This window comes from Clostridium sp. MSTE9 (assembly GCF_000277625.1).
In the GTDB taxonomy this organism is placed as follows: Bacteria; Bacillota; Clostridia; order Oscillospirales; family Acutalibacteraceae; genus Faecalispora; species Faecalispora jeddahensis.
The window spans coordinates 1-57,072 of sequence record NZ_AKFU01000011.1 but is presented as its reverse complement, the minus strand read 5'-3'; the positions used below and the strand labels follow the sequence as shown (position 1 = coordinate 57,072).

Annotated in this window: 51 protein-coding genes, 4 tRNA genes, 1 rRNA gene and 1 other RNA gene (1 of these 57 only partly in view); 29 read left to right on the top strand and 28 right to left on the bottom strand. The window is 52.7% G+C overall.

The window, feature by feature from the left end:
* On the bottom strand, nucleotides 1–835 hold the 5' portion of the coding sequence (locus HMPREF1141_RS02245) for a CAP domain-containing protein (protein ID WP_009060711.1). It extends 230 nt beyond the left edge of the window; the window shows 835 of its 1,065 coding nt (coding positions 1–835); the start codon lies at nucleotides 833–835; the stop codon falls past the left edge of the window.
* 320 nt (nucleotides 836–1,155) lie between these two features.
* Here HMPREF1141_RS02245 and HMPREF1141_RS02240 point away from each other — a divergent pair, with 320 nt between their 5' ends.
* Nucleotides 1,156–1,806 carry an HAD-IB family phosphatase gene (locus HMPREF1141_RS02240; protein WP_009060512.1) on the top strand — a complete coding sequence of 217 codons (651 nt, stop codon included), beginning with the start codon at nucleotides 1,156–1,158 and terminating at the stop codon, nucleotides 1,804–1,806.
* Between the two features lie 118 nt (nucleotides 1,807–1,924).
* Here the strand turns inward: HMPREF1141_RS02240 and HMPREF1141_RS02235 are convergent, their stop codons facing one another.
* From HMPREF1141_RS02235 to HMPREF1141_RS02220, 4 genes are all read right to left on the bottom strand, one after another.
* A complete protein-coding gene (locus tag HMPREF1141_RS02235) occupies nucleotides 1,925–2,377 on the bottom strand; it encodes a GNAT family N-acetyltransferase (protein WP_009060582.1) in 453 nt (150 codons plus the stop codon).
* A gap of 33 nt (nucleotides 2,378–2,410) precedes the next feature.
* Nucleotides 2,411–2,845: a DUF3783 domain-containing protein gene (locus HMPREF1141_RS02230; RefSeq protein WP_035316418.1), complete on the bottom strand. Its 435-nt coding sequence runs from the start codon at nucleotides 2,843–2,845 to the stop codon at nucleotides 2,411–2,413.
* Nucleotides 2,842–3,651, bottom strand: coding sequence for an SDR family oxidoreductase (locus tag HMPREF1141_RS02225; protein WP_035316415.1), 810 nt, complete (start codon nucleotides 3,649–3,651; stop codon nucleotides 2,842–2,844). Before HMPREF1141_RS02225 ends, HMPREF1141_RS02230 begins: the two co-directional genes overlap by 4 nt.
* A gap of 790 nt (nucleotides 3,652–4,441) precedes the next feature.
* Nucleotides 4,442–7,129, bottom strand: a complete 2,688-nt coding sequence (locus HMPREF1141_RS02220) for a calcium-translocating P-type ATPase, PMCA-type (RefSeq protein ID WP_009060644.1) — start codon at nucleotides 7,127–7,129, stop codon at nucleotides 4,442–4,444.
* A gap of 1,206 nt (nucleotides 7,130–8,335) precedes the next feature.
* On the opposite strand from HMPREF1141_RS02220, the gene HMPREF1141_RS02215 reads away from it, so the two are divergent.
* From HMPREF1141_RS02215 to HMPREF1141_RS02185, 7 genes are all read left to right on the top strand, one after another.
* The gene (locus tag HMPREF1141_RS02215) at nucleotides 8,336–9,313 is read left to right on the top strand and encodes a Gfo/Idh/MocA family oxidoreductase (RefSeq protein ID WP_009060652.1); all 978 of its coding nucleotides are present in this window, start codon (nucleotides 8,336–8,338) and stop codon (nucleotides 9,311–9,313) included.
* 135 nt (nucleotides 9,314–9,448) lie between these two features.
* A complete protein-coding gene (locus HMPREF1141_RS02210) occupies nucleotides 9,449–10,432 on the top strand; it encodes a metal ABC transporter substrate-binding protein (RefSeq protein WP_009060699.1) in 984 nt (327 codons plus the stop codon).
* Nucleotides 10,433–10,478: 46 nt separating this feature from the next.
* Nucleotides 10,479–11,231 carry an ABC transporter ATP-binding protein gene (locus HMPREF1141_RS02205; RefSeq protein ID WP_009060547.1) on the top strand — a complete coding sequence of 251 codons (753 nt, stop codon included), beginning with the start codon at nucleotides 10,479–10,481 and terminating at the stop codon, nucleotides 11,229–11,231.
* 87 nt (nucleotides 11,232–11,318) lie between these two features.
* The gene (locus HMPREF1141_RS02200; RefSeq protein ID WP_035316412.1) at nucleotides 11,319–12,146 is read left to right on the top strand and encodes a metal ABC transporter permease; all 828 of its coding nucleotides are present in this window, start codon (nucleotides 11,319–11,321) and stop codon (nucleotides 12,144–12,146) included.
* 20 nt (nucleotides 12,147–12,166) lie between these two features.
* Nucleotides 12,167–13,120: a GTP-binding protein gene (locus HMPREF1141_RS02195; protein ID WP_009060730.1), complete on the top strand. Its 954-nt coding sequence runs from the start codon at nucleotides 12,167–12,169 to the stop codon at nucleotides 13,118–13,120.
* 4 nt (nucleotides 13,121–13,124) lie between these two features.
* Entirely contained in the window at nucleotides 13,125–14,684 is a 1,560-nt protein-coding gene (locus HMPREF1141_RS02190; RefSeq protein WP_009060622.1) for a permease, read from the top strand.
* Between the two features lie 6 nt (nucleotides 14,685–14,690).
* Nucleotides 14,691–15,458 carry a TIGR03943 family protein gene (locus HMPREF1141_RS02185; protein ID WP_009060735.1) on the top strand — a complete coding sequence of 256 codons (768 nt, stop codon included), beginning with the start codon at nucleotides 14,691–14,693 and terminating at the stop codon, nucleotides 15,456–15,458.
* Nucleotides 15,459–15,579: 121 nt separating this feature from the next.
* On the opposite strand, the gene HMPREF1141_RS02180 is transcribed toward HMPREF1141_RS02185, so the two are convergent.
* The 4 genes from HMPREF1141_RS02180 to HMPREF1141_RS02165 all read right to left on the bottom strand — a co-directional run bounded on the left by HMPREF1141_RS02180 (nucleotide 15,580) and on the right by HMPREF1141_RS02165 (nucleotide 19,275).
* A complete protein-coding gene (locus tag HMPREF1141_RS02180; RefSeq protein ID WP_009060559.1) occupies nucleotides 15,580–16,968 on the bottom strand; it encodes a potassium transporter TrkG in 1,389 nt (462 codons plus the stop codon).
* 28 nt (nucleotides 16,969–16,996) lie between these two features.
* Complete coding sequence (locus tag HMPREF1141_RS02175) at nucleotides 16,997–17,533, bottom strand: QueT transporter family protein (protein ID WP_009060732.1); 537 nt, start codon at nucleotides 17,531–17,533, stop codon at nucleotides 16,997–16,999.
* 333 nt (nucleotides 17,534–17,866) lie between these two features.
* A complete protein-coding gene (locus tag HMPREF1141_RS02170; protein ID WP_035316409.1) occupies nucleotides 17,867–18,532 on the bottom strand; it encodes an NAD-binding protein in 666 nt (221 codons plus the stop codon).
* Between the two features lie 119 nt (nucleotides 18,533–18,651).
* Nucleotides 18,652–19,275: a TrkA family potassium uptake protein gene (locus tag HMPREF1141_RS02165; protein ID WP_009060661.1), complete on the bottom strand. Its 624-nt coding sequence runs from the start codon at nucleotides 19,273–19,275 to the stop codon at nucleotides 18,652–18,654.
* 283 nt (nucleotides 19,276–19,558) lie between these two features.
* Here HMPREF1141_RS02165 and HMPREF1141_RS02160 point away from each other — a divergent pair, with 283 nt between their 5' ends.
* The 3 genes from HMPREF1141_RS02160 (at nucleotide 19,559) to HMPREF1141_RS02150 (ending at nucleotide 24,508) form a co-directional block, all read left to right on the top strand.
* Nucleotides 19,559–21,862 carry a cell division FtsA domain-containing protein gene (locus HMPREF1141_RS02160; protein WP_009060554.1) on the top strand — a complete coding sequence of 768 codons (2,304 nt, stop codon included), beginning with the start codon at nucleotides 19,559–19,561 and terminating at the stop codon, nucleotides 21,860–21,862.
* A gap of 479 nt (nucleotides 21,863–22,341) precedes the next feature.
* The gene (locus tag HMPREF1141_RS02155) at nucleotides 22,342–23,121 is read left to right on the top strand and encodes a TSUP family transporter (protein WP_009060679.1); all 780 of its coding nucleotides are present in this window, start codon (nucleotides 22,342–22,344) and stop codon (nucleotides 23,119–23,121) included.
* 481 nt (nucleotides 23,122–23,602) lie between these two features.
* Nucleotides 23,603–24,508, top strand: coding sequence for a PhzF family isomerase (locus HMPREF1141_RS02150; protein WP_009060725.1), 906 nt, complete (start codon nucleotides 23,603–23,605; stop codon nucleotides 24,506–24,508).
* A gap of 311 nt (nucleotides 24,509–24,819) precedes the next feature.
* Here the strand turns inward: HMPREF1141_RS02150 and HMPREF1141_RS02145 are convergent, their stop codons facing one another.
* From HMPREF1141_RS02145 to gpr, 4 genes are all read right to left on the bottom strand, one after another.
* Nucleotides 24,820–25,500: a hypothetical protein gene (locus HMPREF1141_RS02145; protein ID WP_009060508.1), complete on the bottom strand. Its 681-nt coding sequence runs from the start codon at nucleotides 25,498–25,500 to the stop codon at nucleotides 24,820–24,822.
* 110 nt (nucleotides 25,501–25,610) lie between these two features.
* The gene (locus tag HMPREF1141_RS02140) at nucleotides 25,611–25,928 is read right to left on the bottom strand and encodes a hypothetical protein (protein WP_009060504.1); all 318 of its coding nucleotides are present in this window, start codon (nucleotides 25,926–25,928) and stop codon (nucleotides 25,611–25,613) included.
* A 105-nt stretch (nucleotides 25,929–26,033) separates the two neighbouring features.
* A complete protein-coding gene (locus HMPREF1141_RS02135; RefSeq protein WP_009060604.1) occupies nucleotides 26,034–27,200 on the bottom strand; it encodes a stage II sporulation protein P in 1,167 nt (388 codons plus the stop codon).
* Nucleotides 27,201–27,264: 64 nt separating this feature from the next.
* Nucleotides 27,265–28,152 (bottom strand): GPR endopeptidase, encoded by an 888-nt coding sequence (gpr, locus tag HMPREF1141_RS02130; RefSeq protein ID WP_009060510.1) that lies wholly within the window; start codon nucleotides 28,150–28,152, stop codon nucleotides 27,265–27,267.
* Between the two features lie 136 nt (nucleotides 28,153–28,288).
* On the opposite strand from gpr, the gene rpsT reads away from it, so the two are divergent.
* Together rpsT and HMPREF1141_RS17455 are read left to right on the top strand one after the other, a co-directional pair.
* Nucleotides 28,289–28,555 carry a 30S ribosomal protein S20 gene (gene rpsT / locus HMPREF1141_RS02125; protein ID WP_009060650.1) on the top strand — a complete coding sequence of 89 codons (267 nt, stop codon included), beginning with the start codon at nucleotides 28,289–28,291 and terminating at the stop codon, nucleotides 28,553–28,555.
* 296 nt (nucleotides 28,556–28,851) lie between these two features.
* Nucleotides 28,852–29,004, top strand: a complete 153-nt coding sequence (locus tag HMPREF1141_RS17455) for a hypothetical protein (RefSeq protein WP_009060536.1) — start codon at nucleotides 28,852–28,854, stop codon at nucleotides 29,002–29,004.
* 65 nt (nucleotides 29,005–29,069) lie between these two features.
* Here HMPREF1141_RS17455 and spoVAE read toward each other — a convergent pair whose 3' ends face one another.
* Nucleotides 29,070–29,426, bottom strand: coding sequence for a stage V sporulation protein AE (spoVAE, locus tag HMPREF1141_RS02120; protein ID WP_009060624.1), 357 nt, complete (start codon nucleotides 29,424–29,426; stop codon nucleotides 29,070–29,072).
* Nucleotides 29,427–29,633: 207 nt separating this feature from the next.
* Here spoVAE and HMPREF1141_RS02115 point away from each other — a divergent pair, with 207 nt between their 5' ends.
* On the top strand, nucleotides 29,634–30,410 hold the full coding sequence (locus HMPREF1141_RS02115) for an HAD family hydrolase (protein ID WP_035316405.1): 777 nt from the start codon (nucleotides 29,634–29,636) through the stop codon (nucleotides 30,408–30,410).
* Between the two features lie 138 nt (nucleotides 30,411–30,548).
* Nucleotides 30,549–31,217 carry a trimeric intracellular cation channel family protein gene (locus HMPREF1141_RS02110; RefSeq protein WP_009060701.1) on the top strand — a complete coding sequence of 223 codons (669 nt, stop codon included), beginning with the start codon at nucleotides 30,549–30,551 and terminating at the stop codon, nucleotides 31,215–31,217.
* Nucleotides 31,218–31,285: 68 nt separating this feature from the next.
* Here the strand turns inward: HMPREF1141_RS02110 and HMPREF1141_RS02105 are convergent, their stop codons facing one another.
* From HMPREF1141_RS02105 to ppdK, 4 genes are all read right to left on the bottom strand, one after another.
* On the bottom strand, nucleotides 31,286–31,741 hold the full coding sequence (locus HMPREF1141_RS02105; RefSeq protein ID WP_009060502.1) for a chemotaxis protein CheX: 456 nt from the start codon (nucleotides 31,739–31,741) through the stop codon (nucleotides 31,286–31,288).
* Complete coding sequence (locus HMPREF1141_RS02100) at nucleotides 31,734–32,159, bottom strand: hemerythrin family protein (protein ID WP_009060642.1); 426 nt, start codon at nucleotides 32,157–32,159, stop codon at nucleotides 31,734–31,736. The genes HMPREF1141_RS02105 and HMPREF1141_RS02100 overlap by 8 nt, the downstream gene beginning before the upstream one ends.
* Before the next feature lie 148 nt (nucleotides 32,160–32,307).
* The gene (locus tag HMPREF1141_RS02095) at nucleotides 32,308–33,570 is read right to left on the bottom strand and encodes a hypothetical protein (protein ID WP_155863450.1); all 1,263 of its coding nucleotides are present in this window, start codon (nucleotides 33,568–33,570) and stop codon (nucleotides 32,308–32,310) included.
* Between the two features lie 360 nt (nucleotides 33,571–33,930).
* Entirely contained in the window at nucleotides 33,931–36,570 is a 2,640-nt protein-coding gene (gene ppdK, locus HMPREF1141_RS02090) for a pyruvate, phosphate dikinase (RefSeq protein ID WP_009060750.1), read from the bottom strand.
* 821 nt (nucleotides 36,571–37,391) lie between these two features.
* Between ppdK and HMPREF1141_RS02085 the strand changes: the two genes are divergently transcribed.
* From HMPREF1141_RS02085 to HMPREF1141_RS02045, 10 genes are all read left to right on the top strand, one after another.
* Nucleotides 37,392–38,270, top strand: a complete 879-nt coding sequence (locus HMPREF1141_RS02085; protein ID WP_009060620.1) for a hypothetical protein — start codon at nucleotides 37,392–37,394, stop codon at nucleotides 38,268–38,270.
* A gap of 252 nt (nucleotides 38,271–38,522) precedes the next feature.
* Entirely contained in the window at nucleotides 38,523–39,557 is a 1,035-nt protein-coding gene (locus HMPREF1141_RS02080; protein WP_009060515.1) for a sugar phosphate nucleotidyltransferase, read from the top strand.
* Nucleotides 39,558–39,630: 73 nt separating this feature from the next.
* Entirely contained in the window at nucleotides 39,631–40,590 is a 960-nt protein-coding gene (locus HMPREF1141_RS02075) for a ribose-phosphate pyrophosphokinase (protein WP_009060614.1), read from the top strand.
* A 341-nt stretch (nucleotides 40,591–40,931) separates the two neighbouring features.
* Nucleotides 40,932–41,543 (top strand): aminoacyl-tRNA hydrolase, encoded by a 612-nt coding sequence (gene pth / locus HMPREF1141_RS02070; protein ID WP_009060638.1) that lies wholly within the window; start codon nucleotides 40,932–40,934, stop codon nucleotides 41,541–41,543.
* Nucleotides 41,544–41,651: 108 nt separating this feature from the next.
* Nucleotides 41,652–45,113, top strand: coding sequence for a transcription-repair coupling factor (gene mfd / locus HMPREF1141_RS02065; protein WP_009060749.1), 3,462 nt, complete (start codon nucleotides 41,652–41,654; stop codon nucleotides 45,111–45,113).
* A 195-nt stretch (nucleotides 45,114–45,308) separates the two neighbouring features.
* Entirely contained in the window at nucleotides 45,309–46,379 is a 1,071-nt protein-coding gene (locus HMPREF1141_RS02060; protein WP_009060593.1) for a hypothetical protein, read from the top strand.
* Between the two features lie 950 nt (nucleotides 46,380–47,329).
* Nucleotides 47,330–47,647, top strand: coding sequence for a DUF1292 domain-containing protein (locus HMPREF1141_RS02055; RefSeq protein WP_009060691.1), 318 nt, complete (start codon nucleotides 47,330–47,332; stop codon nucleotides 47,645–47,647).
* 65 nt (nucleotides 47,648–47,712) lie between these two features.
* Nucleotides 47,713–47,903: non-coding RNA, 6S RNA (gene ssrS, locus HMPREF1141_RS17025), on the top strand.
* Between the two features lie 84 nt (nucleotides 47,904–47,987).
* Nucleotides 47,988–48,368, top strand: coding sequence for a TSUP family transporter (locus HMPREF1141_RS02050; RefSeq protein ID WP_275051700.1), 381 nt, complete (start codon nucleotides 47,988–47,990; stop codon nucleotides 48,366–48,368).
* Complete coding sequence (locus HMPREF1141_RS02045; RefSeq protein ID WP_009060693.1) at nucleotides 48,368–48,790, top strand: TSUP family transporter; 423 nt, start codon at nucleotides 48,368–48,370, stop codon at nucleotides 48,788–48,790. The genes HMPREF1141_RS02050 and HMPREF1141_RS02045 overlap by 1 nt, the downstream gene beginning before the upstream one ends.
* A gap of 175 nt (nucleotides 48,791–48,965) precedes the next feature.
* Here HMPREF1141_RS02045 and HMPREF1141_RS02040 read toward each other — a convergent pair whose 3' ends face one another.
* The 4 genes from HMPREF1141_RS02040 to HMPREF1141_RS02030 form a co-directional block, all read right to left on the bottom strand.
* Entirely contained in the window at nucleotides 48,966–49,247 is a 282-nt protein-coding gene (locus HMPREF1141_RS02040) for a DUF6809 family protein (RefSeq protein WP_009060697.1), read from the bottom strand.
* Nucleotides 49,248–49,794: 547 nt separating this feature from the next.
* Complete coding sequence (locus HMPREF1141_RS17450; RefSeq protein WP_009060616.1) at nucleotides 49,795–49,962, bottom strand: ribbon-helix-helix domain-containing protein; 168 nt, start codon at nucleotides 49,960–49,962, stop codon at nucleotides 49,795–49,797.
* An 866-nt stretch (nucleotides 49,963–50,828) separates the two neighbouring features.
* Nucleotides 50,829–51,668 (bottom strand): carbon-nitrogen hydrolase family protein, encoded by an 840-nt coding sequence (locus HMPREF1141_RS02035; protein ID WP_009060543.1) that lies wholly within the window; start codon nucleotides 51,666–51,668, stop codon nucleotides 50,829–50,831.
* Nucleotides 51,669–51,686: 18 nt separating this feature from the next.
* Nucleotides 51,687–52,094: a transcriptional repressor gene (locus tag HMPREF1141_RS02030; RefSeq protein ID WP_009060745.1), complete on the bottom strand. Its 408-nt coding sequence runs from the start codon at nucleotides 52,092–52,094 to the stop codon at nucleotides 51,687–51,689.
* Between the two features lie 169 nt (nucleotides 52,095–52,263).
* Between HMPREF1141_RS02030 and sigK the strand changes: the two genes are divergently transcribed.
* A complete protein-coding gene (gene sigK / locus HMPREF1141_RS02025; protein WP_009060552.1) occupies nucleotides 52,264–52,950 on the top strand; it encodes an RNA polymerase sporulation sigma factor SigK in 687 nt (228 codons plus the stop codon).
* 522 nt (nucleotides 52,951–53,472) lie between these two features.
* Here sigK and HMPREF1141_RS02015 read toward each other — a convergent pair.
* Complete coding sequence (locus HMPREF1141_RS02015; RefSeq protein ID WP_035316404.1) at nucleotides 53,473–54,036, bottom strand: hypothetical protein; 564 nt, start codon at nucleotides 54,034–54,036, stop codon at nucleotides 53,473–53,475.
* Between the two features lie 734 nt (nucleotides 54,037–54,770).
* Here HMPREF1141_RS02015 and HMPREF1141_RS02010 point away from each other — a divergent pair.
* Genes HMPREF1141_RS02010 through HMPREF1141_RS02000 form a run of 3 tightly spaced genes read left to right on the top strand, consistent with a single transcriptional unit; the run spans nucleotide 54,771 to nucleotide 56,119 of the window.
* Nucleotides 54,771–55,163, top strand: coding sequence for a PadR family transcriptional regulator (locus HMPREF1141_RS02010; RefSeq protein WP_009060668.1), 393 nt, complete (start codon nucleotides 54,771–54,773; stop codon nucleotides 55,161–55,163).
* A gap of 3 nt (nucleotides 55,164–55,166) precedes the next feature.
* Entirely contained in the window at nucleotides 55,167–55,562 is a 396-nt protein-coding gene (locus HMPREF1141_RS02005; RefSeq protein WP_009060530.1) for a hypothetical protein, read from the top strand.
* A 47-nt stretch (nucleotides 55,563–55,609) separates the two neighbouring features.
* Nucleotides 55,610–56,119, top strand: coding sequence for a hypothetical protein (locus tag HMPREF1141_RS02000; RefSeq protein WP_009060737.1), 510 nt, complete (start codon nucleotides 55,610–55,612; stop codon nucleotides 56,117–56,119).
* Nucleotides 56,120–56,243: 124 nt separating this feature from the next.
* On the opposite strand, the gene HMPREF1141_RS01995 is transcribed toward HMPREF1141_RS02000, so the two are convergent.
* From HMPREF1141_RS01995 to HMPREF1141_RS01975, 5 genes are all read right to left on the bottom strand, one after another.
* Nucleotides 56,244–56,320, bottom strand: a tRNA-Ile gene (locus tag HMPREF1141_RS01995).
* 72 nt (nucleotides 56,321–56,392) lie between these two features.
* Nucleotides 56,393–56,468: transfer RNA gene (locus tag HMPREF1141_RS01990), tRNA-Asn, on the bottom strand.
* A 7-nt stretch (nucleotides 56,469–56,475) separates the two neighbouring features.
* Nucleotides 56,476–56,592, bottom strand: a 5S ribosomal RNA gene (gene rrf, locus HMPREF1141_RS01985).
* Between the two features lie 86 nt (nucleotides 56,593–56,678).
* Nucleotides 56,679–56,753 (bottom strand) — tRNA-Glu (locus HMPREF1141_RS01980).
* Nucleotides 56,754–56,819: 66 nt separating this feature from the next.
* Nucleotides 56,820–56,895, bottom strand: a tRNA-Lys gene (locus HMPREF1141_RS01975).
* Nucleotides 56,896–57,072 lie beyond the last annotated feature (177 nt).

Sequence of the window (57,072 nt, the reverse complement as noted above, 5' to 3'; positions counted from 1 at the left end):
GCGAGAAGTAGTTTTTATCGTGCATATCCTGAGATTTTGCTCTTGCAACCTCAGACAGTTTCAGGTTCATGGTCAGGGGCTTCAGGCCCACCTTGGCACGCTCCTGATTGACCAGCTCAACAACGCGCTCCTCATAGGTCAGCGTGTCAGAGGGCTTTGCGGAAGAAACCGCACTGGAGCTCGACTGGCTGGAGGAAGGCGTGCTAGAAGCGGGTGTGCTGGAAGAGGGCTTGCTGGAAGCCGGAGTGCTCGAAGAAGGCGTGCTGGATGCGGTCTGGCTGCTGGAAGACGACTGGCTGCTGGAAGAAGAGGCGGAGTTGCCGCAGTTCTTCTGAGAAGTCAGGCTGTCGGGCACCGAAACGCCGCAGCGCTCCAGCAGCTGACGGAAGCAGTTGGGCACGTTGATTGTGCTGCCGGCAGTAGTGGTTTTTGCAGCTTCTGCCTGCTTGCAGGAGACCTTATCCAAAACAGCGGAGAGATCCGGAATCGTGGAGGATGTCGGGCAGGTGCTGGTGGTCTGTGCCTTCACCGCAGTGTTGCTGCAGTTAGAGGAACCGGAGGAAGCCTTGGCCGCTGCGGTAGTCTTGGCAGCTGCGGTGCTTACTGTGGTCTGCGGGCAGGATGTGCTCTTTCCGGCAGATGCGAGCGCCTGGCTGACCGCCTTTTCTACTGCACTGGAAGGTGTGCTTGTATTCTTTGTAACCGTGCTGGTGGGGCAGGATTTTACTCCGCCCGAGGTCGGTACGGCTTGCTGCTGATAAGCAACCGCGGATACTGTAGCGGTGGAACCAATTGCAACCGCTAATACGGCGACGTATACCTTACGTAGTTTCATACTATGTACCTCCTTGAAAAAGCTTGTAATAAGTTGTCATAATTGTAACACTTTTGTAACTCATTGCAAGCTGTAAATTCTTCCAGCTTTCTTTCCGGAATTGCGCAGGCCCAAAAATGGCGCCAAAAAAGCGGCGTCAGGCGGCCTGTATTTTACGGAATTTTATTTTGAAAAAACTGCCTGAAAGTGCCCCCAGAGCCAGCGGGCCGGTGCTTTGGCTTGTAAATAATGTTAAAAGCTGTATCTTCTGGCATTTCGCTTTTCTTGGCCGTTTCTTTCCGCTATAATGAAAGAATCAACCGTAGGAGGGACTTTCGTTCATGCAGGAACCTTATTTTATATTTGATCTGGATTCAACCGTCACTCAGGAAGAACTGCTGCCGCTATTGGCACGGCAGATCGGAATGGAAGAAAAATCGACTGAGATTACCGAGCAGGCCAGACGCGGCCTGCTCCCCTTTGAAGAAAGCTTTCGGCTGCAGATTGAACTGCTGCGCCAAATCCCTGTGGAGGACGCCCAAAAGATCGCCGGAGAGCTCGCTCTGAATGATCGCCTGGTGGCCTGGATCCGCTCTCATCGCGAACGCTGCTTTCTGGCAACAGAAAACCCTGACGTATGGACACAAACGCTGCTGCAGCGTCTTCAAATGGAAGGCCGCTGCTTTTCTTCCAAAACCATCACGAGAAACGGATACATAGACCGGATTTCCTATTATCTGAACAAAAAAGAGATTGTCGGCCATTTCCCCACTCCTCTTGTGGCCGTCGGCGACGGCGCCAGTGATGCCGAAATGCTGCATCTGGCCAGCGTAGGGATTGGCTTTGGCGGATCGCGTCCGATTGCGCCCGCCGCGCGCGACAACGCCGATTACTGTGTTTTTGACGAACAGCAGCTCTGCGCTCTGCTCGATCATTTGGCCTGCCCGCAGCCGATTGCGTCCGCAGCGGCTCCATCTTTTCTGCGGCCTTAAAATGTACGTACGTTTTTGAAGTAAAATAAAAGAGTAGTAAGAAAACAGAGCCGTGTAGAAGAGGTAATTCTACACGGCTCTGTCCGTTCTTTTATGGCATCAACAGACCGACGGCCGTTTATAGTCCGCACTGATAGATCCTTGCGCTTTCTCCCCAAGGATGGTACCCCTGCGCAATGTACGCAAACCCGTAATGCTCATAGTAGCCTACATGATCGGTGCAAAGATATAAATGCTTGTACCCCAATTCTGCGGCATCCGTTTTGATTTGCTCAATCAGCAAAGAACCATAGGAATGGCCGCGGTACTCTTCCTCAATATACAAGGCACATAACCATGGATACAGATCCATCCTGCTGATAAAATCATTTGGAATCATTCCCGCACAGCCAATCAGCTTTTCCCCATCATAGAGCAAATACCATTGCGGTAAGGGGGATTCTGAATTGAGACAATTCAAAATGCAATCCTCATATACCATTTTGCTCTCTTCGCTTGCCCAATTCTTTTGAAAATAAGCGATGGCTATCTGCGCATAATTCGACTCTTTTCTCACCGAAAGAATCGTCATATTGTTCTCCTTAAAATGCTTTTCGTTCTGGTTTTATTCGCTCTGTTCCTGCCCGGCCTTGGCTTTGTCCTGCTGCTCCTGCAGCTGGCGGCGGATTGCCTCGCGCTCGCGGGTCAGCTCGTGCAAAAGCTCCCCAAACGCCCAGGTGCGGTTTGTTTCGGTGACCACCGCCTTCATCGCCTGATTCCGCGGGTCGACCGAATGCAGGCGGTTGAGCACCTGATCCAGCCGGTTAGAGGTAAAGCCCGAAAACACCATCGCGCTGCGCTCGGGAACCTCTCCGTCGTAACTTTTCCCCTCAGGCGACGCAGACGCAAGTGCGCCGACGGTCTCGCCCAGCTGCTCCTGCGCCACATGCCGACAGGGAATCCCTGCCCGGGAAAATGCCTCAATCGCACTTTTCCCCAACTCTGTATCTTCTGTCAGGCGGTACAGTAAGACCACCTCTTGTGCTACTCTTGCTTTCATACTTCCTGTTTCGGCGCGGCAGGCGCGCCACTCCTTTCTGCCTGATTCGATTTCGGTCCCTGCTTTCTCTTCTGCAAATGATAAGATATCCGGAGCAGGAGCGCATCCGGTATCGCCCGCACCAATACCTTCACAGCTTTCATCGTACTGCCGGGTATGATCACCGGCTGGCGGGAGAACATCTGCTGAATCGCGATCATCGCCACGCGCTGGCTCGACATGCTGCGAACGCTGAAGTGCACATCCGCCACCTGGTCAAACTCCGTGTTCACCGGACCGGGGCAGAGCGCCCCGATATACACGTGACTTCCCCGGCGGCGCAGCTCTTCCCCTATGGCCTGCGTCAGCCGCAGCACATACGCTTTGGACGCGTAATAGGAGGAAAGCAGCGGACCGGGCAAAAACGCCGCAGTCGACGCCACATTGAGGATATATCCCGAATCCCGATCGAGAAAATCGCGCAGGAACAGCTTTGTCAGGATATGCACCGCGCGGACGTTGACATCCAACAGCTCCAGCTCCCGATGCAGATCTGTTTCCACAAAGGAACCAAAAAGGCCAAAGCCGGCATTGTTGATCAGAATATCAATATTCTCTTCTTTGGTCTGCTCGTACAGATCAAAGCAGGCTTGTTCCTGTCCCAAATCGGCACAGATGATCTTTACCTGTGAAGGAAGCTGATGCTGCAGCTCCTCCAGCCGCTCTCTGCGGCGGGCTACCAGAATCAGATCATACCCCCGGCGGCTCAGAATTCTGGCCATATCGCGGCCGATTCCCGAGCTGGCGCCTGTAATCAACGCTTTCATCATTTCCACTCCTTCCGCCTTGGCGGGCAAATTGGATCATCTTTCATTATAGCATAAATTTGGAGCTAACTTCATAAAACACCACTCAAATAACCGGAATCCCAAAGCGGATGATTTAATGTTCTCTCAGCCGCCAAAAGCTTTGCTTTTGTTTGCGGCGTGAGGTTATTATATCATAAACAATTGAATCGCTTCAAAAAATTCCGCCAATTTTCCACAGCCACCAAACTGATGATTCCATGCTCTCAGAAAGCAAAAGCTTTGCTTTTGCCTGTGGCGTGAGATAATTATATCATAAAATATGAAACATGCTGATAAAAATTCCACCCAGGTGCTCGGCACCACTAAACCGAGGACCACGCTCTTTCAACCGCACGAAATTTTGTTTCCGGTTTGTGCAGTGAAGTTATTATATCATAAATCATCAAACAGGCCTGCGAAAATTCCATCTAAATTCTCGCGGCCACTCAGCCGATGATTCCATGCCCCGTTTGGTATAGAAAACTTTGCTTTTGCTTATACCAGACACTATTTATGAAAATGCTTCCCTTCATGATAGGGAAGCTGTTTCGGCTGTCCCGCAAGATGCATGCAGGCTCAGCCTGCTGAGGCTATTATATAGCATATTTTTCCTTACGCCAACCGTTTTTATTGGAATACTTTTTAAAAATCCTTTCACGGTTTTCTGTTCCTTTCCCGTTTCTTAGAGAAAGAGCTCAATTCCAAAAAAAGAAGCTGGATTCCGGATGGAACCCAGCTTCTTGATTCATTGTAATAGAACGAATCCTGCTTAATCCTTTTTGACAAACGCACGCTGAATCGCCTTGATGATTTCCACTGCTACCAGCGGTACAAAGGCCAAACCGATCACGATCGACCACGCCTGCATATGCATAAAGTCTACATTGAAAACGTCGTTAAGGGACGGAACCAGCAGAACCACCAGCATCAAAGCCAGAGACGCCAGGAACGCACCATTCATGTACTTGTTGGTGAAGAAACCAACCTTGAACAGAGAATGGCTGGAACGGATGTTGAACGCGTGGATCAGCTGAGAGATTGCCAGTACGGCAAACGCCATGCTCTCGCCCAGTACAATATCGATTCCCTGTGCGTTCGGGGTGATCGGGGTGATAACACGGCTGCCGAGATAGTATGCAACCAGCGTGATCGTACCGATAATCAAGCCCTGAACGATCGCCATAGCGCCTACACCGTGGGCAAAAATGCTCTCGGACTTGGAGCGCGGCTTACGGTTCATAACGTCGAACTCAACAGGCTCCATGCCCAGCGCAAGCGCCGGCAGGCTGTCTGTTACGAGGTTGATCCACAGCAGCTGAACGGGCATCAGTGGGGATTCCTTCCACAGCAGCATCGCGACGAATACGGTCACGACCTCGCCAAGGTTACACGACAGCAGGAAGTGAACCGCCTTGCGGATATTGTCATAAATACCGCGGCCTTCTTTGACTGCCGTAACGATCGTAGAGAAGTTATCGTCAGTCAGGGTCATGGCGGCAGCGCCCTTCGCTACGTCGGTGCCGGTAATACCCATTGCGCAGCCGATATCCGCCGCCTTCAGGGCAGGGGCATCGTTTACGCCGTCGCCGGTCATGGCAACAACCTGGTCTTCATTCTGCCACGCCTTTACGATGCGGATCTTATCCGACGGAGTAACACGGGCGTAGACCTTGTAATGCTTGATGTTTTCGGACAGCTCTTCGTCGCTCATCGCCTGCAGCTGTGCGCCGGTGATGGCCTGATCGCCCTCACGCAGGATTCCCAGATCCTTCGCAATCGCGGAAGCCGTCGCTACATGGTCGCCGGTGATCATGATGGTCTGGATGCCGGCGTCGTAGCACTCGGCGATGGAGGACTTTACTTCCTGTCTGGGCGGATCGATCATACCGACCAGGCCGACGAGGGACAAATCCTTTTCCAACTCTTCGGCAGTGTACTGCCGGGGCTCTTCATCGATCACCTTGCTGCCGATTGCCAGAACGCGCAGCGCTCCCTGTGCCATCTGTTCGTTGGCGTGGGTCGCCGCCTCAATATCGCCGGAGGTGCAGCGGCCGAACAGAATATCCGGAGCGCCCTTGACGATAACAATGATCTTGCCGTCGGTTTTTACGACGGTCGTCATCAGCTTACGGTCGGAGTCAAACGGAACCTCGCCGATTCTGGGTGCAGAGCAATCCAGTTCTGCGCGGTGGATATCGTTGCGCATGGCGCAGGCTACGATAGCGGTTTCAGTCGGGTCGCCCAGATGTTTCTCTGTGCCATCTTCCTCAATGCGCACAATACCGTCTGTGCACAGAGTACCAAGGCGCAGCAGAGAAAGGGTCTCTTCAGAAAGATCGCCGTCCAGCGGAACAACGCCCTGCTTTTCGGTATACGCCTTCACCAGAGTCATACGGTTCTGGGTCAGGGTACCTGTTTTATCGGAGCAAATGACCGAAGTGCAGCCCAGGGTCTCAACTGCGGGCAGCTGACGGACAATCGCGTTTTTCTCAACCATGCGCTGCACGCCGAGAGCGAGCACGATGGTAACGATCGCCGGCAGACCTTCAGGGATTGCCGCAACGGCCAGCGAAACAGCCGTCATAAACATTTCAAGAATTCCGGCTACCGCATCTTCGCCGTCCAGCGGGCCGACAACGTCAACCAGACCGACAACGAATACGATCGCACAGATTACCAGAGTGAGGATACCAAGGTATTTACCAAGCTGTGCCAGCTTCTGCTGCAGCGGGGTCATGCCCTTCTCTTCTTCGTCCAGCAGAGCGGCGATCTTGCCCATTTCGGTTTCCATACCGGTGCCGATGACAAGCGCCTTCGCCGTACCATAAGAAACCGCGCAGCCGGAATGTACCATATTAAAGCGGTCGCCCAGAGGAGCGTCCTCTTTTATGTCGTCTGTCGCTGCTTTATCTGCGGGAACAGATTCACCGGTAAGAGCTGCTTCATCACACTTGAGGCTGGAGCTGCGGATCAAACGGCAGTCAGCGGGAACAAAGTCACCTGCCTCCAGTTCGATCACGTCGCCGGGAACCAGATGAGCAGAAGGAATGGACTGCATCTTACCATCACGGAGCACCTTAGCATTGGGGGCCGTCATGTTTTTCAGCGCTTCCAGAGCAGCTTCCGCCTTACTCTCCTGAACGACACCCATCACGCCGTTGAGCACGACGATCAGTACGATAACGATAGGCTCGATCCACTCAGCCTCGTGGCCATTCATTGTGTTGTAAATACTCAAAACAACAGAGATGAGCGCCGCGATCATCAGGATGATAATCATAACATCCTTCATCTGATCCATAAAACGCTGGAAGAAAGTACGGGGCGGCTTTTCGTTCAGCTTATTTAGACCATATTTCTGCAGGCGGGAATCCGCTTCCGCAGTGGTCAGACCAAGCTTGAAGTCCGTTTTCAGGGTTTCCTGAATTTTTTCTAGAGCTTCAGCGTGCCAATTCATTCCTAGATGTCAACCTCCAATAATTTTGATTTTGACCGCAGTCAATCAGGTCAGCCGGTTCGTGCCTTCCCGGTAATTGCAGGACAGCATTACCCTTCCGTCAAAAAAAGCGGCCGTCTTTGTTTGAAAAATAACAGCGTTCTTCCCCCCGAAAAAAGTGTCAAATCAAACAAAAAGACGGGAGCGCCAGGCAGCAATCCCGAAAAAAAATGTGGCTGGAGCCCATATTGCACAGTCATTCCCCACAATATGAATCCAATTCCTGTTACAAAATCTATTATCTCTCATTAGACATTATTTGTCCAGTGCTTTTTTAAAAATTTCGTTCCATTTTTGAATTTTTTTCCCCTGCGTCCCGCATTTTTGAATCTTTCACCGTCTTTGAAGCATAAAAAGACGCACCGCAGATCAAAAAGAGGGGCTTTTCCGGTGCTTTTCCGAGGTAAACCGACACAAAAAAGAGATTTATTAGCAATACTTTGTTTAAAAAAAGACGTTCTAATGTTACTATTATAGTAGAGAAATTCGTTTCTGTCTAGAATTTTTATGCAAATACCAATTGGACATGTGTTTTTTTAATGTTCTTTTATCCAATCATTCACAAATCAACCGTTCATTTCACAAGGTCAGCTTCTCCTCTTTTCGCCTGCGCTGTGATTCCCCAAAAGAAAATGGATGGAAATTTCCGGGAGGGAAAATCCGATCCTTGCAAAGCGTCTTTTATCCCTATATAATAAGCGAAAGCAAAGCTTCGGACGTCTGAAAGAGCATGAAATCATCCGTCTGATTGATTCCGAAATCCGCCTGGAATTTTCATAAATTTGTCGGATCATTTATGATATAATAACCTCACACCGCAAAGCCGAAACGAAGCTTCGGACGGCTGAGAGAGCATTGAATCATCAGCTTAGTACTTATGAGAGCTTGGACAGCATTTTCAGAAGCTTGTCTTATCATTTATGATATAATAACCTCACGGCATTAGCGAAAGCAAAGCTTTCGATGCCTGAGAGAGCATTGAATCATCAGTTTGGTGGTTTCAGAATCTGCGGTTTACGTGTTTGTCAGCTTGCTTGATGTTTCATGATATAATGAAAATATGATTTCTTTCAAAGCAGCCATCCTTTCCCGGCTAAGCCCGGGAAAACGAAACACCGTTTATTGTTAAGCGGCTTACAACAGCCTTGCGCGGAAAGGAACTTAACTATGCGCCAATGGAACATTGGAATTCTCGGCACCGGAGGCATCGCTGAAAAAATGGCCCTGACCCTGAGCCGTATGCCGGAGGTCCGCCTGCTCGCGGCGGCGGCGCGGGACGAGGAACGGGCCCGCGCGTTTGCACAACGGCATGACGCGCCGAAAGCCTACGGCTCTTACCTTGCTCTGGCCCAGGACCCGGACATCGACCTGATTTACATCGCCACCCCAAACAATTGCCACCGGGAACACGCCCTGCTTTGTCTGAAAAACGGTAAGCACGTGCTGTGCGAAAAGCCCTTTACCATCAATGAGAGCGAAGCTATTGAGGTATTCGCCAAGGCTACGGAGAAGAAACTCCTTGTCACCGAGGCGCTCTGGACGCGGTATATGCCGCTTTCCCTACAGCTTTGCCAATTGCTCCGGGACGGCACCATCGGCGAGCCATTTTTAATGCAGGCCAGCATGAGCGCGCTGGCTCCCCTTCCTCGGCTGAAAGACCCTGCCCTTGGCGGCGGCGCGCTGCTCGACATCGGCGTATACCTGCTCACGATGGACGCGCTGGTATTCGGTACCGAAGTGGAAAGCGTTTCGACCAGCGTCATCCGTTCTGCCGATGGGATCGACATTCAAAACTGCCTGTCCCTGATTCATCCCGGGCAGAAGCTCGCGGTACTCAGCGGCACCATGCTGGCCGTCAGCGACCGCAGAGCATATGTATACGGCAGCCAGGGCTTTCTGACCATCGACAACCTGAACAACCCCGAGCAGATCGAGGTGTTTGACGAAAAGCGCTGCTCTGTCGGCATTTACCGCCGTCCCGAGCAGATCAGCGGTATGGAATATGAGGTGCGCTCGTGCTTGAATGCGATCGAGCACGGACAGACTGAGTGCCCTGAAATGCCCCACGCGGAAACGCTCCGTATTCTGCGCCTGATGGATTCCATCCGGGCCGACTGGGGAATTTGCTACCCCTGCGAGCGGTAAAGCCGATCTGAACCGTATTTTCTCATGTCTTTTTCCGCTTTTTTTCTTGACATCCTGCTGATGAGAGGGGTATAATAGCCGTATTCTAAATGCAAGTGAATTTCATTTGCGATTGATTTCAGCAGGAGGTACTTCATGAAAAAAAGGATGCTGGGGTTCGTAAGCGCAGCGCTTTGCGCCGCGCTGCTGGCTGGTTGTGCCAGCGGTACGGGCTCTGTAAGCTCTGCGGTTGAAAGCGCACCCGGTGCGGGAAAAGGCCAAAAGCTTTCGGTCTACACCAGCTTTTACACCATGCAGGATTTCGCCGAAAAAATCGGCGGAGATAAAGTGACAGTGACAAATCTGGTTCCCCCGGGGACGGAGCCGCACGACTGGGAGCCCCAGCCAAACGACATTGTCGGGCTGGAAAATGCAAATGTTTTTATTTATAACGGCGCGGGAATGGAGCATTGGGCGGACAGCGTGCTGGACTCCCTGCAGAATGACAAGCTTGTTGCGGTAGAGGCTTCTTCCGGGATTTCTCTGCTCGAGGGAGCGAGCGAGCATGAGGATGAGGAAAGTCCTGCCGGCGAAAGCGCCGAAGAGGAGGAATCCTCAACCGACCCGCACGTATGGCTCAGCCCGCTGAACGCAAAGAAAGAGATGGAGAACATCAAAAATGCGTTCGTGCAGGCCGATCCCGCCAATCAGGAAACCTACGAGGCGAACTACAGCAAATATGCGGCACAAGCTGATGAGCTGGACAGCCAGTTCCGCAAAATGACGGGTGAGCTGAAAAATAAGGATCTGATCGTTGCGCACCAGGCTTTCGGCTACCTTTGCAAGGAATACGGTCTGAATCAGGTCGCGATCGAGGGACTTTCCGCCGATTCCGAGCCGGATGCCGCCAGAATGGCGGAGATCATCGAGTTCGCCAAGGAACACAAAATCACTACCATCTTTTTTGAAGAGCTGGTGAACCCGAAGGTGGCGCAGACCATCGCGAAAGCGACCGGCGCCAAAACCGCCGTGCTGGACCCCGTAGAGGGACTCAGTGATGAAAACAAGGCCAAGGGGCTGGACTATTTCTCGATCATGGAGAAAAACCTCGAGGCCATCCGCGAGGCAAACGGCGGCTGATTTACCGCCGGGCCCGGCAGAAAGCCAATAGAAAAGAGCGAACAGAATGGACACGATTCTTGAAGTCAAACATCTCAGCTTTGCCTACGGCTCGCAGCCGATTCTATCCGATGTCAGCTTTTCATTGAAGCGCGGCGATTTCGCGGCGATCATCGGCGTAAACGGCGCGGGCAAGAGCACGCTGATGAAGCTGCTGTTAGCCGAGCTTTCTCCTCAGCAGGGGGAAATCACGCTGTTCGGACAGGCGCTTTCGCACTTCCGCGACTGGCCGAAGATCGGCTATGTACCGCAGAACGGTGCGGCGGCCAGCGAGAATTTCCCCGCCACCGCGGAGGAAATCGTGCGTGCGAACCTGTATTCCCAAACCGGGTTTCTGCGCCTTGGCGGAAAGCGCCAGCGCGAGCAGACCCGCCAGGCTTTGGAATCGGTGAATATGCTGCCGTACGCAAAGCGAATGCTCAGCGAGCTTTCGGGCGGGCAGCAGCAGCGGGTGATGCTGGCCAGAGTGCTGGCGGCAAGCCCGCGGATGATGCTTCTGGATGAGCCAACCACCGGGGTGGACGCCCAGACCGTGCAGTCTCTGTATGAGCTGCTGGGGCGCCTGAACCGCGAAACCGGCCTGACCATTATTATGATTACGCACGACATTGCCGGAGCGATGGATACCGTCAGCCGGGTGCTGTGCCTGGAGGACGGCTCTTTGGTCGAACTGAATCACGCCCAGCTGCTGGACGAGATGAAGCATCGGCACAAGCACCCCATTCCCCCAAAACAAACCAATCGAACGTATTCTGTTTAAGCGGCAACATGCCGCTCTTCCCGCTCTGGCCAGCTTGTCCGGTCAGGGCGGGCATCCTGCGTTTTTGAGACTTCCCCACTGAAAGGAATGGTTTTGGTGTCCATTTTGGACTATGAGTTTATGCAGCGGGCCTTTCTGGTCGGCATCCTGCTGGCGGCCACTGTCCCCTGCATCGGCATTGTTGTGGTGTTAAAGCGTCTTTCAATGATGGGCGACGCGCTGTCCCATACCAGCCTCGCTGGTGTTGCCGCCGGTCTGGTGCTGGGGATCAACCCGATCCTGGGCGCGGTTGCGGCGTGCATCGCCGCCGCGCTGAGCATTGAGGCCATCCGCAAAAAGATCCCCAAATACTCCGAGCTTTCCATCGCCATCATCCTGTCGGCCGGGGTTGGGCTGGCCGGCGTTTTATCGAGCTTTGTCAAGAGCGCCGCAAATTTCAACAGCTTTCTGTTCGGCAGCATCGTCGCCATCAGCGACTTTGAGCTGATCCTCGTCTGCTGCATCAGCGCGGCGGTGCTGGTATGCTTTTTGGTGCTGTACCGGGAGCTGTTTTTGATCACCCTGGATGAGCGCACTGCACGGCTGGCAGGCGTTCCGGTAAAAACCGTCAACTTTATTTTTACAATTCTGACCGCCGTTACCGTCTCGGTGGCGGCCCGCACCGTCGGCGCGCTGATCATCTCTTCCCTGATGGTAATCCCCGTCACCTGCGCGATGCAGATCGCCAGAAGCTACCGCCAGACGGTGCTTTGGTCGATCGTGTTCGCACTGCTGTTCACCGTTTCGGGCTTGTTTCTGTCGTACTATGCCCGGCTGCGGCCCGGCGCGACGATCGTTCTGATCGGCGTTGTCGTGCTGGTGGTCATTCTGCTCGCAAAAAGTCTGTTTGGAGCCAGGGGGCGCGCCGGCGCGTGACCCCACATAAGGAGAATCCAATGAAAACTGACATTTACATCATTTCCGGCTTTTTGGGTGCCGGAAAAACCACACTGATCGACCGTTTGCTGCGGGAGGTATTCGACCCGCGGGAAACCGTGGTGATTGAGAACGACTTTGGCGAGGTCAGCCTCGACACCTCGCTGATCCGCTCCGGCGGCTTTGCCGTCAAGGAGCTGAGCGCCGGGTGCATCTGCTGCAGCCTGACCGGCGATTTTCAGGCGGCGATTCTGGAGGTGCTGCGGGAATTTTCCCCAAAGCAGATTCTCATTGAGCCGTCCGGCGTCGGGAAGCTATCCGACATTGAGAGCGCCTGCCGCTCCGCAAAAATCGCGGATATGGCACAGATACGGCGCAAGATCACCGTGGCGGACGTTGTGCGCTGCCGCATGTACTTAGACAATTTTGGGGAATTTTATGAGGATCAGATCCGGCATGCGGACGCGATCCTGCTCAGCCGCACCGAACAGAACCCCGATAAGGTCAGCCGCGCCAAAACGCTTTTGACTGCTATGGCCCCCAAGGCGCAGCTTTTCGCCGGAGCCTGGAAATCCCTTGACCTCTCCGCGCTGCTTGGCGGCTCTGCCGCACACGCAGCGGATTGCCATGAAGAAGACTGCCACCACGACCATCCTCACGAGCATCACCACCACGACGGGGAATGCGACCATGACCATTCGGCCCATGAGGCCTTCGATACCGTTACGCTTTCTCTCTCCCGCACGGTCACCCGGCAGGAGCTGGAGGCGGCATTCCGCGCCGCCGAAGCAGACAGACCGGGCAGTATCCTGCGCGCCAAGGGCGTTGTCAGCACGCCGAAGGGCCCTGCCACGGTACAGTACCTGCCCGGCGAACTGAATCTGACTCCGTGTACTTTGCAGCCCGGCTCCCTGTGTCTGATCGGCAGCAACCTGCACGAACAGGAGCTCAAAAGGATCTTCGGGAAGGAGTGATCGCGTGGCAATTCCCGTTTATGTACTTACAGGCTTTCTGGAGTCCGGTAAAACGACCCTACTGAATCATCTCTTCCAGCAGGAACCGAAAATGCGCCGCCTGATCGTTCAGTTTGAGTCGGGGGTCGAGGAAATCTCGAACAAGACCGGCTGCGACGTGATGATCGTGCCCAAGCGCGTGCTGGAGGACTCCCCGGAAAAGGCCGCCATGAGCATCGGCCATTACGTAGCGGAAACCCCACCGGAGGAAATCTGGGTGGAATGGAACGGCGTAACGCCGCTTACGGAGCTGTACGCGCTGTTTTCGCATCCGGAGCTTTCCGGCTGCCGGATCCAACGAATGATCCATCTGGCAGACGCGCAAACACTCGACCAGCTATTGGGCCGAACCGGCTCCGCTTTGCCCGAACAGATTGCCGCGTGCGATTTTGCAGTGCTGCGGGGCGCTTTTACAGATGCCGAATTCCGCAAGGCGCGGCGGCTCCTGCGCGAGATCAACCCCGGCGTGCGCGTTGTAGACGACGATTCCCGTGAAGAAATTCTGGCGCGGGCTACCCGCAGAAAAACAAACCCCGCCGCGGTGTTTGCAATGTCGATTCTCGTCTTTGCCACACTGTATCTTTGCGCGGAGGCGATGTTCCAGCTGTCGCAGACCCGTGTCAACACGGTGATCAACATCTTTCTCGGCATCATGCTGCAGGCCATCCCCTTTCTGCTGATCGGCGTGCTGATTTCTTCGGCAATTCAAGTGCTGATCCCGCAGCGGGCCATTGAACGGCTCTTCCCGAAAAATCTGGCGGGCGGGATGCTGGTCGCCATTCTGGCGGGCTTCTGCCTGCCGGTGTGCGACTGCGCTTCCATCCCGATCTTCCGCAGTCTGGTGCGAAAGGGCGTACCGCTGCCCGCGGCAGTGACCTTTATGACCGCCACCCCGGTGATCAACCCCGTGGTAATGCTCTCGACCTATGCGGCCTTTAACGGAAACCTTTCGGTCATGCTGGGCCGGGTGGGCATGGGGATTCTCTCGGCGGTGCTGATCGGCTGCTGGTTCGCGCTGCGCCCCGGCAAGCTGCCCGCCCTTTCCGCCGGATACGACCGCATCATGTGCTCGTGCGGCTGCTACGGCGGGGCCGGGGACGCCTCCACCGCGGGAGAGAAGGTTTCGCTCTTGCTGCGGCATTCGCAGGCCGAGTTCTTCAGCGTGGCAAAATACCTGACCGTCGGCGCGTTTCTCGCCGCGATCTTCCAGGTGGCGGTAACGAATTCGCTGCTGCTGCAGACCCCTACGGATTTTGCCCTCTCTCTGCTGCTGATGATGGCACTGGCGTTTTTGCTGTCGCTCTGCTCTTCCTCCGACGCCGTTGTCGCGAAGAGCTTTGCGGCCCGCTTCCCGCTGGCGCCGGTGATGGGCTTTCTCGTATTCGGCCCGATGATGGATATCAAGAACGTTCTGATGCTGTCCGGCGGATTCTCCCGCCGTTTCGTGGCAAAACTGCTTTTTGTCTGCTTTGCCGTCTGCTTTGTGGTCGTATACACCACCGCACGCTTTTTTGTAGGAGGCTGATTGGCTATGGAAAAAAGAACACACAGCCCGCAGGCCCTGCTGGAGGCCGCCTGCTGCTTATCATTTGCCGCCATGATTCTCTACCTGGCAGTCACCGGCGGCTACTTGCAGTACGTCACGCCCAAGACGCTGCCGTACCTGTATTTTACCGTTGGCGTGATGGCAATATGGGGCATCTTTGGCCTGCTGCGCCGTACCCGCTCCGTGCAGAAAATGCGTGCGGCGCACTGTCTGACCCTTGCCATCCCGATTCTGCTTCTGCTGCTCCCGCACAGCGCGGTGACTTCCTCGTCGCTTCCCTCCGGCTATGTGGGGGCGACCAATCCCGGAACCACCACCCAGCAGGCACAGCAGCTCCCGAGCCAGTCGGAGGAGCCTGCCTACGGCGCCTTGACGGGACTGGACGAAGCGAACAAGACCATCACGGTGAGCGACAGCGAATTTTACCTGTGGATTTCCGCGCTGTATGAAAACCCGGACAAATATGACGGCTATCACATTCGCATGACCGGCTTTGTCTTCCGCGATTCCACGCAGATGAAGGACAACGAATTTGTTCCGGCCCGGCTGATGATGACCTGCTGTGTCGCGGATTTGACGCCGGTCGGCCTGTTGTGCCAGTACGATCAAACCGGCGAGCTGAAAGCCGACAGCTGGGTCACGGCGGAGGGAACCCTCCATTATGAGGATTACCAGGGCTCACCGGAGCCGCAGATCACCGTTACCGCAATTACACCGGCAAAAGAAGTGGCGGGGTATTTGTACCCCATGTAAGAAACCGGCGGACAAATTGGTTTGCTGATTGCAAAAATAAAAAAGAGCTGCTGCGAAACTTTCGTTTCGCAGCAGCTCTTTTTTTCATCGGGATAAATCTCATTTTGAGGGAACAGTTTCATCAGCCCACGATAATGCGGGCCTCCGGCATCACACAGCCCGGCTTGCCCATATGGCGGACAGAAACAGAAAGCCCGAACGACACCAGCCCCACACGGCCGATGAACATCGCTATGGAAAGTGCGATCAGAGAAGGATCGTCCAAAAGCGGAGTCAGGCTGGGACTGATACCGATGGTACTGCACGCTGCAACGGCCTCCTGCAAGGCGACCATCGCGCCGACATGCTTTTCGGAATTGCACAGAAGCACCACGCCGGCCGTGACCAGCACCGTCACCACGTTGCCGATAAAAATCGTCAGCGCACGGTATACCGCTGTGTGACTGATCATATGGTGGCGGATGACCGTTTCCTCGCGTCCGCGCAGCACACTGATCACCGTCGCGCCCAGCACAACCAAAGTGGTGGTACGGATACCGCCGCCGGTAGAGCAGGGCGCGGTTCCAATAAAGCTCAGCACCAGCGAGAACAGTGTGGTCACGTCCCGCTGCTGTGTCACATCTACCGCCGTAAAACCGGCAGTGCGCACGGTATTCGACTGAAACCACGCGGTAATGATTTTATCTCCCCAGTTCATGCCGCGCAGCGTATTGTCATATTCCAAAGACAAAAAGGCCAGCATGCCCAGGGCGAGCAGAACCAGCTCGCTGATCAGCACTACCGCGGAGTGAAAGCTCAGCGGCGAGGGCTTCTGCCCCTTGATGCGGCGGTATATTTTGTTGTAGTACACGTCGCTGATCACGACAAAACCGAGGCCGCCCACCAGCATCAGCGCATAGGTCGGAACCATCACAAGAGGATCGCCCGCGTATGGTATCAGGCTTCCATAAGGCTGCAGAAAGCCCATAATATCGAACCCGGCGTTGCAGTAAGCCGAAACGGCATGAAACACCGCCAGCCAAAGGCCGTAAGGCCCGAACTGCGGCACAAAGCGCAGCGCCATCAAAAGAGCGCCCGCGCCCTCCGCCACAAATGTGACGGTAAGAATCATGCGCAGCAACTGGGAAACATTCAGATTCTCCCCCTGCAGATTTTCACGCGCAGCAAGAGAAAGCTCACGCAGCCCCAGCTTCTGACGGAACAGAAGCGTAAAGCCCGTGGTAAAGGTGATGATCCCAAGCCCGCCAAGCTGAATCAGAAGCAAGATCACTACCTGGCCGAACGCACTCCAGTGCACCCAGGTATCAAACTTGCTCAGGCCCGTAACACACACCGCAGACACGGATGTGAACAGGGCATCCGGCAGACGCGTGCCCTGCCCGCTGCGGGAACAAATCGGCAGCGCTAAAACCAGCCCGCCGATTAAAATCAGAATCAAAAAGCTGATCACTACAAACCGAACCGGCGGGGTGGTTCTCATTTTTTTGCTCAGAACTGTGCCAAGGCCCATGGATTCCCTTACTCCCTCAAAATTTCAATCAGTATCCCGACTGGCCGAACATCTTCTGTGCCGTTCCGGATTTTTCAAGAATCGCCGCCAGTGGCAGCCCCAGTACCGCAAGCACAACCAGCTCGCCCGCGCCGACGGAAACCGCCGCCGCAAAAAATCCGGCCATTGTAAAGCCGGACGGCAAAAAGAAGGCCAGCTCTGCGCCGACAACCAGCGCGTTGCAGAGAATGGGTGACAAAGCGGACAAAACCGGAAGGCCGTGAAGGCGGAAGCGGCGCAGCTGATAAGAAACGGCCGCCGCCAGCAAAGTGGCGCCGGTGCCGCACACAATGTCCACCACGCCATACGGGCTGCCCAGATTCGAAAGCAGGCACCCGATCGCAAGACCGGGAATCGCCGCCGGCGTGAACACCGGCAGAATCGTGAGCGCTTCAGAAAGACGGAACTGAACCGGCCCGTAGGCAAGCCCCATGGCCGACGACAGGAACGTCAGCACCACATAAAGGGCGGCGATCATGGCGCCCTGCACTAAAAATGCGGTGCGCCGGGATACAGATGTTTTCATTTTTTTCATTCCTCCGTAGTTTTATTTTAAGTCAGGATCTTGCGACTGACTATGCCCTTTGGGCATGGAATATAGAATACTCCTTTTCTTCGAAAAATGCAATTCACTTTCCCTATTTTTATACTCGGATAACAGCGCTTTAAAATTGCTGAAAATGCAGGCCACCGAAAACTGCAAAGCGGCAAACGCCGCAAATGAAAAAGCATACGCATTCTATATAACTGAAATCCGCAGGTGAAGTCCCCCTGCAGGCACACAGCAGCGCAGCAACAAATTGGGAAGAAAGTTTTGCGATCGCGTGATGCTTCGCAGGCCTGAAGCGATATAGCTCTGTCAGTGAATCCGTTCGCCGAGGATATGGAGCAGTTTTTTCTGATTTTTATTTTCGCACACCGCGACCACCTGATCCCCCGCGTGGAGGACCGATCGGCCGTTGGGGATGATCATCTGCCCGCCGCGCATAACGGAAACGATCAGCGTGTTTTCCGGCAGCGAAACATCCATCAGGCGCACCCCGTGCAAAGAGGTATCGTCCGGCAGCACCATGCTGCAGATGCCCGCGCGGCCCTTGTTCAGGGTTGCCAGCAGATGCATTTCAGACAGGTCGACCTCCTGCTCGATCATATTGGTGATGATCTCTGTGCTGGACACGGCGATATCCGGCCCCATCGTCCGCAGAACCTCCAGATTGCGGGGATTGTTCGCGCGCACGATCACCTTTTTGGCCCCAAACTCCATTTTGGCGAGCTGGGCCGCCACCAGATTATCCTGGTCGCTGCCGGTCACCGCGATAAAGGCGTCCGCGTCCTTTGTGGAGGCATTTTCCAGAATGGAGAGCTCAGTGCCGTCACCGCAGGTTACCTCAACGCCCAGATCATTCGCAATCTTGACGCACTTGGCGTATTCCCTTTCAATCAGATGCACCTGATATTTGCGGTCGAGCATATTGCGGGCCACGTTATACCCGAGCTTGCCGCCCCCCATGATTACTATCTTCATTGTATTTCTCCCTTTATACCGATCTTCCATTTCATACCGTGCAGGAAACTGGTTCTCTCTCCCTCGTTCTTGGCATGGGAGCGAGAACTCTTTTTTCGTTTTGAATCATTGATTCAGTATTAATCGCTGACGTGCGCCTGCATCAGCTTTTCACCCGCCCGCAGCACAATATCGTTGCGGTAGTCGTATAGTTCGGATTCAAAATTGGAATGAATCACGCCGAACGGTACCCAGCCGTCTTCCATCGGAACGGCAGAAATGCTTTTTCCAATATATTGTTCGTCCACCTCTTTGACGCGAAAGGTGACCGAAGCCGTTTCAAACGTCATCTGCACCGGCTCCCAGGGCGAAGTGAGCACCGTGTTCATGGCGTCCGCCGCCAGGTTCGTCGGGCAGACGGTACGCAGCCCGAACCGGTGGAACACGCTTTCCCGCCGCGGATCTGAAATCCGGGCCACCACATTCCCTACCCCAAAAAAATTCTTGACGATCTGCGCGACCGTTATGTTCAGATTATCGTCCGGGGTGACGACCGCAACCGCATCGCAGTTTTCGACCCCCGCCGCCTGCAGCACACTCTGATCCATGGGCATGCCGGTCACCTTGACGCCGCTGAAGGTTTCGGACAAACGCAGCAGGTTTTCCTCCTGCCCGTCCACCACGGCTACGTCGTGGCCCTCCTTGTCAAGCTGTTCGGCCAGTGCGGAGCCAAGACGCCCGCAGCCCACCACCAAAATATTCAATGACTTTCCCTCCGGTTCTTTCGAATCAACAATCAACCAAAACAAATAACCGCCCCAAAGCAATACGCAAAACTGCGCCGCGCCCGGGGCTTTCCGCCTGATAACAGCACCATCATATCATCTTTGTCGTATTCTGTCCAGCATCTGTGGAGTTTTGTTTTTTTGCTGATTCGACGGGGCATTCCAGACCCGGAATAATTGCATTTTTCCCTTTCTTATTGTAATATATATGGTATGATTTGGTTTAAATTTGGCGAACACAGAAGAAGCGGAGGTCTTTTTCATGCAAGAAGAAAACCAGGCGGGTCTGCCGGCCACGGATTCCGGAGAGAAAATCCCGCCGGAAAACTATGTGTTTGCGCTGGATATCGGCACCCGCAGCGTCATCGGCATTGTGGGCCTGCCCCGGGGCGAGCGGCTTGAGGTTTGTGCCGTGGAAATCGCGGAGCACGAAAAGCGCGCGATGATCGACGGGCAGATCGAAGATATTGAGCAGGTGAGCCGTGTGGCAGGGCTGGTCAAAAGCCGGCTTGAGGCCCGGGTGGGCTACCCGTTAAAGCGGGTCTGTGTGGCGGCGGCCGGCCGCGCACTGCGCACCTGCGAGGTGCATTTTGAGCTGGATCTGCAAAGCCCGCAGGTGATCACTCCCGAAATCCTGTGCCGGCTTGAGGCCGGAGCAGTACAACAGGCGGAGCAGGAATTTTCGCCCCCTTTCGAAGAGGACAGCCGCTCCGTGTTTTATCTGGTGGGGTATTCCGTGTCGCGCTACCTGCTGGACAACTACCCCCTGGCAAGTCTGCTCGACCACCGCGGCCAGCAGCTTGCGGCGGACGTGATCGCGACATTCCTGCCGCGCGAGGTGGTGGACAGCCTGTACTCCGCCATGCAGAAGTGCGGCCTTGAGGTTGCAAGCCTGACACTGGAGCCGATCGCCGCCATGAACGCGGCGATTCCGCAGAGCCTTCGCCTTTTAAACCTCGCTTTGGTCGATATCGGCGCGGGAACCTCGGATATTGCCGTGTCAAAAGACGGCGGCGTGGTGGGCTACACGATGGCTACCATCGCGGGCGACGAGATCACCGAAGCGCTGATGCGGGAATACCTGGTGGATTTCCCCACTGCGGAGAAAATCAAGATGAAGCTGGGGCAGGAGGAAGACGTTTCGTTTCAGGATATTCTGGGTCTGGAACAGCAGGTTTCAATGGCGGAACTGAAAGAAAAGGTTGCCCCCGTACTGCGGCGTTTGGCGGAAGAAATCAGCCAACAGATTCTGAAAGCGAACGGCGAAGCGCCGAGCGCCGTGTTTCTGGTGGGCGGCGGCAGTAAGCTGCCGGGCCTGTGCGCCTGCGTGGCGGAGCTTTTGGAGCTTCCTCCTGCCCGCGTCGCGCTGGGCGGACGGAATTTTTCCACTTACCTTACCAAGGCCGATCCGTCGCTGACGACCCCCGAGTTTGCAACGCCGCTGGGGATCGCTGTTTCCTCCGCGCTGAATCTGATCAGTGACAGCTTTACGATCCTTCTCAACGGCGCAAGGGCCAAGCTGTTCCGCAGCAACAGCCTTTCGGTGCTGGACGTTCTGCTCATGAACGGCTGGCAGCACGACCAGATGATGGGGCGCTCCGGTAAAAGCCTGGTATTTGAGCTCGACGGAGAAAACAAAGTAATCTACGGCGAACACCCTACGCTGGCCAAAATACAGCTCAACGGAAAGGATGCGTCCCTCTCCGACACAGTGCGGGCGGGAGATTCCATTCTTTTTGAACCGGCGCAGAACGGCAGGGATGCCGCGCTCACGCTGGGCGAGGTGATCGACCTGCACTCTCCCGGAACGGTTTTTCTGGGCGGTGAAGAGATCGCTCTCGGTCTGCGCGCCATGGTCAACGGCCAGCCCGGCACGCCGGAGCAGGCCATCCACGCCCGCGACCGGGTGCGTACCCGGCCTGTCAGCACACTGGAGCAGTTGTTATCCTTTGCCGGTGTGCCGGAGGGAACGCCTTTCCTGGTGAACGGAGATGCGGTTCCCCCGCACACGCCGCTGCGGTCCGGCGACCGGATCGAACCCATAAAGTGGGAGAAATCCGAAACATCCTTACCGGAAGAAACGGAATCTCTGCCCGAGGAGCCGCAGTCCGTTTTTGCTCCTGCCGAGCCGGTGAAGCCGCAGACAACCGCAATGCAGCCGGATCTGGCGGATCTGCTCGCACAGGAGGCCATGCGCCTTGCGCAGAAAAAGGCGCCGGAACCACAGGTACCGAGTACTGTCGGGCTGTTGCCAGAACCGCCGCAGACCCATTCCGCCGAACACGCCGCGGAAGAAAACCCTGCCCCGCCGCAGGAGCAAGCGCCGCAGCCGACTACACCGCCCGTCCTTGTGATTCTAAATGGGCGTGCCGTTCGGCTGGACGGAAAAACAGACCGCTCCCCCTATTGCCTGATCGACACGCTGAATCTGGTGGATGTCGACCTTACTACGCCGCAGGGATCGATTGTTCTGCGCGTCAATGGGCACGAAGCCGGTTATCTGGAGCCGCTCAAAGACGGAGACGAGGTAGAAATCTATTGGGACGGTCAGATCAGGAATTCCTGAATACGCTGCTTTCCCGCCGCATGTTGCTGCGGCGGGAATTTTTGCGCCGATTCTTTCCGCACTTCAATTCACCAAGCTCAAAAGTGCCACATACCTATAAAAGAAGCGCTTATTTTTCGCGCTTCGATACATCTATCATTTTTCTCTATGATCTCTTATGATTTTTTATATTTCACCAAAAGCAATTTTCTATTGTAGTCCCCGGCGAATTCCGCTATAATAACCTCACGTCGCAAACCGAAGCAAAGCTTCGGGCGACTGAGAGAACATTGAATCATCAGCTTGGTGGTTTCTAAAACAAGCGGAACTGCTAAACGCTTGTTTCTGATTGGATGATATCATCATCTCACGCCGCGAACCGGAGCGAAACTTTCACATTGAATATTTCAGGCAGTTTTGGGGCCTGCATCGATATTTATGCTATAATCTGAATCATATGGCCAAGGGCCTATGCGGAACAGCCAAAAGGAGCGAATGACATGGATGACTTACTGCTGCAAATTATCGTTGTGTGTACCTGCACGTTTCTGGGGGGATTTATTGATTCCATCTCCGGCGGTGGCGGGCTGATTACACTTCCTGCATATCTTGCCATTGGCCTGCCCCCTCACCTTGCGATGGGAACAAACAAGCTGTCTTCCACAGCCGGTACACTCACGGCGACCATCCGCTACCTTCGGGGCGGAAAAATCCACCTGCGCACGGCAGGGGTTGCGGGCGTGATGGCGCTGTTCGGCGCGGTGCTTGGGGCGCGGCTGAACATGGTGCTGAACGAAGAATATCTGCGCTACCTGCTGCTTGGCGTCCTACCTGTTATCGCTTTCATTACATTGAAAAAGAAGAAAAAAAATCATGGTGAAACAGATGAACACACCCTGCTCAATCCCTCGCTGCTGACGGCGCTGTCCATGGGCATCGGCTTTGTGATCGGTACCTACGACGGATTTTTCGGCCCCGGCACCGGTACGTTTTTGATCTTTCTGTTCACCGGGCTGACCCGTTTTGATTCCACCACAGCCTCTGGAAATGCGAAGGTGGTCAACCTGATGTCCAACATCTCTTCACTGTTAACCTTTGCGCTGGCCGGTAAGGTTATATTTGTTCTGGGTCTGCCGGGCGCGCTGTTCGGCATTCTGGGTAATTACATCGGCTCCGGATTGGCTCTGCGCTATAACACCAAGGTGATTCGACCAATGCTGATCGTTTCTTTGGTTCTTCTGTTCTGCAAGGTGGCATACGACATCGTTCTGCCCTCATAATTCTCCAAAGTAAGATCAATTGTATCCAAATAGGATAACTTTCTATAAAATATACAGAACGTAACACAAATAATACTTTTTAAGAAATTTATAGACTTACCAATACAAAAAACAGATACTGCCGGATGGCGGAAAAACCCGTGTGCTCTGAGCCATTTCTGAAATATAGCCTGCGGGTTTCTTTGTTTTTCGCCCCGGCTCTGCAAAACCGGACAATCTATGTTACTGATCGGATAATTTCTAATGCAATATACATATTGTATTTTATTTTTATCAAAATCAGCAGCTTCCTATCCTTTTATCTCATATTTTTCCGCTGCGTGTGGTTTCTTCGAACGATTTCGACCGAAAACAGGCAGAGTCACACTCCCAAAACAGGTGTTTTTTACGCTTTCCGCGCCGGAGCCACTCCGGTACGGTTCGCTGAATTTCAGCATAAGCCTTCAAAAAAGAGACGGAATTTATTACAGGAGGGAAAAACATGTCAAAAAAATACCATTTGTATCAGGTTGATGCCTTCACCGAACAGCGGTTCCGTGGGAATCCCGCTGGTGTTGTGCTGGACGCGGATGGTCTGACGGAATTTCAAATGCAGGAGATCGCAAGGGAGCTGAACAATTCGGAAACGGCCTTTGTTTTTTCCTCCGACTCCCCGGAGTATGACGTAGAGGTGCGCTTCTTCACACCGGTACGCGAGGTACCCATGTGCGGCCACGCCACGGTTGCAGCCCACTATGTGCGCGCACTGGAACAGAACCTGCCGTCCGGGCGGATCATGCAGAAAATCGGCGCGGGAATCCTGCCCGTTGATATTGTGCGCGAGAATGATTCCATCCGTATTGCGATGACACAGGGGCTTTTCCGCCTGGGGCTTCCGTTTGAAGAGGCGCAAAAGCAGGAGCTTTGTGCTGCGCTTCGCCTTTCCCCCGACCAGCTGCGCGAGGGCTGGCCGATTCAGGAGGTTTCTACCGGGTTCGGCAAAATCATGGTTCCGATTCTGGACGAGGAGGTTCTCGACAATCTGGAGCCGGATTGGGACGCGCTCTGCCGCCTGAGCGAAAAAATCGGCTGCAACGGCTATTATGTATTCGCACCGGCGCCGCAAAACGCCGACTACCTGTACTGCGGCAGAATGTTTGCACCCATCAGCGGCGTGCGCGAGGACCCCGTTACCGGCAACGCAAACGGGCCGCTGGGCGGGTATCTGGCCCACTACGGATTCCAGCAGCCGACAGACGGGCAGCTGCGTTTTTCCGTACTGCAGGGCAAGGCCATCGGCCGGGCCGGAATCATTACGGTAGAAGTCGACCTGCAAAACAAGGAGCCGGTGGAAATCCGGATTTCGGGAAGTGCCGTGATCGTGTTCCGCGCAGAACTGGAATTGTAAGTAAGGGGAATCCGCCTGTGGCGGATTCCCCTTTTTCTTTGCTCTGACAAATAGAAAAATCAAAAACAGGCAAAAGGCAGGAAAATAGGCTATTTCTAATTGGTAAGTATTTCCACTTTACAGATAGAGGAAGCCCCAGTTTTGCTTTCCCTGTTGGTTTTTACCGTTTGACTCAGTAAAACTGCCGGAACCCCTTCCCGCGGCAAGGGATTTGCTTTACAGAAAATCGCCCCCTCTATTCAGACGAAAGGTGTTTTTTTCTGAAAAACAGAACAAAAAGGCGCCTCCGGAACCAGCCGGAGGCGTTTTCATTAATAGTATTTATTACGATAGTATTTATCGTTGAGCAGACGCTTTTTCTTCGTTGGGAACGGATGGCGGCGATAGCGCTTGCGGCCCGGCCCACCCGGAGGCGGTCTGCGAAGAGTGCTGAGCAATACGATCACGACGATGAGAATCCCAAGGCCGATCAGTGCCCAGGAGAGAACCCCCCACCAGTTCATGGTTTTCGGCGTTTGAACCTCCACGCCTGAGGCGATCAGATTATCCACCTCGCTGACTGAACCGGCCGGCGGCAGAGAAATGCCGGAAGAAGAAACCTCAGAAACGCCCCAGAACTCCCCGATCTCACTGCTGGAAATCTCAGAGGAAGAAGCCTGCGACGACACGACCTTTTTCTTCGTCGATTTGGAGGAGGTACTGCGGGACGACGTCGTCTTGGAGGACGCCAGAGAGGAAGACGAGCTTGCCGGTTTGCTGCTTACAGCGGAAGAAGATTCCTGAGCTGGCGGCGCGCTGCTGGCCGGTGCCGAAGAGCTTTGCTGCCCCGGCGTGCTGCCCGGTACGGAGCCCGTGTCACCCGGATTTGTCTGAGACTGGCCTTGTCCACTTGTGGCCGGCTCCGTTGAGGTCGCCAGAACTGGTGTACAAATGAGGGAAAAGCCCAGTATCAGCGTCAGCATAGACACCATTACCTGTTTTCTTCTGAACATGCGCGATTCCTCCATCGATTATTCCTACACTGGTCCTGTATTCCAAAGCCTGCTGTCTTTTTTACACGAATCAGTATAGCAAAAATCGTCGTAAAAAGCAATCTTTGAACTTATTTGTAAGCTTTTTGTAACGGAATCTGTTCCAAGAGCTTCTGCCCCTCTTCCACAGCCGTTATCACCACGTTTTCCGCGTTCTGAACCCACTGGTCCAGCGCGGTAATATCCCATTCTCCGCCCGCTCCCAGAACATGGATGCTCAGGCTGGTTTTCTCTTCGCTCACCAGTACCTGAATCAGCGGCTGACTCTGCCCAAAACCGACCCGCGCGGTCTGGTAATCTACGGTAATAATTCCGCACACCAACATGATCAGGCAGAGTGTTGTAAAAAATGACGCCCAAAAGCAGCGCCTTTCTTTCACATCCTTCACGATTGCTTCTCCTTTTACTTCGAAATACCACTTGAAAAGACGTCATTTCTTCCCCTGCCGAAGAAGAGGAAGAAATGACCGGTTATACAATATAAGACAGAGGATTTACTTCAGCCCCAAAAGCGTTTTGGCAAGGGCCGCGCCGAACAGCTCGCCGGAATAAACCGCTTCGTCCACCGTGTTGACCTCGGTACCGACTTCGACCAGCAAAGACCCCTTTGTCATATTCAGATTGTATTGACGCGGACAGAAATTGAGGGGCCGAGCCAACCCGGGATACAAATCCGACAGCTGCTTCTGAATCCGCACGCCCAAGCGCAGATTGTATTCCCAGTCCGGGAACCCGAGAGTACCGTCGTCGTCACAGCCTGATAAAATCATGACCTGCGCCGCTTTTTTTCCGTTGATCACTGCCGTGGGCTTATACCGCGTTCCGTTCGAGGCCGTCATGGCGTCGCGATGAATATCCAGAGTGACCTGAATGCTGGGATACTGCTTCAAATTTTTGGCCATGGTCTGCTTCGAACGGTTATAGGAGCCATTGTATGCCGGGGAATCGTGGATGGTCGTATCGTGCACCACACCGATTCCCACCGCTTTCAGCTGTGCCGCGATCGCGTTGCCCACCATTACCACACTGCGGGTGGTGTCTGTGCTTCTGCTTTCTGCCCCGGGCGGAACCGAAGTGGCTTCCTGCAGCAAATAAGCCTCCGTCGTATGCGTGTGATAAATCAGCACCTGCGGCTTGCTGTCTGTTTGTATTTTGACCGCAGGTTGTTTTCCTAATTCAGCTTTAATGTCAATTTTGTGATTTTGGTTGGTGTTCTTTACAAAAATATTCTCATACTGCACGCCGGAGTTCTGAATCGCCAGCTCTTGAATCGGTGCGCCGGAGCCGCTGACCGCGGGCGCCTGGCTTTGTGCCGACGAGGTCTGCGAGCTGCTTTCCTGCGCTGAAGAAGAGGGAGAGGAGCTCTGAACCTCTGCCGGGTCGCGCACCGCTTCGGAGGATTCCTCCGGCTGGTTGTGCTCCGTTTCAGGATTTTGATCGATGTCCTCTTCCGTAAGGCCTGTACGCAAAAGCGCCGTCGCTCCGTCGGGCATAATGAATCCGGCGGCAGCCAGCGCTGCCGCTTCTCTTTGGGCCAGCACCTGCGGCCCAAGACGTGAGATAAAACAGGCGACGGAAATCACGGCAACCACCAGAGCCGCCGCATTGCGCAGCGGCGAGCTTCCGCCTCTTTTTTTCTTTTTGAAATTGATAATCTTCATATGCTTCTCCCCAAACAGACTCTATCTATTGGTATGCGTCAACGCTTGGGGATATACCTTTCGCTTACGGTGCGGTCAGCATTGTCAGATCCTCTACAGAAAGGCTCGGATTCAGCGCGCGGTTGATTCCCATGGCCAGCATTTGGGCGGCTCTGGATACCAGCAGATCGATCTCTCTGGGCGTGACCACCATACGCGCGCCGCGCGGCGTCAGCTTTTCTTCGCTCCGCTCTGTGCGGATGCGGTCGCCCCCAAACAAATCGAGCGCCAGTGTTTCCACATCCACCACGGTGGGAACGCCGATGCCGATCACCGGTACGCTCATCGTGTGCTGGTCGATGCGCGGGCGCAGGTTTCCCACTCCCTCACCGGGGGAAATACCGGTATCGCTCAGCTGCACGGTACAGCCAAGCCTGGCCAGACTGCGTGCGGCAAGTGCATCGATCACCACAACTGCGCTCGGATGCAGCTGCTTGCAGATTCCCTGCAAAAACTCCACCGTTTCAAGGCCGGTATCGCCCAGCACGCCGGGAGTGATCACCGCTGCGCCGCGCAGGCCGGTCAGCCCCGTTACCCGCGCAAGCTCGCCTTTAATATGCCGTGTGGCAAGCACCCGCGCCGTCGTCTGCGGGCCGAGCGCATCCGGCGTAATCTGCCGGTTGCCGAGCCCCGCCACCAGCACAAGGCCCTCCTCCGGCAGCAGAGCCGAAATTTCCTTGCGCAAAAGCTCCTGACACTCATCCTCCAGATCTACCGTGTCTGAAATCGGGGGCATTTCAAGAGTAACATAATTTCCCATTTCCTTGTTCAGTTGCTTTGCTCCCTCCGGCCCCTCTACGCGGATGCGCGTAATTTTACAACTGCCGTGCTGCTCCTCGGTCTGTGAAATATCCGGGAACGGATGCGTAATCGTTTCGGTGGCTTCAATCGCCAAATCCGTGCGAAAAATCATTGCATTTTCTCCTCTCTTGTGATATACTCATTAAGTTATTAAGGCTTTGCGAAAAGTAAGAAAAAATTCTTGCATTTTTTCTTTTTTTATGCTAAGATTTCTGTTACATGACAGATGCGACAAAGGAGGTGTGACTATGCCGAATATTAAATCAGCCAAGAAGCGCGTTAAGGTAATCGCGACTAAGACTCTTCAGAACAAAGCGATCAATTCTGCTTTGAAAACAGAGATTAAGAAGGCCAGCCTTGCTCTTGAGGCTCAGGCTGAGGACAAGGCGGAGGCTGTTCGTATTGCGATAAAGAAGATTGACCAAGCTGCTGCTAAAGGAATCCTTCACAAAAAAACCGCCGCCAGAAGGAAGTCTGCCCTTGCCCGCAAACTGAACACAACCAGTGCGTCCTGATGCAGGTTGTTTTCTAAATCTTTGTATTGAAAAGCAGAGCTTTGTGCTCTGCTTTTTTTACTTTCAGAATACCGCTTTTCACATTCGTCCACTTCCCTTGTGATTCGAATCCATCACAAACCGTGAAGGATGACTGGATTTTTTCCTGCTTCGGCGGGAAGAGAGTGGTATTTTTTACTTTTTCATTACGGATTGCGTGTGAATTGACTTTTGCGTGATTTTTGGGTATCATAAAGACAAACGGATGAATTGAATGAACACAGGGAAGCTTAATTTGTTTTTGGAGGCGTTTTGTAATGAGGAAAAACAATACGTTGGCACTGATCCTTGGAATTGTTTCCGCTGCCGTTGCGGTAGCTGCTATCGTCACGACCACGCTTCTGTTCCTTGAAAAGAAGAAAAAGGACGAAGAAGAGCTGGAGCATTATTTGGATTACTCCATCCAGTAAGTGAAAGCAAAAAATCGGGCAGGGTAACAGGAGCTTTTGTTCCCGTTCCTGCCCGTTTTGTTTTGTTACGACTTATCGCCCGGCTTTGCAATGAGCGCCGCAAGGTAACCGAAGAATACCGCGGCCGCGATTCCCGCAGCGCTGGAGGTAACGCCGCCCATCAGCGCGCCAAGCAGGCCATGCTCGCGCACCGCTTCTTCCGTCCCCTTGGCCATCGCGTAGCCAAACCCGGACAGCGGCACTGTGGCCCCGGCACCGGCGAACTGCACCAGCGGCTCGTACAAGCCAACCGCCGTTAAAATGACGCCGAGCGTGACAAACATCACCAAAATCCGGGCGGGGGTCAGCTTTGTTCTGTCGATCAATATCTGACCGACCACGCAGATCAGACCGCCTACCACAAAAGCCTTGATATATTCCATGGATTCAGATCCTTTCCGATTTTTCAAGGTCTATTGTTTCCGCCGTGCCCTGCAATTATGTATCGCGAAGCAGCCGAACAAGCCCCCTGCCAAAAGCAGCGTTTTCTTCCCGCCTTTTCTGCGGAGAACAATCGATGCTGTTTTTCTGGTAGTATCATGATAACAGCGCGATAAAATTCACCGTAAGGAGTGATTCCACTGAAAAAAATGATCTTTTTTGACATAGACGGAACCCTGCTTGCCTCCGGCAAAGAGGGATATTTTGTGCCGGACGGAACACTGCAGGCCATTGAGCTTGCAAAGCAAAACGGGCACGGGGTGGCCATCTGCTCCGGCCGGCAGGAACCGTTCATCCGAAAGATGTTCGGGGACTTTTTTACAAGTTACATTGCGATGAACGGCACCCATGTGGTATACGAGGGAGAAACGATTCTGCAAAAATTCTTCCCACCCGAGCGCGTGCTCGAAATCATGGAGCATTTTGATTCATTCGGCGTTTCCTATAATTTTGTCGGCATGCGCCACGGCTGGGGCCGGAATTTAACCCTTGAAATGACCGCGCTTTTGAACCGGGTTTACAATCTGGGGGATTACATCGTCACCGACTGGGAACCGGAGCAGGTACAGGCTGGCGCTGTGGACTGCATCTTTACCGATCAGGGTCACTATGAGAGGTGCCGCCCGGCGTTTACTGGTTCGATGGTGCTGAATCTGCACCCGGGCGGCCACTCGGGCGATCTGTCCTTCCCGAATCAGGACAAGGCCGAGGCCATCCGCTTTTTCTGCCAGCATACCGGAATCGACCTGAAAGATACAATAGCCTTTGGCGACGGTACGAACGACGTGACCATGCTGAAAACCGTAGGGATCGGCGTGGCCATGGAAAACGGTGTGCCCGAAGCCAAAGCCGTTGCCGATTATATCACGGATTCCATGCTCTGCGGCGGAATTGAAAAAGGCCTGCGGCATCTGGGCCTAATCTGACCAAAGTACGCGTCCCGCGAATCAAACGATTTTGCGGCTGCGCGGCTTTCCTGACGTCTGGGGAAGGAACACCGCTTTCAATTAACGCATAACATAGCGATCAGACGGATGCGCCGCCTGCGCTGAGGGGGAAACGATATGCCAACCGCTCTTTTGCTTGTGTTTGAAGTCATCGGCACAGTGGCTTTCGCGATTTCGGGCGCCATTATTGCCATGCAGCACAAGCTGGATTATTTCGGGATTTTTTTGCTGGCCGTCACCACTTCGATCGGCGGCGGCGTTTTGCGCGATATCATTCTGGGGGTGTCTCCCCCCGTCGGACTGGTGAATCCCATTTACTTAATCGTTGCATCGATCACTACATTCCTTCTGCTGGCGCTCGGCCGCTTCCGCCGGTTTGTGAGCGGCGGAAGCCCCATCTACACCTGGAGCTACTATATCTCCGATGCCCTGGGCCTGGCGGTATTCACCGTAATCGGTGTGGACGCCGCGATTTCTGCCGGGTATGAAAAAGAAGCCTTCCTGTGCATCTTTGTCGCTATGCTCACCGGTGTGGGCGGCGGCATGATCCGCGACATTCTGGTACAGCGGATTCCCGTGATCCTGCGACGCGAAATCTACGCTCTGGCCTCTGTGGCGGGCGGACTGCTGTATTACTTAGCCCGGACGCAGGTCCCGCAGTCTGTTGCCGTGCTGCTCAGTGTACTCCTTACGGTGAGTATCCGGATGTTGAGCCTGTACTTCAACATACACATTCCTTCTATTGCGTCACAGGAAGACCAAGAGGAGCCGAACACATCCGAATAACATAAAAACAGCACCCTGAGCCGGTTCGTATCCTCGGCTCAGGGTGCTTTGTTCTGTATAATATGTTGTTATTTGCTCTGCAGGCGAACCTCAAGGCCGACGCTGCCGATCTCGGTATTGATCTTGGTATTGGAATCCACCGGATAAGCGCATACGCCTTCTTCGCTTTCAATGACCTTCGGCGGAAGAATATCGCAGGTGACATTCTTTTCTGACAAGGCGATCATCGCCTTGCCGCTGATGATATTGGAAATCTCACCGATCGCAGAGGTGACAAAGTCGTCTACCTCGTTCACTTCCATCCCACCGGTCATGATGCGCACCATTTCAAGCATCGTTTCTTTCGGGAACGTGTACAGAATATCCCCCGTTAAATCGCCGGTCACGCCGATGGAAATAGTCAGGTTGCCGCAGGCATCCTCCCCGGGCGCAATGGCGCTTTCCGAAATCTTCTGCAGATCGAGCATCAGCTCGAACACCTCGCGGGTTGCTTCAAAAAAAGAAAGGTGCAGTGTGTTATTCATGAGCTTCCTGCTCCTTCCTTTTGGCAAAATTCGCGATCTTCTGATCCTCAGAGGCCACATGGTTGATCAGCCAGGCCAGCAGGCGCCCCGCAAACTGCTGCATCAGCTGCTCCTGATAGCCGTTTTCCTCATATTGGCGCGAAACGTCCAGCACATAGGCCACCATCTCCTGATGCAGCTTTCTGTGCGACGGCAGCTCGGGATACCCCAGCTCGCGCTGCAGGTTTTCCTCATCGCGAAAATGCGTAACCACATAATCCTTCATAAAATCCAAGGTCTGATTGACCTGTCCGGTCTTTTGCTCCCATGGAACCGGCTTTCTGACGATCTCAACAAAATCGGTCACACGCCGAAACAGCTCCTGATGCTGCTCGTCGATCAGCGGAACCCCAAGCATATATTTTTCTTTCCAGAGCATGGTAACTCCCCTTTCGCTCAACACATTCGCGGTAATTCGACTTTTTCCGCAGAATTTACTAGATTATACCATATTGTGTATCCAAAAGAAAACCCCGCCCGGGACGCCGAAACAATAAAATGTTCCGACATTCCGGGCGGGGAAGAGTTTATGCAAGAATTTTTTTCGACGCCATCTGTGCGGCCAGACTTGGAACGATCTTTTGCGGGGTCTTTTCCTCCGCTTTTTTCTGCGCGGGCGCTTTCACTGTGGGGTCCGACAGAATCAGGGGCTTCTGCAAATCGCACGCATCGTTCCACTGCTGAACAGAAACAGAAGTTGCGGCCATGTACCATTTTTTCTGCGGCAGACGGTACGAAATCATCATGCGCAGCGTGTCGCCGTCCGCGTATACGGTGCTGCGGTATAGCCAGGTTTTATGCAGGATCACCGGGTTGTCGCTCGGGTAGAACGGCACACCCTTTGTAAAGTGGATTCCATCGGTGGATTTGGACAAGAACAGCGCGAAAGAATAATCCCTCTGCCGAATGCCTGTCTGGAGCAGATAATAAACGCTCTGATAGTGGATCATATCCTGATGCCACGGCAGGTATCCTTCCGGCAGCTCGATGGAGCATTGCTGCGGATCACTCCACGTCGCTCCGTCAACGCTTTCCGCATGCATCAGCCGTTTTTGAGCTGTGGTATACCAGAACTCATACTTTTTATCCTCATAGTTGACGGCAAGGCTGATCAGGCCCTTGTTGGATTTCTGCATCAACTGCGGCACGGACCAGTTCAGACCGTCTTTGCTGACGGTGCGGTAATAATAATCCGTGCTGGAGTCCGCACGATTCGTCTTTGGATTTCCTTTATTATAGCGGTACCACATCTCCATTTTATTGCCGCACATCACCAGGTGGGAATCGGAATAGTGCGCGCCGATCTTCACATCGGAGGGAATTCCTGTAATCGGGTTTTTCAGCCCGGCGGGCGTTACCCAAGTTTTCCCGTCGTTCGAAGTGACAATGCAGGGGTTTTCATAATCATCATTTCCAAACGGGTACGGTGTAACAGACATCCAGTATTCATACCCGTTCCAGCGCTTGGGGAAATACAGAATTTTGGGATGCGTGGCCTGATTATATCCGTCATACGTGGGAACAGCGGCGAGATCGTACATTTTTTGAAGGGTCAAAAAAGACGTGCTGAAGCTTCCGCGATCCACCAGGGGCTTTTTTGCGGGCTTTGCGGCAAAGCGCTTCCCTATGCTTTGACCGGCCGGCTTTACCACGGTCTGCGGGACTTCCTGCGCATTGGATACCTCGGTCACTCCCACTGATTTTTGATTCGGAGAACAGCCTGCCGTCATTGACACAAAAGTGCAAAATGCGACAAGTGTTACAGCCAAACAACGACGGATATTCGTCATATCTGAACACCTTCTTCCCGGTATTAACAAAGCTGCTTGTATAATATGACGATATATTACGGGAACAAAAATGAAAAGTCAATGAGAATAACGGAACTGTAATCATTCTGGCAAATCGCGGGTAAGCGACTGGAAAAGGATGGCGTTTCCCCATTTTATTCCAAAAAGCACATTTGGCGCCTTCCCGTATCCTGCCCTTTTTGCCGCGGATTTTTGGTTCTGCGCAAAGGAAAAAACAGGGCGCGTACCCTAAAAGCCGAAGCTTCTGAGGCACATGCCCTGTTCGTTGATATTACGGATGCAGAGTAATGCAAGAGTTACTGGCGCCGCAAAGGCGCTGCTGACCGCATTTTTTTATTTTTATTTCGCAGCGGCTCTCTTTTCCTTGATCGCAGCCTGAGCAGCAGCCAGGCGAGCGATCGGAACACGGAAGGGGGAGCAGGAAACATAGTCGAGACCGGTGCGGTGGCAGAATTCCACAGACGTGGGATCGCCGCCGTGCTCGCCACAAATGCCGACATGCAGGTGCGGGTTTGCCGCGCGGCCCTTCTCGGTCGCCATTTCCACGAGCTTGCCAACGCCCTTCTGGTCGATATGAGCAAAGGGATCGGACTCGTAAATCTTATTCTCGTAGTAGTAATCGAGGAACTTACCGGCGTCGTCACGGCTGAAGCCGAAGGTCATCTGGGTCAGGTCGTTGGTACCGAAGCTGAAGAAGTCCGCTTCCTTCGCGATCTCGTCCGCTGTCAGAGCGGCACGGGGAATCTCGATCATGGTGCCGACCTCATACTTCATCGAAATGCCGGACTCCGCGATGAGCTTATCCGCGGTGGAGGTAACGACGTCCTTTACGAACTTGAGCTCTTTGACCTCGCCGACGAGCGGGATCATGATCTCGGGAACGATGTTGATGTTCTTCTTGCGGGAAATATTGATCGCCGCGGTAATCACAGCGGTGGTCTGCATCTCTGCGATTTCCGGATAGGAAACCGTCAGGCGGCATCCGCGGTGGCCCATCATCGGGTTGAACTCGTGCAGGCTCGCGATGACCTCTTTGAGCTCTTCAACAGTCAGGCCAAGCTCCTCGGAAATCTCTTTGATATCCTCTTCCTTGGTGGGCAGGAACTCATGCAGAGGCGGGTCGATGAAGCGGATGACGACCGGCAGCTCTTCCATCACGTCGAAAATGCCCTCAAAGTCGCTCTGCTGGTAGGGCAGGAGCTTTGCCAGCGCCTTGCGGCGGGCATCCGTGGTTTTGGCAACGATCATCTCGCGCATCGCTTTGATGCGGTCGCCCTCAAAGAACATGTGCTCGGTACGGCACAGGCCGATGCCCTGCGCGCCGAACGCCTTGCCCTGAGCTGCGTCGTGGGGGGTATCCGCATTGGTGTAAACCTGCAGACGGCGTACCTGATCCGCCCAGTGCATATATTTGTCAAAGTCGCCGGAGATGGAGGCTTCTACGGTGGGCATCGCCTGGCCGTAGATGCTGCCGGTGCTGCCGTCGATGGAGATATAGTCGCCCTCGCGGATGGTCTGGCCGCCCAGGGTGAAGTATTTCTCTGCCTCGTGCATGGCGATCTCACCGCAGCCGGATACGCAGCAGGTTCCCATGCCGCGCGCAACAACCGCCGCGTGAGAGGTCATGCCGCCGCGAACGGTCAGAATGCCCTGTGCAACTGCCATACCCTCAATATCCTCAGGGGAGGTTTCCAGACGAACGAGAACAACCTTCTCGCCCTTGTCGCTCCACGCCTTGGCGTCTTCGGCGCTGAACACCACACGGCCGCAGGCCGCTCCGGGGGATGCTGCCAGGCCCTTGCCGATCGCCTGAGCCTTCTTCAGCTCGGCGGGATCAAACTGGGGATGCAGCAGCGAATCGAGCTGCTTGGGCTCTACGCGCAGAACCGCTTCTTCGGTGCTGATCTTGCCCTCTTCCACCAGGTCTACGGCGATTTTCAGAGCGGCGGCCGCGGTGCGCTTGCCGTTTCTGGTCTGCAGCATATACAGCTTGCCGTTTTCAATGGTGAACTCCATGTCCTGCATGTCGGTGTAGTGGTCTTCCAGACGCTGAGCAGTCTCTGCAAACTGGGTGTAAACCTCGGGCAGAGTGTCCTTCAGGTGGTCGATCGGCTCGGGAGTACGGATACCGGCCACAACGTCTTCGCCCTGTGCGTTGATCAGGTACTCACCGAACAGCTTCTTTTCGCCGGTAGCAGGGTTGCGGGTGAACGCAACGCCGGTGCCGGAGGTATTGCCCATGTTGCCGAACACCATGGACTGCACGTTGACCGCGGTGCCCCAGTCATACGGAATTTCGTTGATGCGGCGGTATACGTTCGCACGGGGGTTGTCCCAGGAACGGAACACGGCCTTTACGGCTTCCATCAGCTGTACGCGGGGCTCGGTGGGGAAATCGGTTCCCTTTCTCTCGCGGTACAAAGCCTTAAAGCGAACGACCAGGTCCTTCATGTCCTCGGTGTCGAGCTCGGTGTCCTGCTTGACACCCTTCTCTTCCTTCTTCGCATCGATCACGCGCTCAAAGTCGCTCTTTGGGATCTCCATCACAACGTCGGAGAACATCTGGATGAATCGGCGGTAGGAGTCGTAAGCAAAGCGGGGATTGCTGGTCAGTGCGGCCAAACCCTCCACCACGGTATCATTGAGACCTAGGTTAAGAATGGTATCCATCATGCCGGGCATGGAAGCACGGGCGCCGGAACGCACGGAAACCAGCAACGGGTTTTTGACATCGCCGAATTTTTTGCCGCAGATCTCTTCCATCTTGGCCAAATATTCAGAAATCTGCCCCTGAATTTCCTCATTGATCTGTCTTCCGTCATTATAATACTGGGTGCAGGCTTCCGTTGTAATCGTAAAACCCTGCGGTACGGGCATTCCCAGTACTGTCATTTCTGCCAGGTTGGCTCCTTTGCCGCCCAGCAGGTTTTTCATGCTGCCGTTTCCTTCCGAAAACAGGTACACATACTTATGACTCATTCTTCTACCTCCTATAATTTTAAGGAATCTATTGAACCAATTATCCTTTGTTAGGATAAACGATTGGACATCTATTGTGGATTATATCAAAATCATCATTAAAAATCCATCCTATTTTACATATAATATAATAATTTTTTATGAAGATTCTTCCTGGTTTGATCGCTGGAAAAGCCCGAAATCATGGGATTAGTAATTCTTTCACAAATATTTCGTCACAGAATTATCAATAATTACAAGTTCCCCTCCATTACGCACTGTGCGGTCACACTTTTTCTGTAGGTTTCTCATTAAATGAGAAAAAAGTGATCGAATCTATTGCAGGCGAACAGAACCGTATGGTATAATTTGGAAACTAAATACCCGAATAAAGCTCGGTACAAGAACAAGAAAGAGAATTCCCCGCTCTTTCTGTAGTAATACGGGGCCACCGTCTTCATCCACAACGGATTCGGAAACCGTACAGTGAAATCCTGCAACCGGTCCCCACTTTTCGTGCCCCTATTGGAGTACCGATTGCAGCAATATTTGCTTACAGTTGTTTTTCAGGACGCTTGTGACGTGAAAAAATTTTCGTTTCACTGCGTCCTTTTTTTGTTTTCAGCGGGCAAAAAACACCCGACCCGCTGACTTACCTATCACAGAAGCAATTCATTCGCTGCAAATTGATTTTTATGAAAGGAGGCTCGCACAGCGGTATCTTACATACGGCGGCCTTTCAAATCTCTTTGATTCGCTGAACAGCAGCCTGTACGCCGCAAAAATTCCGGCAGATGGATTGTACTGAAATAAACAATAGAAAAATAAGAGGTGGAATCTACATGAAAAAAAGAATTTTAACAGCATTTTTAGCAACTGCCATGGCGGTAAGCGTTTCTACAACCGCATTCGCAGCAACGGCTGTACCGGGTTATGTCGGCGGATTTTTGGGTACAGACAGCGTCAAACAGACCAATTATGAATACGGTACTTTTTCAGCCTCTTCCGTAACCGCTCAGAAAACGGAGACTCTGCCGTTTGTGGAAGCGGTTCCTCAAATGACCGGTGAAGGCGACCTCATTTTTGTTGATGTTGTCAAGCAGAAGGAAATCTCTTACGCCGCTGTTCCTGTCGGAGCCGTTCTTTCGGTTGCTCCTGCTGCAGGATATCAGTTTGCAGGGTCTACCCACACAACCGTGAATTATTTCGCCAAGAACAGCGGCGGTGCTTTTGCAGAGGAACAGGATTCCATTTCTCTGCAGAACGGCGGAACTTCCTATACGATTCCGGCCGCATCCGCTGGAAAACTGATCGCTATTCAGACCAGCGTGGTAAACTCCAGGGGTGAAAATCCCGAAACCTTCTACGCTTATTTCTATGTTGATTCCTCCGCTCCCGCTTCGTCCTCTCAGGTGACCGGCACAACCCAGCCCACCACCACACCGGTTGTGGCCCCTGCTGCGACTGGTACCTACAAGAGCGATACCGGCAAGCACCTGAACATAAAAGCCAACGGCGTTTACCAGTTCAAGATCACTTCTCTCAACGGCAAGCAGCCCACCTTTAACGTGGCGGGCAGCTCTTTTAAAGTCACTTTTAACGGCAAGCGCGGCAACGACTATCTGTACCTGGTAAAGGCGGTCGGAAAAGCCGGCCAGTATGGCGGCGTATACATCAACGGCGAAAAGACTGCCAGCACCACCATTTCCATCGTGAAATAATTGTATTGCTAAAATGAAATATTGGAGGAATTTCATCTGCCCGAAACAGCGGAATTCCTCTCTGTGAAATCTGCACTTTGCTTTAAAAGAAGTAAAGTGCAGATTTTCTCTAAAAAGAGAATAGAAATCGTCTTTTTTCTAACGCAATAGAAACAATCTTTTAACAAAACAACAAAATAGGTCTTGAAAAATTTTGATGATATGCGATAATAATACCGTATGATTATTTGCGAAACTGACGGAGGATTCACTATGGAAAACTGTGCCATTATCCTTGCGGCGGGTGAGGGAAAGCGGATGAAGTCCCAAGGGCCCAAGGTATTGTGTCAGGTTTTGTTCAAACCCATGCTCGAGTGGGTGATCGACGCTGTGGAAGGCGCCGGAGTTTCAAACGTATGCGTCGTAACCGGGCACCTGCACAGCGAAGTGGAATCCTTTTTGGATGGCTTAGCCAAAACAAAGCAGCGTACTGCTCCTTTTGAGCATGTGTTTCAGGCGGAGCAGAAAGGTACCGCGCACGCCGTTATGATGGCGGAGCAGTTCCTGCGCAGCCACAGCGGCGCAAACGTACTGATTTTGAGCGGCGACGCGCCGTTTCTTGACCCCGAAACCATCCGCTCTGCTCTGGCGGAGCATATGGAACAAGGACAGGCCGTTACGGTGATTTCCGCAGAGCCGGCCGACCCGTTCGGGTACGGGCGCATCGTGCGCGACAGCAAAACGGGTGCTTTACGGGCCATTGTAGAAGAAAAAGAAGCCGACGCGCCGACAAAGCGGATTCGGGAGATCAACTCGGGGGCTTACTGGTTCCGGGTAGACAGTCTGCTTTCGGTGCTGCACGATATCCAAAATAAAAACAGCACGGGCGAGTATTACCTGCCCGATGCGATACGGCTGCTCCTTTCGCGTGACCAGCGCGCCGGCGCATTTTTAACCGGTGACAGCAATGTCGTGCTGGGCGCGAATGACCGAAAACAGCTTTCTGAACTGAACTCGATCGCCAAACAGAATGTTTTACTGCGTTTGATGGCTGATGGAGTCGATATTCCCTGCCCGGACGGCATTCTCATCGGGCCCGACGTAACCGTGGGACCCGATACCAAAATTCTGCCCGGCAGCATTTTGACCGGCCGCACCTGCATCGGCGCGGGCTGCATCATCGGCCCCAACGCTCTGCTGGAGGACACCACCGCCGGAGACCGCTGCGTGCTGCAAAATGTGCAGTGCCGCGGCATTACCCTGAAAGACGAACAAACGCCTGACCCATTCACCACTCTGCGCGCCTAAAGCGCGTACTGATACACTAACGTCTATAAACCGCCGCCGTTTGGCGGCCAAACTGTTTAGGGGGATTTTTTCAATGAATTTTCATGGTAAGGATATCAAGATTTTCGCGGCGAACGCAAGCCCGCAAGTCGCCCGGCAAATTGCAGATTGCCTTAGCCTGCCCATGGGGAAATCAGAGGTTTCTACCTTTAGCGACGGGGAAATTGCCATGTCGTTGTTTGAATCTGTTCGCGGCTCGGACTGTTTTATTGTGCAGTCGACCTGCGCGCCGGTAAACAACAACATCATGGAGCTGCTCATCATGATCGACGCGATGAAGCGTGCTTCGGCCGCCCGTATCACCGCGGTTATTCCGTACTTCGGCTATGCCCGCCAGGACCGTAAGGCCAAGGCCCGCGACCCGATTTCTGCAAAGCTGGTGGCTGATCTGATCACCACCGCCGGAGCCGACCGGATCCTTACCATGGATCTGCACGCACCTCAGATTCAGGGCTTCTTCAACATTCCCGTGGATCACCTGCTGGGCGCTCCGATTCTCTCTTCTTTCCTGAAAGACAGAGTGGGCAACAACAGCGATGATTATGTCGTGGTTTCCCCCGACCTCGGCTCTGTTACCCGTGCCCGCAATTTTGCCGCCCGCATCGGCAGCCCGCTTGCGATTATTGACAAGCGCCGCCAGAAAGCCAATGTATCCGAAGTCATGAACATCATCGGCGACGTTCGCGGCAAAAAAGTCATTTTGGTGGACGACATGATCGATACTGCCGGCACTCTGTGCAACGCCGCCACCGCTCTGGTGGAAGTCGGCGGAGCGATCGAAGTGACCGCCTGCGCAACACACGGCGTGCTTTCCGGCCCTGCGGTGGAGCGCATCAAGAACAGCTGTATTTCGGAACTGATTCTGCTGGATACCGTTCCGGTACCGGAAGAGAAGCGTCTGCCGAACTTTACGATTCTGCCGGTGGCTCCTCTGTTTGCAGAAGCCATCGAGCGCATTTACGAAGACAAGCCGGTTTCCCCCATGTTTGTGTGATTCTGCACAAACGGAATGCCGGATGCGGGGCAGGGGGTACCTCTGCCCCGTTTTTGATACAAAGCAGATTCAGGCGGGACGGAATTTTTTCCGTCCCGCCGAGCCTGAATCTGCAGGCCGCTGAAACTGTAAGGCGATAAACACGGCAGAGACAGAAACCTCCTTGTTTGGACGCGACTGACCTTTGCGGAGCGAAACCGCCCTGCGGGCATACAGCGGCGCAGAAAGCAAAATGGTTCGATTATATTACGGTTGCACTACTTTTCGGCGGTCTGGCGGGGCGGAATCTTTCCGCCCCGCCATAAGCCTTTTCCAGAATTTCTTCCAGCAGAGGTGTCATCATGCTTAAATCGATCTTTTCCCGGCCCGCGGTCATTCCCGGCCCCGTACAGGCAATCATTGTCGGCCTTGGCAACCCCGGGCGGCAGTACGAGCAGACCCGGCATAACACCGGCTTTATGGTGCTGGATCGCCTGGCCCAAACGCTGGGCGTGAAAATCGACCGCCTGAAATTCAAGGGTCTGTGCGCAGAAGCGACGTTCGGCGGAAAAAAGGTGCTGCTTTTGAAGCCCTCCACCTTTATGAACCTGAGCGGACAAAGCGTGATCGAGGCCATGCGCTTTTATAAGCTTCCCCCTGAGCAGGTGATCATCGTATTCGACGATATTTCGCTCGCGCCGGGCCACCTGCGCATTCGCCGCAAGGGCAGCGACGGCGGGCAGAACGGAATGAAGAATATCATCTACCTTTCGGGCAGCGACGCGTTCCCGCGCGTGAAAATGGGCATCGGCGCCAAGCCGAACCCCGAGTGGAACTTGGCGGACTGGGTGCTTTCCACCTTTTCTGCGCAGGAGGCGAAAAACCTGAGCGAGGCCATCGACCACGCGATCCATGCACTCGAACTGATGGTGCAGGGAAAAACCGATGAGGCCATGAACCGGTTTAATTCCTAAAACCGTTCGCTCCGCCGCAAAATCCGACCGACTTTTCCTGTTTGGTTTCGTATTCTGAATAAGGAAGCGAATCCGGATGATCTTTTTCCGTAATGCAAGGAGCTTTCCATGAAATTTCTCACCACCGCCGTCAGCGCGCTGAAGGAATTCTCCGCGCTGGATCAGGCTGTAAAATCCAAGTCCCTCCCGGCAGCCGTCACAGGGCTTTCGGGGATCCACAAGGCCAATATCATCTATTCGCTCTGCGCCCTGAACGGACGCAGAGCCTTTGTTGCTGCCTCCGAAGAATCGGAGGCGCAGCGCCTTTTCGATGACCTGACCGCCATGGGCATGCGCCCCGCGCTGTATCCCCTGCGCGATTTCAACTTCCGCGATACACAGGGCAGCTCGCACGAATACGAGCATCAGCGTTTGCACGCGCTCTCGTGCTACCTGACCGGCGGCTGCGACTGCGTGATCTTCTGCATGGATGCCGCCCTCCAGTATACACTGCCGCCCGAAGAGCTGCGGCGGCGCACCGTTACGCTGCGCACCGCCCAGCAGATCACGCCGGATGCGGTCGTGAGCATTCTGGTCTCGTGCGGATATGAGCGCGCTGACCAAATCGAGGGTACCGGTCAGTTTGCGCTGCGCGGCGGCATTCTCGACTTTTTCACGCCCGACGCGGAACATCCTGTGCGCGTGGAATTCTGGGGCGACGAGATCGACACGCTGTCGTTCTTTGACCGTGAAACGCAGCGCCGCACCTCCTCCATTGACGAGATCACGATCGCCCCTTCGGTAGAAGCGCTGATCGAACATCCGGCCATGCTGGCGGAAAAAATCCGACGCCACGCCGCTACTTTGCGCGGAAAAACAGCGGCCGCCGCCCGCGAGATTCTGGAGGCCGAGGCCGACAAGCTCTCTGCCGGGGCCATGCTGGGCTGCGCGGATAAATTTATTCCCTTTCTTTATGACAAGCCTGCCACCGTATTTGATTATGCGGACGAAAACACCCTGCTGTTTGTTTCAGAGCCGGTCAAAAACAAGGAAAAGGTCCGCACTTCGCTATGGCAGTGGGGCGAGGATTTAAAGGACTACCTTTCCCACGGCATTTTGTGCCGTGGGCTCGACACCTACAGCGAAGACTGGCAGTACGCGCTGGAACAATTTCTTTCGCTCGGCGCGATCTATCTGGATGCTTTTGCGCGCGGCAGCTACGAAACCCCGGTACGCGTGCTGGAAAATATGAACGTGCGCCAGAATTCGGTGTGGAGCGGCAGCATGCAGCTTTTGACCGAGGACGTGCAGGCGATGCTGCACAACCACTGGTGCTGCGTGGTTCTGGCCGGAAGTGAACGCGCGGCGCAAAACACCGCCGCCGACCTGCAGAATCAGGGCGTGAATGCCGTGTATCTTGCCGATCCGCAGCAGCTTTCGCCCGGGCAGGTCATCGTGACGGAAGGCGGTCTTTCCGCCGGCATGGAATACCCCGGCGCTCATTTTGGGCTCATCACCCACGGGCGTCTGCTCTCTCAGCGCAAACAGAGCCGCAGCAAGCGCTCGAAAAACAGCCAGGAGATCTACAGCCTTTCCGACCTGAATCCCGGCGACTATGTGGTACATTCCGCACACGGTATCGGCGTGTTCGAGGGCATCCACAAAATCAGCATGCAGGGCATCGTCAAGGACTACCTCAAGCTGCGCTACGCCAAAAACGACACGCTGTATGTGCCGGTAACGCAGCTCGATCTGGTATCGAAATACATCGGCCCGCGGGAGGACGCACAGGTGCGCCTGCACCGTTTGGGCGGCTCCGACTGGCAGAAGACCAAGGCGCGTGTCCGCTCCGCCGTGAAGGACATGGCCAAGGAGCTGATCAAGCTCTACGCACAGCGCATGAACGCCAGGGGCCACGCGTTCGCCGCGGATACGGAATGGCAGCACGACTTTGAATCTCACTTTGAATTTGAGGAGACAGAGGATCAGCTGCGCTGTATTGAAGAAATCAAGGTCGACATGGAACGGGAATCCCCCATGGACCGCCTGCTGTGCGGCGACGTGGGCTTCGGCAAAACGGAGGTGGCCCTGCGCGCCGCGTTCAAGTGCGTCAGCGACTCCAAACAGTGCGCCATGCTGGTACCCACTACAATCCTTGCGTGGCAGCATTATCAAACGATCATCAAGAGGATGGAGGGTTTCCCCGTACGGGTAGAGCTTCTGTCCCGCTTCCGCTCGCCCAAACAGCAGGAAGAGATTTTAAGCCGTCTCAAACGCGGCGAGGTGGATTTTGTGGTGGGCACACACCGGCTGGTATCGAAGGACGTGCGCTTCCGCGATCTGGGGCTGGTCATCATCGACGAGGAGCAGCGCTTCGGTGTGGCTCAGAAAGAAAAGCTCAAGGAGCTTTGCAAGAACGTGGATGTGCTGACGCTCTCCGCGACTCCCATCCCCCGCACGCTGAACATGGCGCTTTCGGGCATCCGCGATATGTCTGTGATTGAGGAGGCCCCGCATGACCGCCACCCGGTGCAGACGTATGTGCTCGAGCACGACAACGGCATTCTGGCGGACGCCATCCGCCGTGAGCTGCGGCGCGGCGGTCAGGTATATTACCTGCACAACGACATCGGCACCATCGACCGTGTCAGCGCCACGCTGCAGACCCTGATTCCCGAAGCGCGCATCGGTATCGGTCACGGAAAGATGAATGAAAACGAGCTTTCCGAGGTCTGGCGCCGTCTGGTCGATCAGGAAATCGACGTACTGGTCTGCACCACGATCATTGAAACCGGCGTGGATGTGCCGAACGCGAACACACTTATTATCGACAATGCCGACCGCATGGGCCTTTCGCAGCTGCACCAGCTGCGTGGGCGCGTGGGGCGTTCGTCGCGCCGCGCCTATGCTTACCTGACCTTTACCCGGAATAAGGTGCTTTCCGAAATTGCACAGAAGCGCCTTTCGGCCATCCGCGAGTTCACCGAGTTCGGTTCCGGCTTTAAAATCGCGATGCGCGATCTTGAGATCCGCGGCGCGGGTAACATCCTCGGCGGCGAGCAGCACGGCCATATGGAAGCCGTCGGCTACGACCTGTATTTAAAGCTGCTTGGGGAAGCCGTAAGCCAGGAAAAGGGCGAAGCGCCGCCTCCGGGAGAATGTTTGGTGGATTTGCAGATCGAGGCGCATATTCCGGAGGAATATATCGAAAACTTAAACCAAAGGCTGGAAATCTACCGCCGCATCGCGGATATTCGCGGCGACGACGACGCAAGCGACGTGCTCGACGAGCTGATCGACCGTTTTGGCGAGCCGCCGATCTCTGTTCGCGGATTGATCGATGTAGCGCTGCTGCGCAACACGGCGGCCTCTCTGGGCGTGTACGAGATCAAGCAGCAGGGCCCAACGCTGTTGCTGTTTGTGGAGCATGTGGATATGAAACGCATTTCCTCCATGATCAGCGCCCTGCGCTCGCGCGTAATGCTCAGTGCGGGCTCGAAGCCGTATATCAGCGTCCGCGAGGCCAAGGGAGCGTCTCCGCTCGAAACCCTGCGGGAAGCTCTTCGCGCCATGCAGGACACAAAGGACTGATGTTCCAGCTGGATGAGATTTCCATCAATGACTGGACAAAGGCTTTTTCTGCGTGTATAGTTTATAGTAATATCACTTTAAGATGCCCTAAAATGGAAGATTTTTCTTCTTTTCCCTGCTCGCAGCGGAGAAGGAAATCGCTTTTAAAGTGTTATTGATTACAGCCATGAATTTCAAGAAATCGGAGTGTGACGTATGAATTTTCTGAAAAGACTGACGGCATCTCTTCTTTGCGTTGCGATGCTGACAGGCATGACGGCCTGCTCGGGACCGGACAAGACCTGGGCAGCCAAAACAAATGAGAAAACCCTCCCCATCGGCGTATATATCTATTATGAATATCTGGCCTACCAGAACGCTTCCACCAAGGTGGAGGATTCCACAAAGCCGGTTCTGGAGCAGAAGATCGAAGATACCGACGCAACCCAGTGGATCAAGAAGAAAGCGCTGGATTACACCAAGCTGCTGTTCGTCATTGATAATAAGATGAAAGAGCTGAAGCTTTCATTGACCGACGCGGAAACCAAAGAGATTGACAGCACGGCGACCAGCCAGTGGTCCTCTTACAAAGACACGCTGGAGGGCTACGGCATCTCGAAGGAATCCTTCTCGATGGCCACTGCGGAATTCAACACAAAATCTTCCAAGGTATTCGAGGCGATCTATGGAGCGAAAGGCTCCAAGGCTGTCAGCGATGCCGACCTGAAGACGTATTTTGAAAAGAATTATACCGATTTTTCCTATGTGATGATCCCGCTGTACAACCCCACCACGTATGCCGCGCTGGATGAAAAGACCGAGAAGGAGTACAAGCAGTTCCTCGACGATCAGGCCGCGGCTCTGAACAAGGGCAGCACCACCTTCGACGCGGTTTCCACCGCGGTGCAGAAGAAGCTGAGCCTCGACTACGCTCCCTCCCAGAACGTAACAACGCTGCTCAACGAGGAATCCGGCTATCCCACCGATCTGATTTCCCTGATTAACGGCATGAAGGCCGGCGAAGCCAAAACCATTACGCTTTCCACCGTGAGCGCCGCGCTGCTCGTCGTGAAAAACGACGTGACGAAAAAGACTGCAACACAGATTTCGAACGCGAGCACCCGTTCCGAAGTCCTGGGTAACATGAAGCATCAGGAATTCGAGGATGAGATGACGAAGCTTGCCGAGGAATCCAAGGATATTACCGTCAACGATAAGGCAATTGATTCGTACCAGCCCACCATGTTCGTTCAGAAAGACACCGGCAGCTCTTCCACCGCCGGCTGATTGATCTGAAATAATAAAAACAGCAACAGGCTTCCCTCCAATGAGGGAAGCCTGTTTTGAAAGCTTTTATCGGAATCGCATCTGCGGGGGACGCTAAAAGAACAAACTGCTTTTAAAAAAATCTGGGCATTAAAAAACTCCAGTAATTCAGAAGGGCTGTGACGGAATCGTCACAGCCCTCTTATGGCAAACTATAAAAATTCTATTTCGCTTTGCACCGCTACGATTTCAAACGCATTGGTCCGAATCTTATCACACCAACAAATACGTCGTACTGCAATACCTTCAGTTCTATTGGGAATCACTTTCCGTTAACTACATGCCCTGTAACAATTATTTCTGGAATAAAACCCTTTAAAGAAAGGTACCCTAAGGGAACATTGGAAACACATTACCCACTACTGAAAGGTTTTTCGGGAGCCAAATATGGAACACGGGAGCACTTCCACGTGATTCCCAGGGGCCATCCCGCCGGATCGGTTCCAAGCACTTGATAACCGAATTCGCGGTGACTGACGTTACCTGATATTTAGGACTCAACCCTTTCTGTTTGAATGATGCGCACGAACTTTGCATCCCAGGCAGTCTAAGCCCAACAGACCGACCGGCTGGTGCTGCGTTTCTTCTTGTACCATTGGACTCACCCCTTTCAAACGAATGTTGATCCCAGGCGTCACTTCCATAAAGCCCCTTATGCAGCCATTTTTGTGGCGGCACCTGAAGCTTTTTATCAGAACAAAACCGCCGAAGCTGTTTTTTCTGATCCGCCTGCTACCAATATCCTTTCCCTTTGCAACTATATTATACCATTTATTCAGTAAATGTCAATAGTTTTTTCTCTTTTTTCGTACAAATTATGTTGTTTTTATTTCAAAGAAATTTTTTATTGACTTCGCCATGGAACAACGGTACAATAATGATACCTTTTAACAGAATAAGGAGATGACAATATGAACGAAGAATTCGGCCCAGATGTTCTGACTCTGGTGGATGACGAAGGAAACGAGCATGAATTTGAAGTGCTGGACGTAATCGACAACGAAGACGGCTGCTTCTATGCTCTGCTACCCACCTTTGAAAACCCGCAGGACAGCGTGGAATCTGAAGGCACTTACTATATTTTCGAAGCAATCGAACAAGACGGCGAGCAGCAGCTGGCCGAAGTGGAGGACGAGGAACTGTTGGATAAGCTGGCAGAGCTCTTTGAAAGCCGCTTCGACGAGCTGTATGACGAAGAGGAAGATATTTCTGACGAAAGCGACGAATAATTTCTTTAATAGAATTATTTTTCGTGATTTTCTGTTATACTAATGCTTGCAGGAACAAGAAAGTGTTCTTCCTGCCTGGTGCGTGGACCGATGCAAATTAACCCTACAATGTTTGAATCGGGAGCCCGGCTCCGGCGGCGGATTGCAGACCTCCCGGCCTTTGGCCGGAAGAAGGGAGCATGAAAGCGTTGGGAGGGCACCCACCTGCTGTTGAGTAGCAGGTTTTTTTCGCTCGTTACGGCCAGGCGGGCCATTTATAACAAGAATCAGCCCTTGCAGCATTTTTGCTGCAGGGGCGTTTTTGTTTTAGATACCGGATTCTGCGTGTTTTTCACTCCTTTTGGGACAGAATAAGCCGCAAAGGAGTGTCGGTATGAAACGAACCTTTCGCGTGCTGGGCGGCTTTCTGGCGGGCGTGGCAAACGGCCTTCTGGGTGCGGGCGGCGGCATGGTGATCGTGCCCATGCTGAGAAAATCGGGCCTGCCTGTCGTAAAAAGCCACGCAACCTCCGTCGCGGTGATTTTGCCGATCTGCGTCTTGAGCGCCGGGTTGTACTTATTTCGCGGCAGCGTGACGATCGGGCAGTCTCTGCCGTATCTGCCCTGGATGCTGGCCGGCTCTGTCATCGGCTCGTGGGCGCTGCCCCGGCTGAACAGAATGCTGCTGCGCCGCCTGTTCGGCGCGCTGATGCTGTGGGCCGCATGGAGGATGCTGTTCTGATGGAATGGATATGGATGGCCTTGGCCGGGTTGATTTCGGGCATTCTGGGCTCTATGGGAATGGGCGGCGGCGGCGTGCTCATTATTTATTTAACACTGATTGCCGGACTGGATCAGCGTGCCGCACAGGGAATCAATCTGATTCTGTTTATCCCCTGCGCCGTGCTGGCCCTGTTTTCTTATGTGCGCAAAGGGCTGATCGATTTCCGCACCGCACTGTCGGCAGCGGCGGCGGGCCTTGTCGGCGCGCTGGGCGGCGTTTTTCTTTCGGGCTGGCTGGACGTTGTCTGGCTGCGGCGGATTTTCGGTGTGATGCTGCTTTTCATCGGCGTGCGGGAGCTGTTTGCAAAAAAGCCCCCGCCCAGGGAAGAAAAGGAAGAAGAAGAGAAAGAGAAATGCGGCAATCAAAGTGCTGAAAAATAGTCTTTCTTTTGTGTTGTCTCTATTGAATCATATTCAGCCGGAACCCCGGTTATGAAAAATCCCTCCCGGACTTGCTCCGGGAGGGATTTTTACGATTTTGGTTACAGGGCGTTCCGCACAGACAAAATTGCCGTTCCGGGCGGAACGTCTTTTATGTTCATCCGTTTTATCCGTTTTAAAACAAATCCTCCATCCCGACAAAGGCTTCGGCCGTCATGGTAAGTCCAAGCCGATAGCCATAAACCAGATTGCCGACTGCCGTGAGCTTGTTTAGTTCTTTCTGGGTCCCCATATAATTTTCAAACAGTCTTTTGTCCTCTTCGTTCAGCCTTGCAAGAAGGTGTTCCTCATTTAGGGACAGTACCCGCATGACCTCTTCGTATTCGGAATCGTACCGGAAAGAGCGTACCTCCGGCGATAGGTTGCCGTAGGCGAATTCTTCTAAAATGCTGGTCATACAATTCATCCTTTCCTTATCGTTTCCAACAGATCCCTTGAAAGGACTGACTGCGCATGTTATACTATTTACGCCGCATGTGCTTTCGGGCATCTGTTGGTTTGGGGGAAGTGGCGGATTACTTTAGTCGGTGGTCGCCGCTTCCTTTCATTTTTGTTCAGGATTACTCAGTTTAGCATATACAACATCAATGCCTTCTCGGATAATCTCTGAACGTGACTTTCCGCTAACCTTACAACAATAGTCAAGCCTTTCCAGTTCTGCTGTCGTCATTTTTGTTTCCACTCGCATTTGTCTGGGGTTATCGGAATGGGGTCTGCCTGCTTTCGGACTCAATTGATCACCTCACTTTTCATCCGTATCTAAAGTGTATTGTTGTATGGATAAAAGTCAATAGGGTCACGATAATGTTTATATGGATCATTTTCAACAGTGCCTTGAAAGGACTGACTGCGCATGTTATACTATTTACGCAGCATGTGCTTTTGGGCATCTGTTGATTGAGGGAAGTGGCGTAAATCCTTACCGACGGAGCGCCGCTTCCTTTTTATTTTTCTTTGAGCGATTTGATCCCGTCCCGAATCGCCTCAGGCCGTTTCTTTCCTGTTCGCTTGCAATAATCATCCAGTATTTTAGCATCATTTTCACTAATACGAATGTCCAGGCGAATTGGCTTTGGTTCATCGGTGGGCCGCCCCATTTTTTTAGTCGGCACACACCCCCTCCTTTCTACCGACAAAAGTATTGTATAGTTTTTACCGACAAAAGTCAAGACTGTTTTGAAAGCGAATGAAAACTTTTTAGCGGAATTTCTTCCGTATATAAATTCTGCTGGCGCAGGGCATGCCCCTCGTGCCGGGGCGGGCACTACCAGGCGAAAGTAAGCAAAGGCTCGCCAAAGGACACCTTTGGAATCCGTTTGGGGAACAAGCCCTGACTGCACCAACAAAAGCCATCTGTAAGGCGCTCCAATGAAAATGCCCACTCTCCTGGCAACAGCAAATCAAAAGCTTAGCGATTCGTCCGTCGGCGGGCAGTTTCAGAGCGCTCTCGTTGGCTCGCAGTTTTTGGAATGCGGCTTCGCCGCATTTTTTTGTTGGCTTGAGAGCACTTTCCGTATCAGCTGCAGACGTGAAAGCTTTCCTTACGCACTCGCCTCACGCGCAGGCTGTGCCTGTGCGTGAAAACAGAACCAGAGCGGGAGCTTCTCTCGGTTTCCAAAGGCAGCGCCTTTGGTCGTTGAGTGGGGGTTCCAAGGGGGAGAGAATCGAAACTCCCCCCTTGGCGAATCTTTGCTTCCTTTCTTTTCGTCAAGAAAGGAAGGGCCCGCCCCGGCCTGAGGGGCAAGCCCTGCGCCAGCAGAATTCACATATGAGAGAAGCACAGAAATGATACGGAAAGAGCACGAAGAATCTCACCTTATACGAGGGTACTCCCTGCGCCAACAGAATTTCTTGTGCGGGAACCGCAAGAAAAACTTGTCCTCAAAATGGATATGAAATCCCACCTTTACAACCAAATATCGAAACAAAAAAACAGATGCCTGAAACAGCATCTGTTTTTCTATCCTCATTTTCATTCTCAGGAACGCGAAATCTCTTCCAGCCGGTAAATGTCCGTGCGGCGGTTCTCCAGCGTCTGCATGCGCGCACGCACACGGTCCAGGTAATCCAGATCGATCTCCGCCATCGTAACGCCCGGCTCTTCCTTTGCACGGGCGATCACCGTGCCCCAGGGGTCTATGACCATACTGCTCCCAAACGCCGTCAGACGGGCATTACGGCCAATCTGGTTAGGGGCAATCATATAGCAGCTGTTCTCGATCGCTCTCGCCCGCAGAAGCGGTTCCCAATGATCCTTGCCGGTGGGCAGGGTAAAATTCGAGGGATTGAATAAAATCTGCGCGCCCCGCTCCGCCATCAGGCGGTAAACCTCCGGAAAGCGCAGGTCGTAGCAGATGGCAAGACCAAACACGCCCAGCTCCGTTTCCACCGTCACGATGCTGTCGCCCGCGGCCACCTCTTCCGATTCCCGCACCGCCTTGCCGGTGGGCAGAATAATATCGAAGGTATGCAGCTTGCGGTATTTCGCCAGCAGCTCGCCCTTTGGGGAAAACAAAAAGCTGGTATTATACACCCGGGAATCCCCCGGAATTTTTTCGGCCCAACTGCCGCCGTGAATATAGACTCCAAGCCGTTTGGCCGCATCCGAAATACGCTGGTACGTTTCCCCCGACTCGTCTTCCGCGAAGTCTGACGCAGGCAGAGAGGCCCCAGCGATCACATTCATATTCTCCGTTAGAACCACCAGGCGGGCGCCGTTTTCAGCGGCCTCTTGAATATAGCCGCAGATCCGGTTCAGATTCTCTTCTTTATCCTCACCGGAACTCAGCTGCACAATGCCGACTTGATATTTTCTCATCCGAACCCTCCTGAAAAATCAGCGTGTTTCGCTCTGTGCTTTCAAGCAGTCCGGGCAGATTCCATAAAACACCAGACTGTGGGAGTGAACCTGCAGTCCGCAGCTGCGCGACATCTGCTGATCGACAGAATCCGGCAGAATCTGGTATTTCAAATCTTTCACGGCTCCACACTGCTCACAGATGAAATGCTCGTGCGGATCGATGATGGCATCAAAGCGCTCCTGCCCGTTTACCACACCGACACTGACAATCTTGCCTTCCTCTTTGAAGCGGGATAGATTGCGGTATACGGTGCCCAGGCTTAAATCCGGGTATTCCAGCTTGAGCTGCTGGTAGATCCATTCTGCAGTGGGATGGGTGTCGGTATTCATCACCACATCCAAAATCGCTTTTCTTTTTCGGCTGAAATTCTGACGTCTCTGCATAAGCACAATCCTTTCAAAAGAAAACGATAATCATTATTTTTCTTATGATTATCATATCATGATATTAGCGGAATGTAAAGATTCCGATTTCTTTTTTATCACGAGGACTTGCAACATACAGGCTGTCGGGCGCATAAAATGCAAAAAACACCGAAAAGAGGGATGTTGCATGTTGCTGTCCTTGCTGCGGGAAGCTATTTCGAATCTGCTGTTCTTTGTGCTGCACGTAACCGGGAACGGATCGTTTCCTCGCCCGCTTTCCGCACAGGAAGAACGCGAATACCTGGAACGATGGAAAAACGGCGACACAAAGGCGCGCAGTAAACTGATTGAGCACAATCTGCGCTTGGTTGCCCACATTATCAAAAAGTACTACTCGAATCTTAACGACCAGGAGGACTTGATCTCTATAGGCACGATCGGGCTCATCAAAGCGATTGACAGCTTTAATAGCGACAAGGGAATCCGGCTGTCAAGCTATGCGGCCCGATGTATCGAAAACGAGGTTTTGATGTTTTTCCGCAGCGGAAAGAAGAGCGCTCAGGACATCTCCCTGAACGAGCCCATCGATACGGATAAGGATGGCAATACGCTGACTCTGATCGACATTATGTCTACGGAAGATAACATTGTTGACAACCTGGACTGCAAAATTAAATCAGAGCAGCTGAAGAAATACATTTGCCAATCCCTCTCCCCGAGAGAGAGGACCATTATCGAGCTGCGCTATGGTTTGAACGGGCAGGCACCGCTAACACAGAGGGAGGTTGCATCTGCGCTGGATATTTCCCGCTCTTATGTATCGCGCATTGAAAAAAAGGCTTTGGGAACCCTGCTCAAGCAATTTGATAAATAAAAAATCCGGTTAGAAAACCACAAATTTTTCCATATTATACCATAATAATCTAACTTAGTAAAGAGAAATATGAATCAATTCTATTTTCGATTTCACTTATTTTCAAACATAACCATGCTCTCTGTTTTGAAAAGGCCCAGGAAAAAGCGCAATCGCTTTTTCCTGGGCCTTTTCTGTTTTGCGGTAAACAAGAGAAAAAACAAAACATTAGAACAACCTTGTGGAAATTGCCATTCCAGCTGCTAAAATAATCATAATAGAAAAAAGGCAAAGAAATTTTTTGTCCTTCCATAGAGCACCGTTTGGTCCATATTTTCTCCTAAGATAATACATATAAACTAATACTAGAACGAATAGAATAATATTAATTACCAATCCCCATGAATTAGAAAAGAACACTCCATGCGGATTTGAAATGAAATAGATTAGTGCCGTAGCCAAAAGCCACAAAATCACAAAAGTAATAAGCTGATACCACTTTTTTCTGCCTATCTGCTCCATAAAGTCACCCATTCTAAGTAATTAATAAAAGAGCTTCCAAGTAACAGGTCCAGGAGTCCATCCAACCGATCCTTGATTATCTGGCCCATAATAATATTTAATGGTTACGTCAACGCCTTTTGCATCCTGACCTTGCAACCAATTATCAAGAACACCGGCTGAAATGGCTAAAGCAACCGCTAAACCAACTCCAGCTCCAACTAGTGCCGCTACAACACCTGTAACTGTCATTGCTGCTGAAGTAAAATAAACATGATATTTCTCCGTATGATAATCCCCAATCTTTGGATTAGATGGGAAACTCATGATTCCTATTGAATTTGAAGATGTAGAAGCATTTAATTTGGAAATCCGCGCCTTCTCCAATTTCAAAAGGTAATTTATTTCATCTTGTGTCATTCCTAAGGCTTTCATCTTTTGGATCAACTCTGCATCTGTCATTTTTTCGTATGCCTTTATGTTCACAACAGTAGATACATTGCCACCTGCAGAATATTGCGCCGCAAAAACCATATTTGCCGTAGGAACTACCAACATTGCACATACACAAATTGTGCTAATGATCTTTTTTATAATCTTTTTCATTTTTGTTCCTCCTTTATAGTCTTCTCTTTTGTAACCAATTGTGAACAATGTTTACTTCGCTAATCGAACCAGTATAGTCTCACTTCAATTCATAAAGAATCGTTTTAAATTAATAAAACCATTCTTTACATAACAGGCTGTTTTCGTTCTGTTTCAATCGTAGGGTCATTATGTACTAAGCCATTGAAATCACCCCCAAATTTTTCCTTCTTTTTATATACCGTTTGACACTCCTGTTTTGTTACAAGTTTCTTGAAAAAAATTCAATTTTTTTTGCTAAACATAAGCAAAGAAGGAATAAATCCGATCGCTTGTGTTGATACAATCGAACCCGTCTATCCATTTTAGAAGGCGGAGTGTCTACATCTGAGGCATAAATCCAATTAATAAAGCTTCATACAGTTTATTCATTATTCATGTGCGCTTTCCTCCCAGAGTCTTTGTCGATCAGCGACATTTCGTTCTCAATTATATTGATAAACTGCAATGTGTGATAAATTTTATTGTTTAGCAGTTCCTGTCCTATTTCTTCTGTCGAAGGCTTTCTGGAAATGAATTGATTGACAGTTAGAAACAACTTTGCATTCCATTCACCGGATATATAAAATCCCCGATATCAAGTTACTTCTTAAGAATAAATATATATTAAAAATATTTTTGATAATTAAACATATTGATTTTGAAATCATTTGGGTTATAATAAAATTATCAATATGATTTAGGAGATTAGTCGCTTGCCTAGAGAAAAGGACACTACAACAAAAAGCGGAACCCCGGCCGGGATGAAGGAATTGCTCAAAAAAGCAACGACAGACATGCTGGTATTATTTTTGCTGCGTCAAAAACCAATGTACACCTATGAAATGATGCAGGAAATCGAAAAGCTCAGTGGCGGAGTTCTCACCTTCAACACGTTATACATTGCGATTTATCGCCTTCAGAAATACGGCTATTTAACAGAATCGGACAAAGTCCTTTCTGAAGATAACCGCATGCGCATTTACTTCTCCATTACAGAAGAAGGAAAAACGTATTTGGATAACATTATTTCGGAATATGCGCTCATTACAAACACGATTGACCATATTCTGTCGATAGAGCGACCATTTTCGAAAGAAGAGAGGTAAACCGTGGGATTAGAAAAAGAGCTGAACCGCTACTATAAGGAAATCAAAAGGCACCTGACGTGCCCTAAAAAAGAGCAGGAAGAGTTCCTGACCGAAGTTCATCATCTGGTTGACGACTTTTTGGGGAATCAGCCGGAGGCTTCCTATGCGGATCTGGTGGAAGCCATTGGGGAGCCCGGCGAGCTTGCGGCCACCATGCTGAAAACCCTGCCGGATCAAACGGTAGTACAAACATACCGCAGAAAGCGAAAAACGCGTACTGGTATCATCATTGGTTTTCTTGTGCTGGTAATCGCCGCACTGTGCTTCATGATCGATTACATAGGACATATGCGATATAACACAGTCATTACGGAAGAAACCACCACGATCATTGAACCTGAAACAACTGTCAGTTAAAGCAGCAGCGAAAGTGAATAAAATTAATTTTTCAGGAGGTTCCAATCATGAAGAAATTATTTTCTAGTCTCTTAGCGGCAGTAATGGCAGTTTCCATCCCCCTTTCCGTCTCTGCACAGGAGGCAAAGCAACCCCTTTCAGCAGAACCCAGGACAGTAATCACCACTGAATATTTAGGAAACGGTATCACCGTAGAGACCAAAACGACTACCGAATCTGTCAATAAAATCTCGAATTTCAAAACTGTAGCAGCTGCCGCTAAAACCTCTTCCCGCAGCTCTACACGTGCAAAAACCTATAAGGACAACGGTAAAACTATAGCTACTGTTACTTTAAAGGCAACCTTCCAGTATAATGGTTCTTCCGCCTGGGTGACCAAGAAAAGCGCCAGCCATACCACCAAAAGCGGCTGGAGCTATGGGAGCGAATCTCTCAGCGCCAGCGGCGATACGGCTTATCTTTCGGCGGTGCTGACACAACGTGCCGGCGGGATCTCTACTGGAACAGTTGACGTTGATATCTCTTTAAGCTGCTCGCCGACTGGACAGATTTCTTGATAAATGATCTCTAACAGTCATTTTAGCTAACGGCAATGATCACTGCGCTGCGCAATTTCAAATAAACTGAAAAGTAAACATAAAAAAGCAGCACCAGACTTTAAAATGTCTGGTGCTGCTTTTTTGGTGGGCCATCAGGGACTCGAACCTTGGACCGACCGGTTATGAGCCGGCTGCTCTAACCAACTGAGCTAATGGCCCCTACGCACTTTCTCTGCAAAGTAGAAAAACGCCGCCGTTATTGACTAGCGGCGGCACTTCTCTGCATTTGCTTGGCTCCCCAAGTTGGACTCGAACCAACGACCCTGCGGTTAACAGCCGCATGCTCTACCGGCTGAGCTATTGAGGAATATCAGTGTTGGCGTCATCCTATTGTCCCGGGCCGTTACCAGCCAAGTATCTTCGGCACTGATGAGCTTAACTTCTGTGTTCGGAATGGGAACAGGTGGACCCTCACCGTCATCGACACCAACTATGTTCCGCAGAGGAGGTTTTCGCCTTCCTGTCGGATATTGTAAAAACAGTTTCCTGTTTCTTACGACTACTTCAAAGATTGTTTTGGTGACCCGTGGGGGAATCGAACCCCCGTTACCGGCGTGAGAGGCCGGTGTCTTAACCGCTTGACCAACGGGCCACATCTCAGCCTTAGCCAGGTGCAGAGGTCAGAGATCCTCTCAAAGACCCCCGCCTGACTTCTTTTTGGTGCACCATCAGGGACTCGAACCCGGGACACCCTGATTAAGAGTCAGGTGCTCTACCAACTGAGCTAATGGTGCTTGCCAAGCGAAAACTTGGAGTTTTCACTGCCTTTCGGCAGATGTGCTCGCAGCCCTTCGCCAATCTTTTCGTACCCTTCGGGCACTGAAAACTGAATAAAGAAGAAACAGAAGAAAGCGATTTGAGCAAGGCCCAACCAAGAATTTATGGTCAAGCCCTCGACCGATTAGTACTGC

Excerpts from the sequence above, each read along its gene's own strand:
- HMPREF1141_RS02240 (WP_009060512.1), top strand. The coding sequence starts at position 1,156 with ATGCAGGAACCTTATTTTATATTTGATCTGGATTCAACCGTCACTCAG.
- HMPREF1141_RS02235 (WP_009060582.1), bottom strand. The coding sequence starts at position 2,377 with ATGACGATTCTTTCGGTGAGAAAAGAGTCGAATTATGCGCAGATAGCC.
- HMPREF1141_RS02230 (WP_035316418.1), bottom strand. The coding sequence starts at position 2,845 with ATGAAAGCAAGAGTAGCACAAGAGGTGGTCTTACTGTACCGCCTGACA.
- HMPREF1141_RS02225 (WP_035316415.1), bottom strand. The coding sequence starts at position 3,651 with ATGAAAGCGTTGATTACAGGCGCCAGCTCGGGAATCGGCCGCGATATG.
- HMPREF1141_RS02220 (WP_009060644.1), bottom strand. The coding sequence starts at position 7,129 with ATGAATTGGCACGCTGAAGCTCTAGAAAAAATTCAGGAAACCCTGAAA.
- HMPREF1141_RS02215 (WP_009060652.1), top strand. The coding sequence starts at position 8,336 with ATGCGCCAATGGAACATTGGAATTCTCGGCACCGGAGGCATCGCTGAA.
- HMPREF1141_RS02210 (WP_009060699.1), top strand. The coding sequence starts at position 9,449 with ATGAAAAAAAGGATGCTGGGGTTCGTAAGCGCAGCGCTTTGCGCCGCG.
- HMPREF1141_RS02205 (WP_009060547.1), top strand. The coding sequence starts at position 10,479 with ATGGACACGATTCTTGAAGTCAAACATCTCAGCTTTGCCTACGGCTCG.
- HMPREF1141_RS02200 (WP_035316412.1), top strand. The coding sequence starts at position 11,319 with ATGGTTTTGGTGTCCATTTTGGACTATGAGTTTATGCAGCGGGCCTTT.
- HMPREF1141_RS02195 (WP_009060730.1), top strand. The coding sequence starts at position 12,167 with ATGAAAACTGACATTTACATCATTTCCGGCTTTTTGGGTGCCGGAAAA.
- HMPREF1141_RS02185 (WP_009060735.1), top strand. The coding sequence starts at position 14,691 with ATGGAAAAAAGAACACACAGCCCGCAGGCCCTGCTGGAGGCCGCCTGC.
- HMPREF1141_RS02180 (WP_009060559.1), bottom strand. The coding sequence starts at position 16,968 with ATGGGCCTTGGCACAGTTCTGAGCAAAAAAATGAGAACCACCCCGCCG.
- HMPREF1141_RS02175 (WP_009060732.1), bottom strand. The coding sequence starts at position 17,533 with ATGAAAACATCTGTATCCCGGCGCACCGCATTTTTAGTGCAGGGCGCC.
- HMPREF1141_RS02170 (WP_035316409.1), bottom strand. The coding sequence starts at position 18,532 with ATGAAGATAGTAATCATGGGGGGCGGCAAGCTCGGGTATAACGTGGCC.
- HMPREF1141_RS02160 (WP_009060554.1), top strand. The coding sequence starts at position 19,559 with ATGCAAGAAGAAAACCAGGCGGGTCTGCCGGCCACGGATTCCGGAGAG.
- HMPREF1141_RS02155 (WP_009060679.1), top strand. The coding sequence starts at position 22,342 with ATGGATGACTTACTGCTGCAAATTATCGTTGTGTGTACCTGCACGTTT.
- HMPREF1141_RS02150 (WP_009060725.1), top strand. The coding sequence starts at position 23,603 with ATGTCAAAAAAATACCATTTGTATCAGGTTGATGCCTTCACCGAACAG.
- HMPREF1141_RS02145 (WP_009060508.1), bottom strand. The coding sequence starts at position 25,500 with ATGTTCAGAAGAAAACAGGTAATGGTGTCTATGCTGACGCTGATACTG.
- HMPREF1141_RS02135 (WP_009060604.1), bottom strand. The coding sequence starts at position 27,200 with ATGAAGATTATCAATTTCAAAAAGAAAAAAAGAGGCGGAAGCTCGCCG.
- gpr (WP_009060510.1), bottom strand. The coding sequence starts at position 28,152 with ATGATTTTTCGCACGGATTTGGCGATTGAAGCCACCGAAACGATTACG.
- rpsT (WP_009060650.1), top strand. The coding sequence starts at position 28,289 with ATGCCGAATATTAAATCAGCCAAGAAGCGCGTTAAGGTAATCGCGACT.
- HMPREF1141_RS17455 (WP_009060536.1), top strand. The coding sequence starts at position 28,852 with ATGAGGAAAAACAATACGTTGGCACTGATCCTTGGAATTGTTTCCGCT.
- spoVAE (WP_009060624.1), bottom strand. The coding sequence starts at position 29,426 with ATGGAATATATCAAGGCTTTTGTGGTAGGCGGTCTGATCTGCGTGGTC.
- HMPREF1141_RS02115 (WP_035316405.1), top strand. The coding sequence starts at position 29,634 with ATGATCTTTTTTGACATAGACGGAACCCTGCTTGCCTCCGGCAAAGAG.
- HMPREF1141_RS02110 (WP_009060701.1), top strand. The coding sequence starts at position 30,549 with ATGCCAACCGCTCTTTTGCTTGTGTTTGAAGTCATCGGCACAGTGGCT.
- HMPREF1141_RS02105 (WP_009060502.1), bottom strand. The coding sequence starts at position 31,741 with ATGAATAACACACTGCACCTTTCTTTTTTTGAAGCAACCCGCGAGGTG.
- HMPREF1141_RS02100 (WP_009060642.1), bottom strand. The coding sequence starts at position 32,159 with ATGCTCTGGAAAGAAAAATATATGCTTGGGGTTCCGCTGATCGACGAG.
- HMPREF1141_RS02095 (WP_155863450.1), bottom strand. The coding sequence starts at position 33,570 with ATGACGAATATCCGTCGTTGTTTGGCTGTAACACTTGTCGCATTTTGC.
- ppdK (WP_009060750.1), bottom strand. The coding sequence starts at position 36,570 with ATGAGTCATAAGTATGTGTACCTGTTTTCGGAAGGAAACGGCAGCATG.
- HMPREF1141_RS02085 (WP_009060620.1), top strand. The coding sequence starts at position 37,392 with ATGAAAAAAAGAATTTTAACAGCATTTTTAGCAACTGCCATGGCGGTA.
- HMPREF1141_RS02080 (WP_009060515.1), top strand. The coding sequence starts at position 38,523 with ATGGAAAACTGTGCCATTATCCTTGCGGCGGGTGAGGGAAAGCGGATG.
- HMPREF1141_RS02075 (WP_009060614.1), top strand. The coding sequence starts at position 39,631 with ATGAATTTTCATGGTAAGGATATCAAGATTTTCGCGGCGAACGCAAGC.
- pth (WP_009060638.1), top strand. The coding sequence starts at position 40,932 with ATGCTTAAATCGATCTTTTCCCGGCCCGCGGTCATTCCCGGCCCCGTA.
- mfd (WP_009060749.1), top strand. The coding sequence starts at position 41,652 with ATGAAATTTCTCACCACCGCCGTCAGCGCGCTGAAGGAATTCTCCGCG.
- HMPREF1141_RS02060 (WP_009060593.1), top strand. The coding sequence starts at position 45,309 with ATGAATTTTCTGAAAAGACTGACGGCATCTCTTCTTTGCGTTGCGATG.
- HMPREF1141_RS02055 (WP_009060691.1), top strand. The coding sequence starts at position 47,330 with ATGAACGAAGAATTCGGCCCAGATGTTCTGACTCTGGTGGATGACGAA.
- HMPREF1141_RS02045 (WP_009060693.1), top strand. The coding sequence starts at position 48,368 with ATGGAATGGATATGGATGGCCTTGGCCGGGTTGATTTCGGGCATTCTG.
- HMPREF1141_RS02040 (WP_009060697.1), bottom strand. The coding sequence starts at position 49,247 with ATGACCAGCATTTTAGAAGAATTCGCCTACGGCAACCTATCGCCGGAG.
- HMPREF1141_RS02035 (WP_009060543.1), bottom strand. The coding sequence starts at position 51,668 with ATGAGAAAATATCAAGTCGGCATTGTGCAGCTGAGTTCCGGTGAGGAT.
- HMPREF1141_RS02030 (WP_009060745.1), bottom strand. The coding sequence starts at position 52,094 with ATGCAGAGACGTCAGAATTTCAGCCGAAAAAGAAAAGCGATTTTGGAT.
- sigK (WP_009060552.1), top strand. The coding sequence starts at position 52,264 with ATGTTGCTGTCCTTGCTGCGGGAAGCTATTTCGAATCTGCTGTTCTTT.
- HMPREF1141_RS02015 (WP_035316404.1), bottom strand. The coding sequence starts at position 54,036 with ATGAAAAAGATTATAAAAAAGATCATTAGCACAATTTGTGTATGTGCA.
- HMPREF1141_RS02000 (WP_009060737.1), top strand. The coding sequence starts at position 55,610 with ATGAAGAAATTATTTTCTAGTCTCTTAGCGGCAGTAATGGCAGTTTCC.